Annotated in this window: 65 protein-coding genes and 5 tRNA genes (2 of these 70 only partly in view); 16 read left to right on the top strand and 54 right to left on the bottom strand. The window is 30.5% G+C overall.

Annotated features, from left to right (window positions below):
* Positions 1-1470: the 3' portion of a lytic transglycosylase domain-containing protein gene (locus ACTTBL_RS02045; RefSeq protein WP_440643386.1), read on the top strand. Its footprint begins 756 nt before the window's first position; only the last 1470 of its 2226 coding nucleotides appear in the window; its start codon lies off the left edge, out of view; the stop codon is at positions 1468-1470.
* On the opposite strand, the gene ACTTBL_RS02040 is transcribed toward ACTTBL_RS02045, so the two are convergent.
* Positions 1471-1562 (bottom strand) — tRNA-Ser (locus tag ACTTBL_RS02040).
* A 67-nt stretch (positions 1563-1629) separates the two neighbouring features.
* Between ACTTBL_RS02040 and ACTTBL_RS02035 the strand changes: the two genes are divergently transcribed.
* Genes ACTTBL_RS02035 through ACTTBL_RS02020 form a run of 4 tightly spaced genes read left to right on the top strand, consistent with a single transcriptional unit; the run spans position 1630 to position 6721 of the window.
* Positions 1630-2883: a sarcosine oxidase subunit beta family protein gene (locus ACTTBL_RS02035; protein WP_440643385.1), complete on the top strand. Its 1254-nt coding sequence runs from the start codon at positions 1630-1632 to the stop codon at positions 2881-2883.
* Entirely contained in the window at positions 2883-3158 is a 276-nt protein-coding gene (locus ACTTBL_RS02030; RefSeq protein WP_440643384.1) for a sarcosine oxidase subunit delta, read from the top strand. Before ACTTBL_RS02035 ends, ACTTBL_RS02030 begins: the two co-directional genes overlap by 1 nt.
* A 1-nt stretch (position 3159) precedes the next feature.
* Positions 3160-6165, top strand: a complete 3006-nt coding sequence (locus ACTTBL_RS02025; protein WP_440643383.1) for a sarcosine oxidase subunit alpha family protein — start codon at positions 3160-3162, stop codon at positions 6163-6165.
* Positions 6158-6721, top strand: a complete 564-nt coding sequence (locus ACTTBL_RS02020; protein WP_440643382.1) for a sarcosine oxidase subunit gamma — start codon at positions 6158-6160, stop codon at positions 6719-6721. The genes ACTTBL_RS02025 and ACTTBL_RS02020 overlap by 8 nt, the downstream gene beginning before the upstream one ends.
* Positions 6722-6723: 2 nt before the next feature.
* Here ACTTBL_RS02020 and ACTTBL_RS02015 read toward each other — a convergent pair whose 3' ends face one another.
* Genes ACTTBL_RS02015 through gatC form a run of 7 tightly spaced genes read right to left on the bottom strand, consistent with a single transcriptional unit; the run spans position 6724 to position 13381 of the window.
* Positions 6724-7251, bottom strand: coding sequence for a thermonuclease family protein (locus ACTTBL_RS02015; RefSeq protein ID WP_440643381.1), 528 nt, complete (start codon positions 7249-7251; stop codon positions 6724-6726).
* Positions 7252-7263: 12 nt separating this feature from the next.
* Positions 7264-8601 (bottom strand): MATE family efflux transporter, encoded by a 1338-nt coding sequence (locus ACTTBL_RS02010; protein ID WP_440643380.1) that lies wholly within the window; start codon positions 8599-8601, stop codon positions 7264-7266.
* Between the two features lie 14 nt (positions 8602-8615).
* Positions 8616-9521 carry an oxygen-dependent tRNA uridine(34) hydroxylase TrhO gene (gene trhO / locus ACTTBL_RS02005; protein WP_440643379.1) on the bottom strand — a complete coding sequence of 302 codons (906 nt, stop codon included), beginning with the start codon at positions 9519-9521 and terminating at the stop codon, positions 8616-8618.
* Entirely contained in the window at positions 9521-10171 is a 651-nt protein-coding gene (locus ACTTBL_RS02000) for an O-methyltransferase (protein ID WP_440643378.1), read from the bottom strand. Before ACTTBL_RS02000 ends, trhO begins: the two co-directional genes overlap by 1 nt.
* A gap of 5 nt (positions 10172-10176) precedes the next feature.
* Entirely contained in the window at positions 10177-11640 is a 1464-nt protein-coding gene (gene gatB / locus ACTTBL_RS01995) for an Asp-tRNA(Asn)/Glu-tRNA(Gln) amidotransferase subunit GatB (RefSeq protein ID WP_440643377.1), read from the bottom strand.
* Positions 11637-13094, bottom strand: coding sequence for an Asp-tRNA(Asn)/Glu-tRNA(Gln) amidotransferase subunit GatA (gatA, locus tag ACTTBL_RS01990; protein ID WP_440643376.1), 1458 nt, complete (start codon positions 13092-13094; stop codon positions 11637-11639). Before gatA ends, gatB begins: the two co-directional genes overlap by 4 nt.
* Positions 13094-13381: an Asp-tRNA(Asn)/Glu-tRNA(Gln) amidotransferase subunit GatC gene (gene gatC, locus ACTTBL_RS01985; RefSeq protein ID WP_075485199.1), complete on the bottom strand. Its 288-nt coding sequence runs from the start codon at positions 13379-13381 to the stop codon at positions 13094-13096. Before gatC ends, gatA begins: the two co-directional genes overlap by 1 nt.
* Positions 13382-13431: 50 nt before the next feature.
* Here gatC and ruvX point away from each other — a divergent pair, with 50 nt between their 5' ends.
* The 7 genes from ruvX to ACTTBL_RS01950 are packed head-to-tail and all read left to right on the top strand — an operon-like array spanning position 13432 to position 20078.
* Positions 13432-13887, top strand: a complete 456-nt coding sequence (ruvX, locus tag ACTTBL_RS01980) for a Holliday junction resolvase RuvX (protein WP_440643375.1) — start codon at positions 13432-13434, stop codon at positions 13885-13887.
* Between the two features lie 42 nt (positions 13888-13929).
* Positions 13930-14871: an aspartate carbamoyltransferase catalytic subunit gene (locus ACTTBL_RS01975; RefSeq protein WP_145597853.1), complete on the top strand. Its 942-nt coding sequence runs from the start codon at positions 13930-13932 to the stop codon at positions 14869-14871.
* Positions 14872-16158: a dihydroorotase gene (gene pyrC / locus ACTTBL_RS01970; protein ID WP_440643374.1), complete on the top strand. Its 1287-nt coding sequence runs from the start codon at positions 14872-14874 to the stop codon at positions 16156-16158.
* Positions 16159-16160: 2 nt separating this feature from the next.
* Entirely contained in the window at positions 16161-16739 is a 579-nt protein-coding gene (gene plsY / locus ACTTBL_RS01965) for a glycerol-3-phosphate 1-O-acyltransferase PlsY (RefSeq protein WP_440643373.1), read from the top strand.
* A 37-nt stretch (positions 16740-16776) separates the two neighbouring features.
* The gene (topA, locus tag ACTTBL_RS01960; protein ID WP_440643372.1) at positions 16777-19362 is read left to right on the top strand and encodes a type I DNA topoisomerase; all 2586 of its coding nucleotides are present in this window, start codon (positions 16777-16779) and stop codon (positions 19360-19362) included.
* Entirely contained in the window at positions 19359-19607 is a 249-nt protein-coding gene (locus ACTTBL_RS01955; protein ID WP_440643371.1) for a hypothetical protein, read from the top strand. The genes topA and ACTTBL_RS01955 overlap by 4 nt, the downstream gene beginning before the upstream one ends.
* A gap of 9 nt (positions 19608-19616) precedes the next feature.
* A complete protein-coding gene (locus ACTTBL_RS01950) occupies positions 19617-20078 on the top strand; it encodes a RidA family protein (protein WP_440643370.1) in 462 nt (153 codons plus the stop codon).
* Positions 20079-20080: 2 nt separating this feature from the next.
* Here the strand turns inward: ACTTBL_RS01950 and ACTTBL_RS01945 are convergent, their stop codons facing one another.
* Both ACTTBL_RS01945 and ACTTBL_RS01940 read right to left on the bottom strand, forming a co-directional pair.
* Positions 20081-21379, bottom strand: coding sequence for a UDP-glucose dehydrogenase family protein (locus ACTTBL_RS01945; protein WP_440643369.1), 1299 nt, complete (start codon positions 21377-21379; stop codon positions 20081-20083).
* On the bottom strand, positions 21376-22191 hold the full coding sequence (locus ACTTBL_RS01940; protein WP_440643368.1) for a sugar phosphate nucleotidyltransferase: 816 nt from the start codon (positions 22189-22191) through the stop codon (positions 21376-21378). The genes ACTTBL_RS01945 and ACTTBL_RS01940 overlap by 4 nt, the downstream gene beginning before the upstream one ends.
* 4 nt (positions 22192-22195) lie before the next feature.
* Here ACTTBL_RS01940 and panC point away from each other — a divergent pair, with 4 nt between their 5' ends.
* Positions 22196-23041, top strand: coding sequence for a pantoate--beta-alanine ligase (gene panC, locus ACTTBL_RS01935; protein ID WP_440643367.1), 846 nt, complete (start codon positions 22196-22198; stop codon positions 23039-23041).
* On the opposite strand, the gene mgtE is transcribed toward panC, so the two are convergent.
* Positions 23042-24415: a magnesium transporter gene (gene mgtE, locus ACTTBL_RS01930; protein WP_440643366.1), complete on the bottom strand. Its 1374-nt coding sequence runs from the start codon at positions 24413-24415 to the stop codon at positions 23042-23044.
* 61 nt (positions 24416-24476) lie between these two features.
* Here mgtE and lipB point away from each other — a divergent pair, with 61 nt between their 5' ends.
* Positions 24477-25094, top strand: a complete 618-nt coding sequence (gene lipB / locus ACTTBL_RS01925; protein WP_440643365.1) for a lipoyl(octanoyl) transferase LipB — start codon at positions 24477-24479, stop codon at positions 25092-25094.
* On the opposite strand, the gene ACTTBL_RS01920 is transcribed toward lipB, so the two are convergent.
* The 42 genes from ACTTBL_RS01920 to ACTTBL_RS01715 form a co-directional block, all read right to left on the bottom strand.
* Positions 25072-25989, bottom strand: a complete 918-nt coding sequence (locus ACTTBL_RS01920; RefSeq protein WP_440643364.1) for an RluA family pseudouridine synthase — start codon at positions 25987-25989, stop codon at positions 25072-25074. The genes lipB and ACTTBL_RS01920 overlap by 23 nt on opposite strands.
* A gap of 10 nt (positions 25990-25999) precedes the next feature.
* Positions 26000-26443 (bottom strand): 50S ribosomal protein L17, encoded by a 444-nt coding sequence (gene rplQ, locus ACTTBL_RS01915; RefSeq protein ID WP_440643363.1) that lies wholly within the window; start codon positions 26441-26443, stop codon positions 26000-26002.
* The gene (locus ACTTBL_RS01910; protein WP_072091166.1) at positions 26443-27471 is read right to left on the bottom strand and encodes a DNA-directed RNA polymerase subunit alpha; all 1029 of its coding nucleotides are present in this window, start codon (positions 27469-27471) and stop codon (positions 26443-26445) included. Before ACTTBL_RS01910 ends, rplQ begins: the two co-directional genes overlap by 1 nt.
* Entirely contained in the window at positions 27471-27920 is a 450-nt protein-coding gene (gene rpsK / locus ACTTBL_RS01905; RefSeq protein ID WP_440643362.1) for a 30S ribosomal protein S11, read from the bottom strand. The genes ACTTBL_RS01910 and rpsK overlap by 1 nt, the downstream gene beginning before the upstream one ends.
* Before the next feature lie 2 nt (positions 27921-27922).
* Positions 27923-28306, bottom strand: coding sequence for a 30S ribosomal protein S13 (gene rpsM, locus ACTTBL_RS01900; protein ID WP_440643361.1), 384 nt, complete (start codon positions 28304-28306; stop codon positions 27923-27925).
* A 55-nt stretch (positions 28307-28361) separates the two neighbouring features.
* Positions 28362-28925 (bottom strand): adenylate kinase, encoded by a 564-nt coding sequence (locus tag ACTTBL_RS01895; RefSeq protein ID WP_440643360.1) that lies wholly within the window; start codon positions 28923-28925, stop codon positions 28362-28364.
* Positions 28926-30206: a preprotein translocase subunit SecY gene (gene secY, locus ACTTBL_RS01890; protein WP_440643359.1), complete on the bottom strand. Its 1281-nt coding sequence runs from the start codon at positions 30204-30206 to the stop codon at positions 28926-28928. It lies immediately after the preceding gene.
* 9 nt (positions 30207-30215) lie between these two features.
* Complete coding sequence (rplO, locus tag ACTTBL_RS01885) at positions 30216-30668, bottom strand: 50S ribosomal protein L15 (protein WP_440643358.1); 453 nt, start codon at positions 30666-30668, stop codon at positions 30216-30218.
* Positions 30668-31183, bottom strand: coding sequence for a 30S ribosomal protein S5 (gene rpsE, locus ACTTBL_RS01880; RefSeq protein WP_075503615.1), 516 nt, complete (start codon positions 31181-31183; stop codon positions 30668-30670). The genes rplO and rpsE overlap by 1 nt, the downstream gene beginning before the upstream one ends.
* Before the next feature lie 2 nt (positions 31184-31185).
* Positions 31186-31542 (bottom strand): 50S ribosomal protein L18, encoded by a 357-nt coding sequence (rplR, locus tag ACTTBL_RS01875; protein ID WP_440643357.1) that lies wholly within the window; start codon positions 31540-31542, stop codon positions 31186-31188.
* Positions 31542-32081, bottom strand: a complete 540-nt coding sequence (gene rplF / locus ACTTBL_RS01870; RefSeq protein WP_440643356.1) for a 50S ribosomal protein L6 — start codon at positions 32079-32081, stop codon at positions 31542-31544. The genes rplR and rplF overlap by 1 nt, the downstream gene beginning before the upstream one ends.
* Entirely contained in the window at positions 32081-32476 is a 396-nt protein-coding gene (gene rpsH, locus ACTTBL_RS01865; RefSeq protein WP_440643355.1) for a 30S ribosomal protein S8, read from the bottom strand. The genes rplF and rpsH overlap by 1 nt, the downstream gene beginning before the upstream one ends.
* 11 nt (positions 32477-32487) lie before the next feature.
* Positions 32488-32793 carry a 30S ribosomal protein S14 gene (rpsN, locus tag ACTTBL_RS01860; RefSeq protein ID WP_145597906.1) on the bottom strand — a complete coding sequence of 102 codons (306 nt, stop codon included), beginning with the start codon at positions 32791-32793 and terminating at the stop codon, positions 32488-32490.
* Positions 32794-32795: 2 nt separating this feature from the next.
* Complete coding sequence (gene rplE, locus ACTTBL_RS01855) at positions 32796-33350, bottom strand: 50S ribosomal protein L5 (RefSeq protein ID WP_440643354.1); 555 nt, start codon at positions 33348-33350, stop codon at positions 32796-32798.
* The gene (rplX, locus tag ACTTBL_RS01850; protein WP_440643353.1) at positions 33350-33595 is read right to left on the bottom strand and encodes a 50S ribosomal protein L24; all 246 of its coding nucleotides are present in this window, start codon (positions 33593-33595) and stop codon (positions 33350-33352) included. Before rplX ends, rplE begins: the two co-directional genes overlap by 1 nt.
* The gene (gene rplN / locus ACTTBL_RS01845; protein ID WP_145597918.1) at positions 33595-33963 is read right to left on the bottom strand and encodes a 50S ribosomal protein L14; all 369 of its coding nucleotides are present in this window, start codon (positions 33961-33963) and stop codon (positions 33595-33597) included. The genes rplX and rplN overlap by 1 nt, the downstream gene beginning before the upstream one ends.
* Complete coding sequence (gene rpsQ, locus ACTTBL_RS01840; protein ID WP_023853709.1) at positions 33963-34199, bottom strand: 30S ribosomal protein S17; 237 nt, start codon at positions 34197-34199, stop codon at positions 33963-33965. The genes rplN and rpsQ overlap by 1 nt, the downstream gene beginning before the upstream one ends.
* Positions 34192-34383 carry a 50S ribosomal protein L29 gene (rpmC, locus tag ACTTBL_RS01835; RefSeq protein ID WP_023853708.1) on the bottom strand — a complete coding sequence of 64 codons (192 nt, stop codon included), beginning with the start codon at positions 34381-34383 and terminating at the stop codon, positions 34192-34194. Before rpmC ends, rpsQ begins: the two co-directional genes overlap by 8 nt.
* Positions 34383-34793, bottom strand: coding sequence for a 50S ribosomal protein L16 (rplP, locus tag ACTTBL_RS01830; RefSeq protein WP_075503628.1), 411 nt, complete (start codon positions 34791-34793; stop codon positions 34383-34385). The genes rpmC and rplP overlap by 1 nt, the downstream gene beginning before the upstream one ends.
* Positions 34794-34795: 2 nt before the next feature.
* Complete coding sequence (gene rpsC / locus ACTTBL_RS01825) at positions 34796-35473, bottom strand: 30S ribosomal protein S3 (RefSeq protein WP_075503634.1); 678 nt, start codon at positions 35471-35473, stop codon at positions 34796-34798.
* Complete coding sequence (gene rplV, locus ACTTBL_RS01820) at positions 35457-35855, bottom strand: 50S ribosomal protein L22 (protein WP_440643352.1); 399 nt, start codon at positions 35853-35855, stop codon at positions 35457-35459. Before rplV ends, rpsC begins: the two co-directional genes overlap by 17 nt.
* 2 nt (positions 35856-35857) lie before the next feature.
* Positions 35858-36154, bottom strand: coding sequence for a 30S ribosomal protein S19 (rpsS, locus tag ACTTBL_RS01815; protein ID WP_023853704.1), 297 nt, complete (start codon positions 36152-36154; stop codon positions 35858-35860).
* Complete coding sequence (rplB, locus tag ACTTBL_RS01810) at positions 36154-36993, bottom strand: 50S ribosomal protein L2 (protein WP_023853703.1); 840 nt, start codon at positions 36991-36993, stop codon at positions 36154-36156. Before rplB ends, rpsS begins: the two co-directional genes overlap by 1 nt.
* Positions 36994-36996: 3 nt before the next feature.
* Positions 36997-37290, bottom strand: a complete 294-nt coding sequence (gene rplW / locus ACTTBL_RS01805) for a 50S ribosomal protein L23 (RefSeq protein ID WP_440643351.1) — start codon at positions 37288-37290, stop codon at positions 36997-36999.
* A gap of 1 nt (position 37291) precedes the next feature.
* Positions 37292-37915, bottom strand: coding sequence for a 50S ribosomal protein L4 (gene rplD, locus ACTTBL_RS01800; RefSeq protein ID WP_440643350.1), 624 nt, complete (start codon positions 37913-37915; stop codon positions 37292-37294).
* Positions 37915-38625, bottom strand: a complete 711-nt coding sequence (gene rplC, locus ACTTBL_RS01795) for a 50S ribosomal protein L3 (protein ID WP_440643349.1) — start codon at positions 38623-38625, stop codon at positions 37915-37917. Before rplC ends, rplD begins: the two co-directional genes overlap by 1 nt.
* 2 nt (positions 38626-38627) lie before the next feature.
* Entirely contained in the window at positions 38628-38936 is a 309-nt protein-coding gene (rpsJ, locus tag ACTTBL_RS01790; RefSeq protein ID WP_023853699.1) for a 30S ribosomal protein S10, read from the bottom strand.
* Entirely contained in the window at positions 38936-41014 is a 2079-nt protein-coding gene (gene fusA, locus ACTTBL_RS01785; protein WP_440643348.1) for an elongation factor G, read from the bottom strand. Before fusA ends, rpsJ begins: the two co-directional genes overlap by 1 nt.
* Before the next feature lie 6 nt (positions 41015-41020).
* A complete protein-coding gene (gene rpsG / locus ACTTBL_RS01780; RefSeq protein ID WP_023853697.1) occupies positions 41021-41491 on the bottom strand; it encodes a 30S ribosomal protein S7 in 471 nt (156 codons plus the stop codon).
* Positions 41491-41862: a 30S ribosomal protein S12 gene (rpsL, locus tag ACTTBL_RS01775; protein WP_023853696.1), complete on the bottom strand. Its 372-nt coding sequence runs from the start codon at positions 41860-41862 to the stop codon at positions 41491-41493. The genes rpsG and rpsL overlap by 1 nt, the downstream gene beginning before the upstream one ends.
* 167 nt (positions 41863-42029) lie before the next feature.
* Positions 42030-46202, bottom strand: coding sequence for a DNA-directed RNA polymerase subunit beta' (gene rpoC / locus ACTTBL_RS01770; RefSeq protein ID WP_440643347.1), 4173 nt, complete (start codon positions 46200-46202; stop codon positions 42030-42032).
* On the bottom strand, positions 46202-50290 hold the full coding sequence (rpoB, locus tag ACTTBL_RS01765; RefSeq protein WP_440643346.1) for a DNA-directed RNA polymerase subunit beta: 4089 nt from the start codon (positions 50288-50290) through the stop codon (positions 46202-46204). Before rpoB ends, rpoC begins: the two co-directional genes overlap by 1 nt.
* Positions 50291-50346: 56 nt before the next feature.
* Complete coding sequence (gene rplL / locus ACTTBL_RS01760) at positions 50347-50712, bottom strand: 50S ribosomal protein L7/L12 (protein ID WP_023853693.1); 366 nt, start codon at positions 50710-50712, stop codon at positions 50347-50349.
* A gap of 5 nt (positions 50713-50717) precedes the next feature.
* On the bottom strand, positions 50718-51236 hold the full coding sequence (gene rplJ, locus ACTTBL_RS01755) for a 50S ribosomal protein L10 (RefSeq protein WP_440643345.1): 519 nt from the start codon (positions 51234-51236) through the stop codon (positions 50718-50720).
* Positions 51237-51241: 5 nt separating this feature from the next.
* Positions 51242-51931, bottom strand: a complete 690-nt coding sequence (gene rplA / locus ACTTBL_RS01750) for a 50S ribosomal protein L1 (protein ID WP_440643344.1) — start codon at positions 51929-51931, stop codon at positions 51242-51244.
* Complete coding sequence (gene rplK, locus ACTTBL_RS01745; RefSeq protein WP_023853690.1) at positions 51931-52356, bottom strand: 50S ribosomal protein L11; 426 nt, start codon at positions 52354-52356, stop codon at positions 51931-51933. The genes rplA and rplK overlap by 1 nt, the downstream gene beginning before the upstream one ends.
* On the bottom strand, positions 52356-52886 hold the full coding sequence (gene nusG / locus ACTTBL_RS01740; RefSeq protein WP_145597949.1) for a transcription termination/antitermination protein NusG: 531 nt from the start codon (positions 52884-52886) through the stop codon (positions 52356-52358). The genes rplK and nusG overlap by 1 nt, the downstream gene beginning before the upstream one ends.
* Positions 52886-53077 carry a preprotein translocase subunit SecE gene (gene secE / locus ACTTBL_RS01735; protein WP_072090353.1) on the bottom strand — a complete coding sequence of 64 codons (192 nt, stop codon included), beginning with the start codon at positions 53075-53077 and terminating at the stop codon, positions 52886-52888. The genes nusG and secE overlap by 1 nt, the downstream gene beginning before the upstream one ends.
* 17 nt (positions 53078-53094) lie before the next feature.
* Positions 53095-53170 (bottom strand) — tRNA-Trp (locus ACTTBL_RS01730).
* Positions 53171-53180: 10 nt separating this feature from the next.
* Positions 53181-54371, bottom strand: coding sequence for an elongation factor Tu (gene tuf, locus ACTTBL_RS01725; protein ID WP_440643343.1), 1191 nt, complete (start codon positions 54369-54371; stop codon positions 53181-53183).
* 48 nt (positions 54372-54419) lie between these two features.
* Positions 54420-54493: transfer RNA gene (locus ACTTBL_RS01720), tRNA-Gly, on the bottom strand.
* Between the two features lie 45 nt (positions 54494-54538).
* Positions 54539-54624 (bottom strand) — tRNA-Tyr (locus ACTTBL_RS01715).
* A gap of 129 nt (positions 54625-54753) precedes the next feature.
* Here ACTTBL_RS01715 and rlmB point away from each other — a divergent pair.
* Positions 54754-55497 (top strand): 23S rRNA (guanosine(2251)-2'-O)-methyltransferase RlmB, encoded by a 744-nt coding sequence (gene rlmB / locus ACTTBL_RS01710; RefSeq protein ID WP_440643342.1) that lies wholly within the window; start codon positions 54754-54756, stop codon positions 55495-55497.
* A 33-nt stretch (positions 55498-55530) separates the two neighbouring features.
* Positions 55531-55606 (top strand) — tRNA-Thr (locus ACTTBL_RS01705).
* A gap of 409 nt (positions 55607-56015) precedes the next feature.
* On the opposite strand, the gene ACTTBL_RS01700 is transcribed toward ACTTBL_RS01705, so the two are convergent.
* Positions 56016-56716 carry the 3' portion of an NAD kinase gene (locus ACTTBL_RS01700; protein ID WP_440643341.1) on the bottom strand. It continues 70 nt past the right edge of the window, so the window shows 701 of its 771 coding nt (coding positions 71-771); the start codon falls outside the window, past its right edge; the stop codon is at positions 56016-56018.

The following is a 56716-nucleotide window of genomic DNA, read 5'->3' as shown; positions in this document are numbered from 1 at the left end:
AAAAAATATTTAAATGCAGATGACTATATCAAACGAGCTGATTATTTAGCTTGGAACGGTGATCGTTGGGATTTACAAAGGTTAATAAGATATCTACCAAAAGATTATGAACTTTTATATAACGCAAGATATCTCTTAATGAGTAAAGGCTATGGGGTTGATCAAGCCATAGCAAATGTTCCTGAAAAATTTAAAAATGATGCTGGATTAAACTATGATCGATTGAAATGGAGAAGAAAAAAAGGACGTGTAGACTCTTCAACAGAAATTTTATTGAAAATAAGAAATGATAAAGAGTATTTAGTTAGACCTGATAAGTGGTGGAAAGAAAGAGAAATTATCTCAAGAGCATTGCTTTATAAAAAGAAATATGAAATTTCATATAAAATTTCAAGTAATCATGGAATGACTGAAGGCTCCGAATATGCTGCTGCAGAATGGATGAGTGGCTGGATAGCATTAAGTTTTTTAAACGATCCTATGACCGCTAAAGATCATTTTAAAAATTTTTATGAAAATGTTAGTTATCCAATAAGTTTATCTAGAGGTGCGTATTGGCTTGGAAGAGCATATGAGAAAATAGGCGAAAGAGAGCAATCAAATAATTGGTACAGAGAAGCCACAAAATATCTTACTACTTACTATGGTCAGCTAGCTTTTTTAAAATTAAATCCAAATGGAAAATTTGAGTTAGAAAAAGATATGGTAATTGATCCAAAATATAGAATTCAATTTTTTAATAAAGAGCTTGTAAAAATTTCTTATCTTCTAGATGAATTAAAGAAAGATAAATACACAAAACATATTTTAAGACATTTAGCTAATGACAATATAGCAAAAGGTAGTGAAGTTTTGGCTGCAGAATTAGCTACAAGTATTAATAGGTATGACTTTGCTATTCAGGTTTCAAAAATTGCGTCTTATCAAAAAAGATTTCATAATAAATACAATTATCCAATAATTAGCACTCCTAAATATGTTAATAAAAGAAAAATTCCAGAAAGTGCTTTGATCTTATCCATAATTAGACAAGAAAGTGAATTTGATTTAGAGGCTAATAGTCATGCTGGCGCAAAAGGATTAATGCAATTGATGCCCTACACAGCAAAATTAGTTTCAAAACAAGCCAAACTTCCTTATTCGAAATCAAGATTAACCACTGATCCAGAATATAATATTAATTTAGGCTCACATTATATTGCAGGTTTAATTCTACAATATGATGGTGCTTACCCTTTTGCAGTCGCTGCGTATAATGCAGGACCCAATAGAGTTAAATATTGGAAAAAAATAAATAAAGATCCACAAAAAAAACAAGTTGATTATGTTGATTGGGTTGAGTTAATAAAATTTAGAGAAACAAGAAATTACGTACAGCGTGTAATGGAAAATTATAATGTCTATAGATATATTTTGGAACAACGACCTGTACCTATGAAAAACTTTTTTAAAGATCAGCCTCTATTTTAGTGGCGGAAGAGGAGGGATTCGAACCCTCGGTACAAGTTTCCTCGCACGGTCATTTAGCAAACGACTGGTTTCAGCCTCTCACCCACTCTTCCGTATGACATTGTTTATTAAGTGATTGTATTGAAAATTCAATATATATAAAGTAATTATTCAATTATTATGAGAAATAAGTACTCAGTATTTTCGTTAATTAAAAATGCTCTTTCATATCATGAAAATTGGCAAAGAGCGTGGAAAGATCCTGCTCCTAAAAAAGAGTACGATGCAGTTATTGTTGGTGGTGGTGGTCACGGATTAGCAACAGCCTACTATTTAGCAAAAAAACATAATATGAATAATATTGCTGTAGTCGAGAAAGGTTGGATTGGTGGAGGAAATACTGGACGGAATACTACAATTATTAGATCAAATTATTTATGGGACGCCAGTGCAGGATTATATGATCATGCATTAAAAATTTGGGAAGGTTTATCTCAAGAACTAAACTATAATGTAATGTTTAGTCAAAGAGGTGTAATGAACCTTGCACATAATTTACAAGATGTTAGAGATTTAAAAAGACGAACACATGCTAATAGACTAAATGGAATTGACGCAGTCTACTTGAGCACAGAAGAAGTTAAAAAATTTTGTCCAATTATAAATACATCACCAGATATTAGATACCCTGTTTTAGGAGGAACTTTACAACGTAGAGCTGGCACAGCAAGACACGATGCAGTTGCTTGGGGATATGCAAGAGGAGCTGATGCAATGGGTGTCGATATTATTCAAAATTGTGAAGTTAAAGGAATAAAAAGAAATGGAGATAGTGTTGAAGGTATAGAAACAACAAAAGGATTTATAAAAACAAAGAAAGTTGGTGTGGTTGCAGCTGGTCATTCTAGTGTAATAGCTAATATGGCAGGTCTAAGACTTCCACTTGAAAGTAAACCTTTACAGGCTTTAGTTTCTGAACCTGTAAAACCAATTATTGATACAGTTGTAATGTCTAACGCAGTGCATGCTTATGTCAGTCAATCTGACAAAGGAGAATTAGTCATTGGTGCTGGAACAGATGATTATGTTTCTTATACTCAAAAAGGTAGTCATCAAATAGTTGAAGGAACATTAAACGCTATATTAGAATTATATCCAATTTTCAGTAGAATGAGAATGTTAAGACAATGGGGAGGAATAGTAGATATTTGTCCTGACGCTAGTCCAATTTTAAGTAAAACTTCAATTAAAGGATTATACTTTAATTGTGGTTGGGGTACTGGAGGATTTAAAGCAACTCCTGGATCCGGAGATTTGTTTGCACATACTATCGCAAATGATGAACCACACAAACTTAATGCTGCATTTAATTTAAATAGATTTGTAAGCGGAGACCTTGTTGATGAACATGGGGCTGCAGCGGTTGCTCATTAATGTTTTTAATAAACTGTCCATACTGTGGAGAACGAGATCAGCAAGAATTTAAGGCTGGAGGTGAAGCTCATATCGTGAGACCTAAGCAACCAACAGAATTAAGTGATGATGAGTGGGCAGAGTATTTATTTATGAGAAAAAATATTAAAGGTGTTCAATTTGAAAGATGGAATCATGCGCATGGTTGTCGTAAATGGTTTAATATGGTTAGAGACACTTCTAACGATGAAATAAAAGCAATTTATAAAATGGGTGAAAAACCACCTTCTCAATAAAATGACTAAAAACTTAAGAGTAAAATCGAGTGAGTACATTGATGAAACTAATAGAATTTCCTTTAAATTTAATGGCAAAACTTACCATGGATTTAAAGGCGATACTTTAGCATCAGCATTACTTGCAAACGATGTTCATTTAGTTGGAAGAAGTTTTAAATATCATAGACCAAGAGGAATTATGACGTCTGGTTCTGAAGAACCAAATGCTATAGTTCAAGTAAACCCTGGTACCAATAGAACGGAACCCAATGTTAGAGCAACAGAGGTCGAGATTTATGAAGGTTTAGAGGCATCAAGTCAAAATTGTTGGCCAAGTGTTGAATTTGATATTGGTGGAATAAACAATTTTCTCTCCCCTTTTTTTCCAGCAGGTTTTTATTATAAAACATTTATGTGGCCTGCTAGTTTCTGGGAGAAATATGAATTTTTCATAAGACACTCCGCTGGTTTAGGTAAATCACCAACAACAACTGATCCTGACATTTATGATCACCGTAATGTTCACTGTGATGTATTGGTTGTAGGTGCAGGTATATCGGGAATTATGGCAGCAAAAAATGCAGCTAAAAATAATTTTAAAACGTTGTTAGTTGAAGAAAAAAATGAACTTGGTGGATCAACTATTTATGAAAATAATGAATTTAACAAAATTGATAACAAGGCCCCTTCAGAGTGGTTAAAAAAAGAAATAGAGGAACTTAAAAATATTAAAAATCTTGAAATAAAAACTAGAACAAGTGTAGCTGCTTATCATCAATATAATTATCTTTTGGCTAGAGAAAATCTAACTGATCATTTAGAGGCAAAAGATAAAACAAATAAAATCAGACAAAGACTTCTTAAAATTAGAGCTAAAAAAGTTATTTTAGCTACAGGTGCATTAGAAAGACCTTTGATATTTAATAATAATGATAGACCAGGAATAATGCTTTCATCTGCAATAAAAAAATACAGTGAATTTTATGGTGTTGCGTGTGGTAGTAAAAATGTCTTTTTTACTAATAATGATAGTGCCTACGAAAGTGCTATTTCACTATACAATAAGGGTATCAATGTTGAAGCAATAATTGATATTAGAGAACAATCCGAAAGTAAAATTGTTAAAAAAGTAAAAGAAGCAGGTATTAAAATTTACTGGTCACACTCAATTGTTGATACAACTGGTTATAAAAGACTAAAAGGTATTTCAATAATGAAACTATCTAATGATGGTACTTCAGTTACTGGAAGTAAAATTTCTATTTCGTGTGATTGCTTAGGAGTTGCTGGTGGCTGGACACCTGCTGTACATTTATATACACAATCAGGAAGCAAACTTAAATTTGATGAAGAAAAAAAAGTTTTCTTACCAAATCAGAATACATCTGAACAAATAAGTGTAGGATCTTGTGGTGGAGATTTTAAAATTGATGAAATCATTAAAAATTTAAATCAAAAGCTTAAAGATACTTTAAATATTAATGAAACAGATTTAGATAGTATTAAAGTTGAGATTGATCAGGAAAATTCAAAAAGAAATATTTGGTTACTACCTTCCGATAAACCTTTAGGTAAAACTAAACCATTTGTAGATTATCAAAACGATGCAACAGCTAAAGATATCAAATTAGCATTAAGAGAAGGTTTTAGATCTATTGAGCATGTTAAAAGATACACGACTACTGGAATGGGTACTGATCAAGGTAAACTAGGAAATATGCATGCATTGGGAATAATTGCAGATACAGCTGGTGTTAAAATGGGAGAATTAGGAACTACTACATTTAGACCTCCTTACACACCATTAACATTTGGAACTATTGTAGGTCGAAATGTAGGAAAGTTTTTTGATATTTTTAGAAGAACACCAATGAATGATTGGCATGTTGAAAATAAAGCTGAATTTGAAAATGTCGGACAATGGAAAAGAGCATGGTACTACCCTATTAACGGAGAAACTATGCATCAAGCAGTTCAAAGAGAAAGTAAAGCTGCTAGAGAAAGTGCTGGTATATTGGATGCCTCTACTCTTGGTAAAATTGATATTCAAGGAAGTGATGCTTCTGAATTCTTAAATAGAGTTTATACAAATGCTTGGTCAAAATTAGCTATAGGGAAATGTAGATATGGGTTAATGCTAAATGAAGATGGTATGGTTTATGATGATGGAGTTACAACAAGATTAGGTGAAAATCATTACATCATGACCACAACAACTGGTGGAGCATCAAATGTTTTAGGTAAACTTGAAGACTATCTTCAAACAGAATGGCCTGAGCTTGATGTTTATTTAACCTCTGTAACAGATCATTATGCTACAGCGAGTTTATGCGGACCTAATAGTAAAAAAATTCTTAAAAAAATAATTCCTGATTTAGATTTATCAGATGAAAACTTTCCTCATATGTCATTCAAAGAGGCTCATATCGGTAATATCCAATGCAGAATAATGAGAATTAGTTTTACTGGAGAACACAGCTACGAAATCAATGTTCAAGCAAGCTATGGAAAAGATTTATGGGAAAAGTGTATGGAGGCAGGCAAAGAGTTTAACATTACACCTTATGGAACTGAAACAATGCACTTACTAAGAGCAGAAAAAGGTTTTATTATTGTTGGTCAAGATACAGATGGAACAATGACCCCTATCGATCTTCAAATGGATTGGATAGTAAGCAAGAAGAAATACGATTTCATAGGAAAAAGATCTCTTTATAGATCTGATACAATGAGAGAAGATAGAAAGCAATTAGTAGGTTTATTAACAGATGATCCAAATATTGTTTTAGAAGAAGGAGCACAAATAGTTTCTGAGTTAAATCAAAGTCCAGTAGAAATGCTTGGACATGTTACTTCAAGTTATTTCAGTCCCAACCTAAAGAAATCAATAGCCCTTGCAGTAGTTAGAGGTGGAAAAGATATGATGGGAAAAAAACTTTTTGTGCCAATGGAAAATAAAAATATTAATGTCACTGTTGCGAATCCAGTATTTTACGATGAGAAAAATGAGAGGTTAAATGCTTAACTATAATTCAGTTATTACTAATGAAATTAAGCAAGAAAGTATTTCTGTAAAGGAAATCTCTCCAGTAATAAAAATTAATTTGAGAGGTAAAAAAAGAGAATTTTTAACAAATGTTGGTAAAAATCTTAATATGATCTTACCTACAGAAGCAAACACATCAACAACGAGTGACAAGTTAACAGCAATATGGCTTAGTCCAGATGAATGGATGATAATCTCAAATGAGCTGGCAAGTAAAGACACTAATAAATCCGACCTATATGAAATGTTATTTAATAGTATTTCAAAAACAAATTTAGGTGCTGTTATAGATCTAACAGATCAATTTGTTCAACTAGAACTTAAAGGTGAAAATGTCTATGAAATCTTTTCAGCAGGATCTCCCTTTAATTTTAATGAATTTAAAGAAAAAAAAGGATCAACAACTCAGACAGTTTTAAATCATATAGATGTAATTCTGCACCATAAAGATGAAAATATTTTAAATCTGTTTGTTAGAAGATCTTTTGCTGAACACCTTTTCTCATGGATTGAAGACTGTGCTTCGAGATTATAAACTTATTTTTTTCTTCTAAAATCCCATGGCATTTCAAATTTGCCTTGCCAAAGGCCTTTTTTTTCATTTTTGGCATTAATTTCGTTTGATATATATTTTTTTGAGTATTTTCTATAAGCTACAGCATAACCGTTTGAAACTAGCCAAGAATTCAGATTTAAATTTCTTTTATAACATTCTCCAATAAATCTTTTGTATCTATCAATATCCAAAATTTTACAAGTTATTACTTTGTTATTTATTTTTTTTTGTAATTTTTGAGTTGAAATTTTTCCACATGGATAATCTTTAGTAAAAGTAAAAACAATTATTGTTAGATATGGTTTTTTACACATTTGCTTGAATTCAGGCGCATCAATTCCATGTAATCTTATCTTTTTTGAATTTATTTTTATTGTATCACCATCAATAATTTGAGCATTTCCAGAAATTTCTTTAATCTCTTCAGACCTAACGTCGTTAAATGTGAGAATAAAAAAAATCGAACAAATTATAATTAAAATTATCGCTTTCTTTTTTGTAAAAAACATATTTAAAAAATATTAAATATTAGCCAATTTATGTTTAATATAATATTTAACATAAAATAGTAACATCAATGATATCAACCATTGAAAGATAGCCCAAATATAAAAAAAAGTTTTAAAATCTGCATTTAAATGCTTTGCAATGTAAAAGGATAAAACTGGCACTATAACATTTCTGGCAATATTATTAATCATGGCTTTTTCAGATTTTTTTAAAGCCATAAAAAATCCATTTGATAAGAAAAATATCGGATAAGCAGGTAAAATAAATGCTGAAATCTTAAGGTACATTGAGCCATGCATAATTACCTCTGGGTTTGAAGAAAAGAATTTAGGAACAATGTCAGCACTTATAAAAATAACTACACCAGCGATTAACATTATAAATAGACCATATTTTATTGAGGTAAAATAGGATTGCTCCACTCTATCGTAATATTTTGCACCAATATTTTGCGCAATTATAGAAATTATTGCTGTATTAATTCCTAATATTGGTAACAAAACTACTTGTTCAATTCTTGTGGCAGATCCATACCCTGCTACAGCATATTCACCAAATAACCCAACATATGTAAAAACAATTGTTGCAGCAATAGAATACCCTAATATGGCAATTGTAATTGGCATTGATTGAAAAAAAATATTTTTTAAGAAAAAAAATTTAGTTTTGAAATGGTCTAAAGTTATTTGTTTAATTCTTTGATTATTTAATATTTTTATCAAAATAACCAACAAAGATACAAATTGAGCAATTAAAGTTGCTATCCCAATACCAGTTATTCCGAATGGTGGTATAAATAAAAAACCAAATATAAAAATTGGATTTAAAATAATGTTTAAGAAAAAAGAAAATATTAGAACATTTCTGTAAGTTTTAGTATCTCCTTCTGCGTGTAAGAATGAATTTAACGCTACTACTAAAATAAATAATATCGTACCTAAAAAAATTACATTTATATATTCGAGTCCAAGAATTGTTACTTCTTGAGAGGAATTCATTAATAAGAATATCTTTTCACCAAAAGCAAATCCTAAAATAGATACAATTATCGAGATTATAATCGAATAAATGATTACATTTCCAAAATAATTTAAAACATTTTTTTCGTTTTTTTCTCCGATACTACTGCCAATCAATGATGTTCCTGCTACGGTAACTCCAATGGATGTCGCAACAATCAAAAAATATATCGGAAAAGACTTGCTCAAAGCTGATAAGGCTTCTGGCGATATTTTTCCTGCATAAAAAGTATCAACGATTGTATAAAGTGTTTGGAATAAGGTTCCTACACTTGCTGGTACAGCAAGTTTTCTTACTAACAACGAAACTTCATCTTTTAATAAATTCATTAATTTAAGATTTGTTAATATTCTTTTTGGAAGATATGTCTTTTTCCTGCTTCTTTAGCAAGATTAATTTGTTTTTGTCTCATCCTAAATCTTGATTTTTGATGATCTGTCAGATTGTCGTGACAATTTGGACATGAAACACCCTCTTCGTATTTTTTTGATTTTTTATCCTTACGAGATACTGGCTTTCTACAACCGCTACACATTGAGTAAGAACCAACTTTTAGACCATGTTTTAAACTAATCCTGTTATCAAAAACAAAGCATTCACCTTTCCATAAACTTTTTTTCTTATTTGTTTTTTTAAGATAATTTAAAATTCCACCATTTAACTGATAAATGTTATTAAACCCTTTATTCTCCAAATATACAGATGCCTTTTCACAACGAATTCCACCAGTACAAAACATAGCTATAGGTTGATTTTTTTTTAATTTTTTTAAATATTTTGGAAAATCTCTAAAGTTATCAACATCAGGATTGATTGCACCCTTAAATGTTCCAACATCATACTCAAATGGTTTTCTCGCATCTATAAGAACAGTATCCTTTTCTTTAATCAGCTTATTCCATTTGATTGGATCTACATGGCTATTCTTTTTCTTTATTCTTTTGTTTAAAATTAAATTCATAGGAACAACCTCATTTTTGATTTTAACTTTAGGTTTATGAAATGGTTGGAATAAGCTTTTAGACTTATTGTTGCTGTTAAATTCTTTAAATTTAAAAGTTTTTTTTAAATTGTTAATTGTGAATTTAATGTCTGCAGCTTTACCAGAGATAGTTCCGTTTACTCCTTCTTTAGAGATAATTATAGTACCTCTAATGTTTTTCTTTTTTAGAGTTTCTAATAAAACTTTTTGATTTTTCTTGAGATAAGAAATTTTGACAAATTTATAAAAACCAACTACTTCAAACATTATAATTTTCTACAAACAGTCATACCATCTCCAAGAGGAATTATTAACTTTTCAACCCTTGTATCCTTTGAGATATGACTATTAAACTCTTTAATATTTTTAGTAAATTTATCATTATTGTTTTCATTCACAACTTCTCCATACCATAAAACATTATCAATGATTATTAGACCATTTTTGTTCAATAATTGTAAAGAACGTTCATAGTATTCAATATAATTCATTTTATCAGCATCAATAAAAACTAAATCAAACTTTTCATTTTTAATTTCATCTAAACTTTCTAAAGCAGGTTTAATTAATGTTTTTATTTTATGATCTTGCTTAGCTTTTTTAAAAAAATCTGTTGCAACTTTATTAGTTTCTTCATTTTTATCTAAAGCAATTATTTTGCCGTCATCTGATAATGCTAAAGCCATAGATAACGTACTTAATCCTGTAAATGTACCTATCTCTAAAATTTTTTTGATATTTGAAATTTTAATAATTAAATGCAGAAATTGACTTTGTGAAATTGAGATTTGCATTCTTTTGATATCACCAAGAGAAGTGTTGTAATCAATTATTTCTTTTTGGACTGGATGTAAATTAAATCCATGACTTAAAATATACTCTTGGAGTTCTTTAGTTATATTTAGGTCTGAACCCATAAATTCTAAAGTTTTTTCTTTAAAATCTCATTAACTAATTGAGGATTTGCTTTTCCACCAGAAACTTTCATTACTTGACCTACAAAGAAACCAAATAATTTAACTTTACCTGATTTATATTCGGTAGCTTTGTCTCTGTTATCATCAATAACCTTATCTATCAGTGCCTCAAGTGCTTTTGGATCACTCTCTTGTTTTAAACCTTTTTCTTCAACAATTTTCTGAGGATCTTTGTCGCCTTCCATCATTTGTTCGAAAACTGTTTTTGCAATTTTACCAGAAATTGTTCCATCTTTAATTAAATTAATTAGTTTTGATAAGTTGCCTGGGCTTATAGGGCTTTCAGTTATTTCTAAATTTTTTTCATTTAACGCTGCAAATAATTCACCAATTATCCAATTTGTTGCAAGTTTTACATCAGACTTCTTAATTACATTTTCAAAGTAATTTGATGTTTCAATATCAGAAACTAAAATGTTTGCTTCATAAGGAGATAACTTGAATTTTTCTATAAATCTTTTTTTCTTTTCATCTGGAAGCTCTGGAATTTCTGATTTTAAGTTTTCAATAAAATCATCTGAAACTTCTAATGGCAATAAGTCTGGATCTGGAAAATATCTATAATCATGAGCATCTTCTTTTGATCTCATTGATCTGGTTTCATTCTTTTTAGTATCAAAAAGTCTTGTTTCTTGATCAATCGTTTGACCATCCTCAATTAAATCAACTTGTCTATTAGCTTCGTATTCAATTGCCATCTGCATGAATTTTATTGAGTTAACATTTTTGATCTCACATCGAGTTCCAAATTCTTTTGAACCTTTTTTTCTAACAGATACATTTACATCGGCTCTTAAAGATCCTTCCTGCATGTTTCCATCACAGGTGCCTAAATATCTCATTATAGATCTTAATTTTTTAATATATGCATTTACTTCATCTGGAGACCTTAAGTCAGGTTTACTTACAATTTCCATTAAAGCCACACCTGATCTATTTAAATCTACAAAAGTATTTTTAGGATCTAGATCATGAATGCTTTTACCTGCATCTTGCTCTAAGTGTAATCTTTCTATACCTACCTCTTTTTGACCATCTAGCATATCAAGTATTACTTTACCCTCACCTACAATTGGATCTTTGAATTGTGAGATTTGGTAACCCTGAGGTAAGTCAGCATAAAAATAATTTTTTCTATCAAAAACAGATCTCTTATTGATTTTAGCTTTTAAACCAATTCCTGTTTTGATAGCTTGTTTTACACAATACTCGTTTATTACTGGCAACATTCCTGGAAATGCTGCATCAACTAAACTTACTTGAGTATTTGGTTCAGCTCCAAATTTGGTCGCTGATGTTGAGAATAATTTTGACTCCGACGTAACTTGTGCATGAACTTCTAAACCAATGACAACTTCATATTGATTATCATGTCTATTAATTAGATATTCAGATTTGTTCTTACTCACTTAATCCACCAATCAGCAATATTGTTTTTAAAATTAATTTTTTCTTCCATAGCATATGCAATGTTTAAAATATTTTGTTCATCAAAAGCTTTGCCAATTATCTGTAATCCTAATGGATATCCTTTAGAATCATGGCCTGCTGGTATAGAAATTCCAGGTAAACCTGCTAAATTTACAGGAACAGTAAAAATATCATTTAAATACATTGAAACCGGATCATTTGTTTTTTCACCAATTTTAAAAGCTGAACTTGGAGTGGACGGGGTTAGAATTGCATCAACTTTTTTATAAGCATCATCAAAATCATTTTTAATAAGTTTTCTTACCTTTTGTGCTTTAAGATAATAAGCATCATAATATCCTGAAGATAAAACATAAGTTCCAATCATTATTCTTCTTTGAACCTCAGCACCAAATCCTTCAGATCTAGTTTTTTCATACATATCAATAAGATTTTCTCCTTCAGCTCTAAAACCGTATTTAACACCGTCGTATCTAGCCAAATTAGATGAGGCTTCTGCTGGTGCTACTATGTAATAAGTTGGTAATGCATAATTAGTATGAGGTAGAGATATATCGATAATCTCAGCACCACAATCTTTTGCATATTCAATACCTTTTTTCCATAGATCTTCTATTTCTTTAGGCATACCATCTACTCTATATTCTTTGGGTATTCCTATTTTTTTACCTTTAATATCTTTTGTTAATTCTTTGCTGTACTCGTTTCTTTTAAAGTCTATTGATGTAGAATCTTTTTCGTCATAAGTGCTAATAACTTCCTGCAACAACGCACAATCTTTAACATTTTGCGCCATTGGACCAGCTTGATCTAGGGATGATGCAAATGCTACAATTCCGTATCTAGAGCAACTACCATAAGTAGGTTTTAATCCGACAGTTCCAGTAAATGAAGCAGGTTGTCTAATAGATCCACCTGTATCTGTTCCAATAGTTATTGGTGTTAATTGAGCTGCTACAGCAGAAGACGATCCACCGGACGATCCTCCTGGGACTAAATTTTTATCAATTGGGTTTTGTACATTACCAAAAAAACTAGTTTCATTAGATGAACCCATTGCAAACTCATCACAATTTAATTTACCCATTAGGATAGCTCCTTCATTCCAAATATTTTGTGTAACTGTCGACTCATAAGTTGGAACAAAGTTATTTAAAATCTTACTACCTGCAGTGGTTCTTAAATCTTTTGTACAAAATAAATCTTTCACAGCCATTGGAATACCAGGCAATTTTAGATCAAGATTAGGTTTTTCATCAAACGTTTTTGCTTTATTTAAAGCATTTGCATAATCTTCAGTTATATATGCATTTAATTCTTTTGATTTTTCTGATCTTTCAACAAATGCTTTAGTAACTTCACTTGAGGAAAGTTTTTTACCTTTTATATTTTCTACTAACTCAGATAATGATTGTTTAGTTATATCTGACATTATTCAATTACCTTTGGTACTACAAAATAATCTTCATTTTCCTTAGGAGAATTTTTTATTACTTGATCTCTTAAGTTTTTACTTTTTACTTCATCTGACCTTAGTTTTAGAGTTGTTTCAGCAACAGAAGTTAATGGTTCGACATTGTCAGTTTTTAATTCGTTAAGTTTTTCAATAAAATCAAAAATTGAATTTAAATCACCTGCTAGTTTCTCTGCTTTTTTCTCATCTACAGAAATTCTTGATAGTTTAGATATGTGCTTTATTGTTTTAAGATCGATGCTCATATGGTATTTAAATATGTCGCAAACTATCACTTAAGTTTAAAATATACAATATGATCACTATTGAAGAATTCAAAAAAAAACAGTCTGAAACCTCTAGATTGATTGGTTTAGATCTTGGTTCAAAAAGAATCGGTGTATCAATTTGTGATGAAAAACAGTCAATTGCCACACCTTTTAAAACAATCAATAAAACCAATAATGATGATCTAATCAACGAATTAAAAAAAATAATAGAGGAAAACAATATTAAAGGAATTATTATTGGATATCCAATTAACATGGATGGTTCATTAGGTCCTTCTGCTCAATCAGTAAGTGATGTATCTAAAAATATAGACCAAAATATTGATGTAGAAGTTTGCTTATGGGATGAAAGACTTTCAACTGTGGGCGCATTTAATCTATCTAGTCAGCTTGATGTTAATGTTTCTAAGCGTGAAAAGAACATAGATCAAAATGCAGCTGCATTTATTCTTCAAGGAGCTATAGATTATTTAAATAATTAATCCTTGCCATTTAGGGGCTTTATAGCTATAGAGTTAGTTTTAATGGCAATTAAAACCAATAAAGCTATTAAAATCTCACAAAAACATCTGTTAGGTATCCAAGATTTATCAGTTAATGATATTAATTATATCCTAGATGAATCAGAAGCTTTCATAAAATTAAATCAGAGTAAAAATAAAAAAATTGATGTGTTAAGAGGTAAAACACAAATAAATTTATTCTTTGAGCCATCAACTAGAACTCAAAGCTCATTTGAACTTGCTGGAAAAAGACTTGGTGCGGATGTTATGTCAATGAATATGGGTAACTCTGCAATTAAGAAAGGTGAAACATTGATTGATACGGCAATGACCTTAAATGCAATGCATCCTGATATAATTGTGATCAGACATCAAGACTCTGGTGCATGTAATCTATTATCTCAAAAAGTTAATTGTGTCGTATTAAATGCTGGTGATGGTAGACGCGAACACCCTACCCAAGCATTATTAGATGCATTAACAATTAGAAATCGAAAAAAAAAAATTCAAGGACTAAAAATAGCAATATGTGGAGATATACTTCATTCACGAGTAGCTAGATCAAATATTTATCTTCTTACAATGTTAGGAGCTGAGGTTAATATAGTTGCGCCATCTAATCTGATGCCAAAAGAAATTGAAAAATTTGGTGTAAACACTTTTACTGATATGAAAAAGGGTCTCAAAGATTGTGACATTGTGATGATGCTTAGATTACAAAATGAAAGGATGACCAGTTCATATCTTTCATCGAATAGAGAGTACTACGAATATTATGGATTAACACCAGATAAACTTGATCATGCAAAATCAGATGCTTTAATTATGCATCCTGGTCCAATGAATAGAGGAATTGAAATTGATACAAGATTAGCTGATGACATAAACAAGAGTGTAATTAAGGAACAAGTTGAATTAGGTGTTGCTGTAAGAATGGCATGTTTAAAAATATTTTGTGAATAAATGAAAAAACAATACTTTATAAATGCAAACATTATAGATCCTCATAATTCCATAAATGAAAATGGTGGATTAATAATTGGAGAAGACGGAAAGATAGAAGCAATAGGAAAAAAGGTAAACACAAACAATTTACCAACTAGAGAAAAACCTACTGACTTAAAAGGTAAATATATATTTCCTGGTATAGTGGATATGAGAGTTTTTGTAGGCGAGCCAGGATATGAATATAAAGAAAATTTTAGGACTTTAAGTAATGCAGCATTATCTGGAGGAGTAACTTCCGTCGTAACCATGCCTAATACAGATCCAATTATAGATAATGTATCAATTGTAGATTTTTTAAAAAGAAGAGGACGTGATAAGTCTAAAATAAATATCTTTCCTAGCGCTTCATTAACTCAAAACACTGATGGCACCAATATGACTGAATTTGGTTTACTAGCTAAAAAGGGAATTGTTGCTTTTACAGACGGAGTAAAAACAATTCAAAATACTAGACTTATGTCTAGAATTATGAATTCAGCTAAAGATTTGGGATGTCTTATAATGCAACATGCTGAAGATTACGATTTAGCTAAAAATGGAATGATTAATTCTGGTATTATTGCAACAAAACTAGGCTTATCAAGCATACCAGATATTGCTGAAAGAATTATAATTGAAAGAGATCTTACTCTCTTAGAAAAAACCAAATGTCGATATCATATATCTCAACTATCAGCAGGAAAATCTGTAGATATAATTAAAGAACGTAAACAAAACATTAAATTTACTTGCGGTGTATCAATAAACAATCTTTCATTAAATGAAAATGATATTGGAGATTTTAGAACATTTTTAAAATTATCACCTCCACTGAGGGGAGAAGAAGATCGAGAAGCTTTAGTTCAAGGATTAAAAGATAAAACTATTGATGTAATTGTATCTGACCATAAACCTGAAGATGAAGAATCTAAAAGATTAACTTTTGCACAAGCTGCAACTGGTGCATCTGGTATTGAAACATTGTTATCTTTAAGTTTAGAATTATTTCATAATGGATCTGTAAAACTTGAAACTATAATTCAAGCTTTAACCTCTAACCCAGCAAAAATATTAAATATAAATAAAGGAAACCTGTCTATTGGTAATAATGCAGATTTTTGTATAGTAGATATCTATAAACCATGGATTGTAAAAAAAGAAAATTTAATCTCTAAATCTAAAAATACTTCAATTGAAGATAAGAAACTTCAAGGAAAAGTAACCAATACATTTGTAAAAGGTATAGAATTATTTAAAATATAAAAATGGAACTTTTTATAATAGGTATAATCTCATACCTAATGGGATCAATTCCTTTTGGATTAATTTTAACCAAAATATTTTTAAAAAAAGATATTAGAGAAATTGGTTCTGGTAATATTGGCGCAACAAATGCTTTAAGAACTGGTAATAAGTTAATTGGTTTTTCAACTCTAATACTTGATGTTTTAAAGGCAGTAATACCTGTTTTATACATTAAAATTAATTTTCCTGATGCAGTATATATATCAGCTTTATGCGCTTTTATAGGTCATGTGTTTCCAGTATGGTTAAAATTTAAAGGTGGCAAAGGTGTAGCGACATATGTTGGGATACTTTTTTCTTTAAATATTATTTTTGGTTTGGTGTTTAGTATTTGTTGGTTAATAATTTTTTTTATTTCTAAATATTCATCTTTATCTTCCTTGATAGGATCACTTTCTATACCGGTTTATATTTTAATTTTTGAGGGTTCAGAAAATGTATTTTTTTACGTAATAATGTTTATTTTAATATTTTTTACCCACAGAGAAAATATTAAACGCTTGAAAAATAAAGAAGAAACTAAGACAAAAATTTATTAATTTGACTATCAAACTCTTTTGAGTAGTTTGTTATTTTATGAATCTAGTCATAGTTGAAAGCCCTGCTAAAGCGAAAACAATTAATAAATATTTAGGTGATAACTACACCGTTTTAGCCAGCTATGGTCATATTAGAGATCTTCCTTCAAAAAATGGATCTGTAGATCCTGATCAAAATTTTAAAATGGAATGGGAAGTTGATAGTTTTTCAAAAAAATATTTAAAAGAGATTACTGATGCAGCCAAAGATTCTTCAAAAATAATTCTTGCTACTGACCCAGATCGTGAGGGTGAAGCAATAGCGTGGCATGTAAAAGAATATTTAGATGAAAAAAAACTTTTAAAGGATAAAGAAATTGAACGTGTGGTATTTAACGAAATAACAAAAAAAGCCGTCACACATGGCATTGAAAATCCAAGACAGATAGAGCCCTTATTAGTCGATGCATACATGGCTAGAAGAGCATTAGATTATTTGGTAGGATTTAATATATCACCAATACTGTGGACTAAATTACCTGGATCAAAATCAGCAGGTAGAGTTCAATCTGTTGCACTGAAATTGATCACTGAAAGAGAGCATGAAATTGAATTATTTAAGCCTGAAGAATTTTGGACTTTAAGTATTAATTTTCAGGATAAAAACAAAAGCAAAATTACAGCAAGCATTTCTCAACTTGACGGAGAAAAAATTGAAAAATTCTCATTTAAAAATAAAGAAGAAATTGAAAAAGCAATTTCCAATATTAAGACTAAAAAATTTAACATAACTGATATTTCCTCAAAAGTTGTTAGCAGAAATCCCTCAGGACCATTTACTACTTCAACACTTCAGCAAGTTGCCTCTAGTAGATTAGGTTTTGGAGCATCAAGAACAATGCAAATAGCACAAAAACTTTATCAAGGAATAGAAATTGAAGGAGATACAGTTGGGTTAATTACTTATATGAGAACGGATGGAACTAATTTATCAGCTGATGCTGTCTCTGATTTTAGAAATTTTATAAAAAAGGAATACGGTAACGAATACTTACCAGAAAATCCAAATAATTACTCAGGAAAAAAAGCAAAAAACGCTCAGGAAGCTCATGAAGCAATAAGACCGACTGATATTAATAGAAATCCAGATTCTGTTAAAAAATATTTAAGTTCTGACCAGCAAAAATTATATTCTTTAATTTGGTCTAGAGCTCTATCGTCTCAAATGGAAACAGCAAAATTTGATAGAAATACAATAACGATTGAATCTGAAGATGGCAAAACTATATGTAAATCAAGCGGATCAGTTTTAAAATTTGATGGATTTTTAAAAATTTATTCAAATCAAAGCAAAGATGATGATGAGCAAATTTTACCTGAGATGTCAAAAGGACCAATTAATATAGAAACTCTTGTAGATGAACAACATTTTACCCAACCTCTCCCACGTTACTCTGAGGCGAGTTTAGTTAAAAAATTAGAAGAGTTAGGAATTGGTAGGCCTTCAACTTATGCAAGTATAATTTCAACAATAGCAAATAGAGGTTATGCAGAAATAGTTAATAAAAGATTTTTCCCGACGGACAGAGGTAAATTAATTTCTGCGTTTTTAGAAAAGCTATTTTCAAAGTATGTAGATTATAACTTTACAGCTGGACTAGAGGATCAGCTAGATGAAATAACTTCTGGAAAAGAAAGCTGGTTAAAAGTCTTAGAAATGTTTTGGAAAGATTTTAATAGCAATGTTTCAGAGGTAAAGGAAAAAAGAACTAGAGAGGTTTTAGATCTTTTAAATGAAAGTTTGGGAGCATTGATATTTGACACTGATAAAGAAGGAAAGATAGTTAGAAAATGTCAGCTATGTGACACAGGTTCCCTTAGTTTAAAAAATAGTTTTAGAGGAGGTGCGTTTATTGGATGTTCAAACTATCCAGAATGTAAATTTACAAGACCACTATCAAAAGCTAAAGCGGCTGCTCAATCACAACTTGCTGAACCAAAATTTCTTGGAAAACACGAAAATGGAAATGATATTTTTTTAAAAAATGGAAGATTTGGTCCTTATCTGCAGTACGAGAAGATTGCTGATGAAAGTATTGAAGAAGAAAAACCTAAAAAAAGAAAAAAAACTGCCAAAAAGAAAACTGAGGTAAATGAACTATTGAAAAATGTATCTATACCAAAAGGCATTGAATTAGAAAGTATTGACTTAGATAAAGCAAAATTTCTATGCTCCTTACCTAAATCATTAGGTGTCAATCCAGAAAATCAAAAAGAAATTACCTTAAATACAGGTAGATTTGGACCATATTTAAAATGTGAAAATAAATCAGCTAGATTAGAAAATATAGAAGAAATTTTTTCTATAGGTTTAAATAGAGCAATTACATTAATAGCCGAAGCAAAACCTGGAAGAATGTCCTCATCAATCATAAAAGATTTGGGAGAACATCCTGAAGATAAAAAACCAGTACGAATCATGAAAGGTCAATATGGACCATATATTAAATACAAAACTTTAAATGCAACAATACCAGAGGAAAAAGACCCTGCAGAGCTAACAATGGAAGAGGCTCTTATACTAATTGAGAAAAGAAGAGAATACGATAAGAATAAAAAATCAAAAAAAAAGAAAAAAAAGTGAAAAAAATATTAGTCATAATTGCAATTTATTTAATAAATACCATACCGGCATTAGCTGAAAAAAATGATTGCTCAGGAATGAAAAAGCTGTCAAAAGAATATATTATATGCACTTCTGAAAACATAAAAAAAGCTGCAAACAAAAAAAATCAACAGATAAAAGAAGGATCAGCTAAAAAAACAAAGCAAGTAACTGAAGGTGCAAAAAAACTTATTGAAAATGTTCAAAATAAAATAAAAAAGTAAAGTTAGCTTATGAATTTTCAAAAAAAAATAGATGAACTTAAAATAAAACTTCCAGAAGCTAAGCCACCTGTTGGCTCATACGTTGCTACAAAAATTTCTGGAAATTTATTGTTCATTTCTGGTCAAATTTCAATTACAGATAGTGGTGATTTAATAAAAGGAAAAGTTGGGAAAGAACTCTCAACCCAAGATGGCTATGAGGCTGCAAAAAGATGTGGTTTGAGTATTGTTGCTCAAGCAAAAGTAGCTTGCGATGGTGATCTATCTAAAATTAAATCATGTGTAAAATTAACAGGATTTGTTAATTCAACTGATGATTTCATTGAACAACCAAAAGTAATTAATGGTGCTTCTGATTTAATTGCTGCAATATTTGGTGATGCTGGAATGCACACAAGAGCTGCCGTAAGCACAAATAGTTTACCACTTGGAGTATCAGTTGAAGTGGATGCAATTTTTGAATTAAATTAATACTATCTTCCAATACCAAAATATTTAAAACCCATTTTTTTAATTTTATTGGGAGAAAAAATATTTCTCATATCATAAATAATTAGATTTTTATTTTTAGAATACTTTTTAAAATTAATTGATTTGAAATCATTCCATTCTGTATGAATGATAATTAAATCTGACCCTTCGATAGAAGATTGTATTGATTTTGAAAATTTGACATTTTTTAATTTATTAAATTCTTTTTTTGACCCAGTTGGATCAAAATATTTAATTTTTGCACCTCTTTTAGATAAATAAGGAATTAATTTCAAACTAGAAGAGTCTCGCATATCATCAGTATTTGCTTTGAATGTTACTCCCAAAAAGGCTATTTTTTTATTTTTAATTTTATTTTTCAATATCAAATTAACTCTTTTCTGTAATATATCTGATCTAATTTCATTTGATTTAATAACACTTTTTATAACAGATAAATTAGTTTTAAATTTATCAGCAGTAGAAACAATTGCTTTAGTATCTTTTGGAAAACACGATCCTCCATAAGCAGGTCCTGCTCTTAAAAATCTACTTCCAATTCTTTTATCTAGACCAATACCTATGGAAATATCTTCAACATCAATGCCTGTTTTTTCACATAGATTTGCAATTTCGTTAATAAATGTAATTTTTGTTGCTAGAAAAGCATTCGAAGCATATTTAATTAATTCTGCAGCTCGTCTATTAGTGGATACAAACTTTGCACCTTTAGAAATTAATGGAGAATATAAATTTTTTAATATTTTCTCAGATTTTTTATCATTACTTCCTATAACAACTCTATCGGGATAAATGAAATCTCTAATTGCTTCTCCTTCTCTTAAAAATTCTGGATTTGAAACTACTGAAAAATATTTTCTACTTATTTTTTTAGCAATAATTTTCTCCACCTCATCACCTGTTGTTACAGGAACTGTAGATTTATTTATTATAATTTTAAATTTATTTATAGATTTTGAGATTTCTTTTGCTGCCATATAGACTTGGCTTAGATCAGCACTATTACTATTTTTTTTAGTTGGAGTTCCAACACAAATAAAAATAATATCAGATTTCTTAACAGCTTCTTTTAAGTTTGTTGAAAAATTAAGTCTTTTGTTTTTATAATTTTTTAAAACTAACTCTTCTAAACCTGGTTCATAAATTGGGATAATGCCTTTTTTTAAATTATTAATTTTAACATCATCTTTATCTACGCAAATAACGTCATTTCCCAAGTCAGAGAAACAAACACCACTAACTAAACCAACATAACCTGTACCGATCATACATAATTTCATAATTTACCTATTACGTTAGAAGAGTTGATGTAACCTTTCATTGTTCCACAATCAAGATATTTTCCCTCAAAATTATGAGCCACAAATTTTTCTTTATCATTTATCAATTGTTGAATTGCATCTGTTATATGAATTTCATTTCCCTTAATCGGCTTTAATGATTTGAGTTTCTTAAAAATTGTGCGTGGCAGTATATATCTTCCTATAACTGCATTATTTGATGGTGCATCTTTAATAGATGGTTTTTCTACAACACCATTAATTATGAAATTTCTTTTATTTAATTTTTTATTTAATTTATAAATTCCCCATCTTGAAACGGTTCTTTTATTTACTTTCATAGATGCCATAACAGACGCACCATATTTCTTATGAACTTTAATCATCGCTTTTGAACAATTTTTTTTTATTATCAAATCATCAGGTAACAACATTAAAAAATATTTATTTTTAATATATTTTTGTGTTTTAAGCACAGCATCACCTGTGCCTTTAGGAATATTTTGATAAACGAATTTAATTTTTTTTTTATATTTTAATATTTTTTTGTACTCATTGATTATTCTTTGATCCTTTTTTTTTTTAATAATATTTTTATAAAAATTATCACTATAAAAATATTTTTTAATCATTTGTTTCTTAGTAGATATTATAAAAACTATTTCTTTAATTCCGGCATCAACACATTCGTCAAGAATATATTCAATTCCAGGCTTTCCGTTTATAGGTAATAGCTCTTTAGCAAAAACACTAGTTAAAGGCAGTAACCTTGTGCCTAAACCAGCTAAAGGAATAATTGCTTGTTTAATCATTTAAATGTTTTACTTATTAAATATTTTAATACAAATGAAAATTTTATTAGACAAATGCTCATTATTTGAATCATTAAGGCCATTTAATGATTTAGGTTTTGTTCCCACAATGGGAGGCATACACAAAGGTCATTTATCACTTATAAATAAATCAAATAGACTCTGTAAAATCACAATTGTTAGCATCTTTATTAATCCAAAACAGTTCAATAATAAAAAAGATTTAAAATCTTATCCTAGAAATATCGATAAAGATCTTAAAATTTTAAAAAAAACTAAAAAAGTTGATTTTGTCTATCTTCCAAGATTCGAAGATATTTATGAAAATAAAAAAAAATCTAAAATTAAAATAAACAAAAATGATACAATACTTTGCGCTAAATATAGAAAAGGTCATTTTGAAGGAGTTTTAGATGTTATGGAAAGACTAACAAAAATAGTTAACCCAAAAAAGATATTTATGGGAGAAAAAGATTTCCAACAATTATATCTTGTTAAAAAGCGACTAGAAAAAAAATACAAAGCAAAAATTATCCCTTGTAAAACTATTCGTAATAAGAACAATGTTGCTTTGTCATCTAGAAATTCTCTTTTAAATAAATTAAATCTAAGAGTTGCAGCAAGTATTTACAAAAAATTAGTAAATATTAAAAAAAATATTAAAAAATATAAAAATATATCAAAATTTTTAAATAATCAAAAAGTAAAATTAAAAAATAATTATAAAATTAAAATTGATTATTTAGAATTAAGAAATAAAAAAAACCTAAAAGTTTCAAATAAAACAAACAACTCAAGATTATTTATTGCTTATTATTTAAATAATGTCAGATTGATAGATAATATCTAATTACAAAAAATATGCTCCAACACCTAAAAAAGAAACAAAACCAATTACGTCTGTAATTGTTGTCACAAAAACACTTGATGCAATCGCTGGGTCAATATTCATTTTTTTAAGAGTAAAAGGGACAAGAATACCAAATAATCCAGCTATGATCATTGTTAGTACCATTGATATTGCTATGATCAGAGAAAGAATACTGTCTTGAAACCATAACTGAACAACAAAAGCACTTATTACTGCAAATATAATTCCATTTAAAATACCAATAGAAAATTCTTTAAATACATTAGATGAAAAATTATTTTCAGTTAAATCATTTGTAGCTATAGTTCTTACTGTAACTGCAAGTGTTTGCATTCCGGCATTTCCACCCATTGAAGCCACAATAGGCATCAAGAAGGCTAACACTACCATTTGTTCTATTGTTGCTCCAAATAAACTAATGCACCATGTGGCTAGAAAAGCCGTAAATAGGTTAAGCAAAAGCCAATTGAATCTTCTCTTTGTTTTTTTTACAACTCCATCAGTAATTTCTTCATCTCCTACCCCTGCTAATCTTAAAGCATCTTCCTCAGCTTCCTCTTTCAAGACTGTTAAAACGTCATCGTTCATAATCATACCAACTAATTTATTGTTTTTGTCTACAACAGCAGCTGAATTCAAATTATAATTTTCAAATAAGTTAGCAACTTCCTCTTTATCCATTTCTACAGGAATTAATAATTGAGATTCTGACATAATTGTTGCCATTTTAGTATCTCGAGGTGTTGTTAAAACTCTAGAGGAAGGAACAGTTCCTATTGGTTTGAAATCTTCATTAACAATAAAAATTTCTAAAAACTCTTCTGGTAAATCTTTGTTTTCTCTTAAATAGTCAATTGTTTGACCTACAGACCAATTACTTGGTATAGCTGTAAATTCACGCTGCATAAGTCTAGCAGCAGTATCCTCTGGATAGCTTAAGCTTTCTAGTAGAGCAAATCTATCTTTAGGTGGTAAAGAGCTAAGGATTGAATTTTTATCCTCTTCAGGAACATTTTCCAATATAGATATAGCATCGTCTGACTCTAAACCCTTTAGAATACTAACTATAGAATCTGAAGATAAATATGTAATAATTTCCGATTGAATAGACTCATTCAATTCAACAAAAACGTCCGGATCAATATTAAAATTATTTAATTTAATTAAACTTTCTCTATCCCCTTCGCTGAGGTGCTCAATAATATCCGCAGCATCAGCAGGGTGCATTTCGTTAAATGAATTAGTAATAAATTGAGCGTCATTGTTAGCTATTTTGCTGGTAACAACTCTTATATATTCTTTATTAAATTCAAAATTTACTTTTTTATCTTTAGTTTTTTTAGATAAAGACATAAATCTACCTATAATTTAAATTTGCACTATTAATACATAATAAAGATAATACAAATTATAAATGAACATAGAGATCAAAAAGTCAATAAAACCAGTAAATTATTTTGATGCTATTAATATATTAGAGTCAAGATTAAAGGATTTATATGAAAATAATGAGCAAGAATTAATTTGGACTTTGGAGCATAATGAAGTTTTTACAGCAGGAACCTCTTATAAAGAGAATGAGATTATTGACAAATCCATTAAAATATTAGAAACGAATAGAGGTGGTAAAATTACTTACCATGGACCAGGTCAATTAATTTGTTATTTTGTTTTAGATTTAAGGAAAAAAAAAGATATCAGAAAATTTATAACAACTATTGAAAAAACAATAATTCAAACTTTAAAATTTTATAAAATAGAAACTTTTCCAGATAAAGATAATATCGGTATATGGTATAAATATAATAATGAAGTCAAAAAAATCGCTGCTATAGGTATCAGAGTTAGCAAATGGATTGCCTATCATGGTTTTGCAATAAATATAAATAATGATCTAGAAAAATATAAAAAAATTATACCATGTGGTATTTCAGATAAAGGAGTAACTAATTTAAAAAATATTTTAGATCAGGATTACTCAAATTTAAGTGGTATATTAGTTAAAAATTTTATTTCAAACTTGAAAATCTAAGTCTTTTAGATTTTAAAAGTTTTTTAAAATAATCAGGCAACAAAGCTGAATAAGTATGTTTTATATCATTAATTTTAAATTTAATTTGATATGAATGTAACATTAAATTTTTATTAATTCCTTTATTAGAATTTGATAATTTATATTTTGTATCTCCAAATATAGGATTTCCAATTGCATATAATTGTTTTCTTAACTGGTGTTTTCGTCCAGTAATGGGTTTTAATTCTAATAAACTTGCTTCAGAATTTTTATCAATAACTGTAAAAATTGTTTTTGCTTTTTCAATTATTTTTTTATCACCGTCGTACCTAATTAAATCATCATCCCATACGCCAGATTTTTTATTAATTTCTCCTTGACATATAGCTAAATAGGTTTTGTGTACTTTTCTTAGTCTAAATAAAGAAGTAAGTAGTTGAGCGCTCTCTCTACTTTTAGCCATAATAAAAACTCCAGAAGTATCTTTATCTAATCTATGGACAGAATATGGTTTTGTTCCTTCAAAAATTTCACTTTTAGCAAAAATATCAACTAGATTTTTTTTTGATTTAGTTCCACCTTGAACCGATATGCCTGATGCTTTGTTTAAAACTACAAAATTGTCATTGTTGTCAATAATTTGATCTTCATTTGATTTTATAATTTCTTTTGATGGTAAAAACTTAATTTTTTTTTGTTGAATTGTTTCTTTAAACTCAATGTTGAATATATTTATTTCATCTTTTGTTTTTACTTTAAAAGAACTTTTAACTTTCTTTCTATTGAGTTTTATTTTTCCTGTTCTTAAGTATTTCTCCACAAGTCCTTGTGGAATTTTGCCAATTTTTAATCTTAACCATCTGTCCAAACGCATATCATTACACGTTGAATCAACGATGTAAGATTTCTTCATGATTTAAGATTTAAGCTGTAGCTTGTTTTTTCTCTTCCGTTTTAGGAGATTCTTTGTTTGTATCCTTTTTTGGCTTATCAACTCTTTTTGCTTCTACGTCTCTATCAACAAACTCAATTATTGCCATTGGAGCATTATCCCCATATCTAAATCCAGCTTTAATTATTCTTGTGTAACCACCTTTTCTATCTTGATATCTTTTAGAAAGTGTTTTTTTAACTTTATTAGCTGATTTAATATCTTGTAGTTTAGAAACTAACATTTTAGTTGTCTGTAAAGTTTCTTTTTTACCCAATGTTATTATTTTATCTGCTTGAGGTTTTAAAAATTTAGCTTTTGGCAAAGTAGTTTTAATCTGCTCATACTTAATTAAAGAATTAAGCATATTTTTAAGTAGAGCTTTTCTGTGCTCTGATGTTCTATTTAACTTCTTATTTGCCAAACCATGTCTCATTAAATTGCTTCCTCCAATTTCTTAGACATTTCTGCAATGTTGTCTGGTGGCCAGTTAGGAATTTCCATTCCTAAATATAGAGACATACCTGTTAAAACCTCTTTAATTTCATTTAATGATTTTCTTCCAAAATTAGGTGTTCTCAACATTTCACCTTCAGATTTTTGAACTAGATCACCGATATAAATTATATTGTCATTTTTTAAGCAGTTCATTGACCTAACTGATAACTCTAACTCATCAACTTTTCTTAATAAGTTTTTGTTAAACTCAGGTTCTGTAGAAACTTCTTTTACAGGGGCTTCAACTGGCTCATCAAAGTTTACAAACATTTTAAGCTGATCTTGAAAAATTCTAGCTGAATATGCTACAGCATCTTCAGCAGAAATTGATCCATTAGTCTCAACTTCCATTATTAATTTATCATAATCTAATGCTTTACCTTCTCTAGCAGTACTTACTGAATATGAAACTTTTTTAACTGGACTATAAAGTGAGTCTATAGCAATAAGGCCTAATGGTGGCTCTTCAGGTTTATTTAGCTCTGCAGGAACATATCCTTTACCTGTATTAACATTCATCTCCATATGAAAAGTGGTATTTTCATCTAAATTACAAATAACTAAATCAGGATTTAAAATCTCAACGTCTGCAACTGGAGCTATATCTGAAGCTTTAATTTCTCCTGGTCCTTTTGCATCTAAAATTAATTTTTTTGTACCCTCAGAATTACTTTTCAGTGCTAAAGATTTTACGTTTAAAACGATATCAGTCACATCTTCTCTAACACCTTTTATTGAAGTGAATTCATGTAAAACACCATCAATTTGAATTGATGTTACAGCAGCTCCTCTTATAGATGATAATAAAATCCTTCTTAGAGAATTTCCTAAAGTTAATCCATAACCTTTTTCTAAAGGCTCAGCTACAATCTTTGCATGAGTTAAGTCATCACTTATTTGAACATCTAATTTAGATGGCTTAATTAATGACTTCCAATTTTTTACATTAACATTTTCGACTTCCATTAAACTCTCCTTTTCTTTGGTGGTCTAGTTCCATTATGAGGCATAGGCGTAGTGTCTTTGATTGATAAAATCTTAAATCCTCTAGCTTGCAATGCTCTTAAAGCTGTTTCTCTTCCTGATCCAGGGCCTTTAACTTCAACAGATAAAGTTTTCATTCCATACTCAAGAGCTTTCGAAGCTGCAGAGTCGGCTGCTATCTGTGCGGCATAAGGAGTTGATTTTCTTGATCCCTTAAAACCTTTTTGTCCAGCAGATGCCCATGAAATTACATTTCCATTTGTATCAGCAATTGAGATGATGGTATTATTAAATGTTGATTGCACATATGCAATTCCATTTAAAATATTTTTTTTAACTTTCTTTTTTTTTGAATAAGAACTTTTTACACTTTTCTTAGTAGACTTTTCTACCTTCTGATCTTTATTCTCAACCTTATCAGTTTTAGTCATAACTATTTTTTAGTTGGTGTTAATTTTTTTCCAGCAATAGCGATTGCTTTACCTTTTCTTGTCCTTGCATTACATCTGGTTCTTTGTCCTCTAACAGGTAATTTTTTTCTATGTCTTGTTCCTCTGTAACAAGCTAGATCAATTAATCTTTTAATACTTAATGAATAATCTCTCCTTAAATCACCCTCTACTTTAAAGTTTTGATCGATGTACTCTCTAATTTTTAAAATCTCTTCATCTGTTAACTCATTTACTCTTTTAGCTCTTGGAATTTCTAAAGATGAACAAATTTGATGAGAGAATTTATCACCAATTCCATAAATATAAGTTAAACCTATATGAACAAGTTTATTCTGTGGAATGTTTATACCTGCGATACGAGCCATAATTTTTGTGATAAATTGTGCCTTTTATATAAGAAGATTAATCAAAGTCAACGTCTTATACATTGATAAAAGCCTCTATTTTCCTTGTTATTTCTTCGATTTCTAAGCTTCCATCAATCTCAATAAAATTTGGATTCTCAGAGTAGAAATTTAGAACTGGTTGGGTTGTTTTCATATATTTCTCATACCTTGAAACTATCGTATGAGTATCATCATCAGACCTATTTTCTATAATTTTTCTCTTCTCAAGTCTTTTGATAATTGTTTCTTTATCTACGTTTAGGAATAAAATTAAATCTATACTCTGATTTGAATTTTTTAGTAATACTTCTAAATTTTTAGCCTGACTTAATGATCGAGGATATCCGTCAAAGATTAATTTGTTTTTTTTTTGAGGATCAGATATTAAATTTTCTATAAGTTTATTAACAATATCATCACTTATAAATTTTCCATTCCTCATGTCATTGGTTATTGCTTTACCAATATCTGAATTTTTTTTGATTTCTTCTCTTAAAAGATCACCTGTTGAAATTTGAAAAGCATTTAATTTGTTTACAAGATATTTAGACTGAGTACCTTTTCCAGCACCAGGAGGTCCAAATAAAATTATATTCACTTACTTACCAAATTTTGTTTTTTTAATCAGTTGTTCGTATTGTGAACTCATTAACCTTGTTTGTATTTGTGTCACAGTATCAATAGCTACTACAACAACAATTAATATAGATGCACCACCTAAATAAAAAGGTATTGGATAGTTTGCAATTAAAAATTCCGGCATTAAACAAACTAGAGTTAAATATAGAGCACCAATCGTAGTTAATTTTGTTGAAATATTCTCAATATACAACGCAGTACTTTCACCTGGTCTAATTCCTGGTACAAATCCTCCATACTTTCTAAGATTCTCGGCAGTTTCTGTTGGATTGAATGTAATAGAAGTATAAAAAAAAGTGAAAAATATTATTCCTGATGCATACAGCAACATATAAAGAGGTTGTCCTTGAGTAAAATAAGAGCTCAAGTTTAAAAATGTTTCATTGTTAGAAAATGAAAAATTTGAGAATGTTACTGGTAGTAATAAAAGTGCAGAAGCAAAAATTGCTGGAATTACTCCAGCCTGATTTATTTTTAGAGGTAAATGTGATGACTCTCCACCATACATTTTATTTCCCATTTGTCTTTTTGGATAATTAATTATAATTTTTCTTAATGCTCTTTCCATAAAAACCACAAATAGGATTGTAAGTATTAATAAAACAAATATAGCTAGGATCATGAAGGTTGAAACTGCACCTGTTCTACCTAATTCAAAAGTTGTAACCAAAGCTCTTGGAATTTCTGCTACAATACCGGCAAAAATTATTAACGATATACCATTACCAATACCTCTTTGAGTAATTTGTTCACCTAACCACATTAAAAATATTGTTCCTGCAACAATGGTTGTAACAGTAGTTATTTTAAAAAAAGCTCCAGGATTAATTACTAGGTCAGCTGACGACTCTAATCCAACAGATAAACCATATCCTTGTACTGTTGCAAGTAACACTGTTCCATATCTAGTAATTTGAGTAATTTTAGCTCTTCCTGTCTCCCCTTGAGCTTTAAGATTTTTAAAATAATCTGTAACCCCTGTTAAAAGCTGAACTATAATTGCAGATGAAATATATGGCATTATTCCTAAAGCAAATATCGCCATTCTACTAACTGCACCTCCTGCAAAAACATTAAACATGCCTAGCAATCCTTTTTGATTGCCTTCCATCATTATTTTCAATTGTTCTGGGTCTATACCTGGTAAAGGCACAAAAGTTCCAAATCTATAAACGGCTAAAATTAAAATAGTAAATATAATTCTATTTCTTAAATCATTTGTTGACGATGATGCGCTCATATAAACAAACTATTTTTTTAATTGAATAGATCCACCAATTTTTTCTAGTTTTTCTATTGCTGATTTAGAGGCTAGATCAGCTTCAATATTGATTTTATATTTTACTTCACCAGTTCCTAAAATTTTTAATTTTTTTGAGTTTTTATTTATTAATTTAAGTTTTTTTAATAATTCTGAGTTTAATACTTCGTTTGGATTAATACTTTTTTTGTCTATATAAGATTGAATCTTATCCAGATTTAAAATTGCTATACTATCTTTTGAAATTGGGTTAAATCCTCTTTTTGGAAGTCTTCTGTATAATGGCATTTGACCACCTTCAAAACTTTTTATAGCTACGCCAGATCGTGATTTTTGACCTTTAACACCTCTTCCTGAGGTTTTTCCTTTGCCTGAACCAATTCCTCTTCCAACTCTTATTTTAGATTTATTGATTTTTTCTCTGTTATTTAAAGTAATCATTATCCTCTTTTTTCAATTATTTCAGAAATTTTTTTATTTCTAATTGCTGATATTTGTTTTGGTGAGCTTTGTTTCATTAAAGCTTTCATTGTAGCTCTAATTACATTGTGCGCATTAGAAGTTCCCATAGATTTAGCAACAATATCTTTTACTCCTAAAACTTCACATACTGCCCTAACAGGACCACCTGCAATAATACCTGTTCCCTTAGAAGCTGCTCTTAGCACTATTCTACCAGAGCCATCTTTCGCTTTAACGTCATGATGTATTGTTCTGCCTTCTCTTAATGGTATATGAGTAAGTTTTCTCCTAGCCATCTCATTTGCTTTTTTTATAGCATCAGGTACTTGTTTTGCTTTTGCGTGAGCTATACCGATTTTACCCGCTTGATTTCCAACAACTACAAGCGCTGAAAATCCAAATCTTCTTCCACCCTTAACAACTTTAGTAATACGATTTATGTGAACTAATTTTTCTAATATATCGTCAGTTTTTTTATCTTTTATATTTTCCATAATTAAAATTCCATCCCATTTTCTCTTAGAGTTTCTGCAAAAACTTTAATTCTACCGTGATATTTATAAGAACCTCTATCAAAGTAAATTTTAGTAATTTTTTTCTCTTGAGCTTTTTTAGCCAATTTTTGAGCAACCAATTTAGATAGTTCAGTTTTATTAACTTTGTCTGCTGATCTAAGATCTTTTTCTACAGATGAAGCTGATAATAAGGTTACGTTTTTTGTATCATCAATTATTTGAGCTGAAATATTTTTTGATGATCTAGAAATACTTAATCTAAATCTATCTTTTGAAGCAACTTTTTTAACTTTATTGCTAACTCTAAATCTTTTTCTGATATTAGTGTTTAATTTCATTATTTTTTCTTACCCTCTTTTTTAAGAACATACTGTCCTTTTTCTCGAACACCTTTCCCTTTGTAAGGTTCAATTTTTCTTAATGTTTTAATTTTAGATGCTACTTCACCAACTAGCTGCTTATCAGATCCTGTAATTTTTAATGTTGTTTGTTTTTCAACGGCAATTTTAATGCCTTGTGGTATATCAAAATTGATATCATGACTATAACCCAACTGTAAATTTAACTGATTTCCTTTTAACGCTGCTCTATAACCAACGCCAACTAATTCTAAAGTTTTTTCATATCCTGTGCTAGATCCAATAACAGCATTATTAATTAAGCTTCTATTCATGCCCCAAAGTCTTTTTGAGTTTTGATCTACTTTTTTTGGTTTAATAGAAATTTCTTTTCCTTCAATAATGTCTAAATTAAACATATCTAAATCAACATTGATTGATTTTTTTCCAAGAGGTCCTTCTATATTTATAATATTTCCAGCTAAAGCAACTTTTACTTTTTCAGGAATCGATATGTTTATTTTACCTATTTTAGACATTAAAATACCTTACAAATTATTTCGCCACCAACCTTATGTTTTCTAGCATCTATATCAGTCATTACTCCTTTTGGAGTTGACACAATAGCAATTCCTAAACCATTATTTATTTTAGGCAAGCTATCTGCAGATGAAAAAATTCTTCTTCCTGGTTTTGATACTCTTTCAAAAGCACTAATAACTGGATTTCCAGAATGATACTTAAGTTCTAATGATAACATTGGTTTTTTTTCCTCAGAACTTACTTTAAAATCTTTTATGAAACCTTCATTTTTAAGTATATCTGCAATTTTTGTTTTAAAATTTGATGAAGGTAATTCTACTTTTTTATGATTTCTGGCTTGAGCATTCTTCACTCTAGCAATCATATCTCCTATTGGGTCACTTAAACTCATAATTTTCCTTTCTACCAGCTAGATTTAACTAAACCAGGTATCTTTCCTTGTAATCCTAATTGTCTTAATGCAATTCTTGAAATCTTTAATTTTCTGTAAACGCCGTGAGGTCTTCCAGTAATCTCACATCTATTCATAACTCTTATTTTAGCGGAGTTTCTTGGCAGTTTTGATAATTTTTGTTGCGCTTTAAATCTTTCTTCTAATGGAATCTTTTTATCCATTACAATCTTCTTTAATGCTTGTCTTTTCTTATAAAGTCTATCTGAAAGCTTAATTCTTTTTTTATTTTTATTAACCGCGCTTAACTTTGCCATGTTTAATTATCTCCTTTTTTAATAAATGGAAAATTCATTTTTTCTAATAATGCAAAACTATGCTCTTTGTTTATTACTTTAATAACTATTACTATATCTAAACCTCTAACTTTGTCTGCTCTGTCAAAGCTTACTTCTGGGAAAATTATATGTTCTTTAATTCCAAATGTATAATTACCAAATTTGTCAAAGCCTTTTGGAGACAAACCTCTAAAATCTTTAATTCTTGGTAATGCAATATTCACTAATCTGTCTAAGAATTCGTACATTCTATTTTTTCTTAATGTTACTTTTAAACCAGCGTTTGATCCTTTTCTTGTTTTAAAGTTCGCAACTGATTTTTTAAATTTTGTTGTTACTGGTTTTTGTCCAGTAATTTTAGCCATATCTTCTTCACATGATTTTAAAATCTTAGAATCTGTAGCATCTAAACCAAGACCCATATTTAAAACAACTTTCTCAATTCTTGGAGCCATATAAATATTTTTAAAACCAAACTGATCTTTTAATGCAGGCTGAATTTCTTTGTTGAATATTTCTTTTAATCTTGGTGTCATTATTTTTTAGCCTCTTTTTTCTTTGCCGCTTTTTCATCAATTAGTTTTAAGTTAGAAATATGAATAAAGCTCTCTTTAGGAAAAATTCCACCTTTTTTCTCTTTTGTTGTTTTTACGTGTTTTTTAACCATGTTAATTTCTTTAACTTTAGCTCTGTTATTGACTCTATCTATTTCAATAACTTCACCTTCTTTTTTTTTATCTTTTCCAGTTAAAACTCTTACTTTCAAACCTTTTTTAATCATTATAAAACCTCCGGTGCCAATGAAATAATTTTCATTTGACCTCTGCTTCTTAATTCTCTCGTAACTGGACCAAAAATCCTTGTTCCTACTGGCTCTCCTTTGTCATCAACTAACACAGCAGCATTATTATCAAATCTAACTTTAGAACCATCATTTCTATGAATTCCCTTTTTAACTCTCACAACGACAGCTTTATGGACAGATCCTTTTTTAACTTTTCCTTTAGGCATCGCCTCTTTAACTGCAATTACAATTGTATCACCAATACTAGCATATCTTCTTTTGGAACCACCTAAAACTTTAATGCACTCAATTCTTTTTGCACCAGTATTATCAGCTACTTGTAATTCTGTTTGAACACCAATCATTACTTTGTACTCTCCATAACTTGAAATTTTTTATTTTTTGAAAAAGGTTTGCTCTCAATAATTGAAACTTTGTCACCAGTTTTGAACTTATTATTTTCATCGTGAGCATTATAATTTTTTCTAACTCTGATTACTTTTTTAAGAACTGGGTGAGAATATTTACGTTCTACCATAACAGTAACTGTTTTATTTGGTTTATCGCTTATGACTACTCCTGTAAGTATTTTTTTAGGCATTTGCTTTTCCTTTTAAAATTGTTTTTAATCTTGCTATTGTTTTTCTAGTTTCCCCAATTTTAGCTGGGTTTGTTACTTGTGAATTCATTTTTTGAAATCTGAAATTAAAAAGATCTTTTTTAAGTTTATCAATATTCTTCACAATTTCGTCCTTTGATAATTTTTTAATTTCTTGTTTTTTCATTATGCAAATCTCTTAATAGTTTTGGTCTTAATTGGTAATTTAGCTGATGCTTTGTATAAAGCTTCTTTAGCAATTTGTTCAGAAACACCATCAACTTCAAACAATATTCTTCCTGGTTTTACTCTGCATGCAAAATATTCTGGTGATCCTTTACCTTTACCCATTCTGACCTCAATCGGTTTTTTAGAAACTGGTATATTTGGAAATATTCTTGTCCAAACTCTTCCTTGTCTTTTCATGTGTCTTGTTAATGCAACTCTTGCAGCCTCTATTTGTTTTCCAGTAACTCTTTCAGGCTGCAAAGCCTTTAATGCGTAGGCACCATAATTAATAGTACTTGCTCTAGTAGCAGTACCGTGAATTCTACCTTTATGCGCTTTTCTCCACTTTGTTCTTACTGGTTGAAGCATTATTATTTACCTTCCTTTGGTGTTACCTTGTTAGTTTCTTGGCTAAATTCTCTAGCAAAAACTTCACCTTTATAAATCCAAACTTTAATACCAATAATTCCGTAAGTTGTAAGAGCCTCTGCCTCAGCATAATCTATATCAGCTCTTAAAGTATGTGATGGAATACTACCATCTCTTAACCACTCTGTTCTTGCTATTTCATTTCCGCCGAGTCTTCCACTTACAGAAACTTTAATTCCCTTTGCTCCGAGTCTAATACATGATTGCATTGCTCTTTTCATAGCTCTTCTATAAGAAATTCTTTTAACAAGCTGCTGAGCTATGTTTTCAGCTACCAAATAAGCATTAGTTTCAGGCTTTTTAACTTCTTTAATATTTAGATTAACTTCATTTGTTGTGAATTTTGAAAGATTATTTTTAATTTTGTCTATATCGCTTCCTTTTTTTCCAATAACAAATCCTGGTCTAGAAGTATAGATTGTAACATAACATTTATTAGATGTTCTCTCGATCATTACCTTAGATACACCAGAGTTGATTACATTTTTCTTGATATATTCCCTAATCTTAAAATCTTCGATAAGATAATTTCCAAAATCTTTTTTCTTAGCATACCATACAGAGTCCCATCCTCTGTTGACACCTAATCTAAAACCTACAGGATTAACTTTTTGCCCCATGCTTCTCCATTTGTTTTGCTTCTGATAAAATTATTGTAACAGTTGACCAAGGTTTTAATATTGGTGCCGCTCTTCCTTTGGCTCTTGGTCTAAATCTTTTCATAACTATTTTTTTTCCACAATATGCCTCTTTAACTATTAATTTATCAATATCGTATTGAAAATTATTTTCAGCATTAGCTACAGCTGAACTAATGGTTTTTCTAACATCTCTAGTAACTCTCTTTTCTGAAAACTGTAAATCTCTAATTGCAACATCAACTTTTTTGCCAACAATGCTTTTTAGTATTGGATTTAGCTTTCTAACACTTGATCTAATACCATTGTTAACAGACTTTACTGTTTTATCGTTAGATTTATCTATTTTCTTTTTCTTGCCCATAATTATTTCTTCTCTGCTGTTGCTGGTTTAGCTTTTTTATCAGCTGGTGTATGACCAAAGAACGTTCTTGTTGGTGCAAACTCACCTAATTTATGTCCAACCATATCTTCTGAAACAGTTATGGGTATAAATTTTTTCCCGTTATAAATTTGGAAACTTACCCCTACAAAATCTGGTAAAATTGTAGATTTTCTTGACCAAGTTTTAATAGGAATTTTCTTTGGATCGTCTTTATACTTGTCCACTTTCTTCATCAAGCTTTCTTCTACAAACGGACCTTTCCAAACTGCTCTAGCCATTACTTAGTATCCTTCCTCTTATTTCTTCTCTTAACTATAAATTTATCTGTTCTCTTATTATCTCGGGTTTTTAAACCTTTAGCTGATTGCCCTGTAGGTGAAACTGGATGTCTTCCTCCTGCAGATTTTCCTTCACCACCTCCGTGTGGGTGATCAACTGGGTTTTTAACAACTCCTCTAGTATGAGGTCTTCTACCCAACCATCTTGATCTGCCTGCTTTTCCAATTTTAATATTTTTTTGATCTGGATTACTTAAAATTCCAATTGTAGCTAAAGCTCTTGAATCTATTTTTCTCACTTCACCTGAGGCTAATTTTATTAAACTATAGTTTCCATCTAGACCACTAATAGTAACTGATGAACCAGCTGCTCTAGCAATTTTTCCACCACCACCTGGTTGTATTTCAACATTATGTATATTGATACCTACTGGTATATCTTGTAATGGCATGCAATTACCTACTTTAATTTCTTTTTTAGAACCGCTTTCAACTTTGTCTCCAACTTTAATTTTTTGTGGTGCTAAGAAATATGAGTGAGTACCATCCTCAAATTTTACTAGCATAATGTAACATGATCTATTTGGATCGTACTCTATTCTTTCAACAGTGGCTTCCATGTCGAATTTTTTTCGATAAAAGTCCACATGTCTGTACATTTTTTTATGTCCACCAGCTCTATTAATAGAGGTAATATGACCATTATTATTTCTACCCTTCATCGCATTTTTAGGTGAAACTAGGGTCTTGAATGGTTTACCTTTCCATAAACCAGTTCTATCAACTAAAATAGTGCCTCTTGTAGATTTTGTGTATGGTTTAAAAGTTTTTAGTGCCATTTATTAAATTCCTGTTGTTAGATCAATACTTTGACCTTTTTTTAAAGTAATTATTGCTTTTTTATATCCAGATACTTTTACTTTTTTGCCTCTGGTAATTTTTGTTCTGTTTTGTTTATTTATAATATTTATTTTAGTCACATTAACTTTAAATATTTTTTCAATATTCTTTTTTAAATTTTTCTTATTTGCACCATCTGGAACTTTAAAAACAATTTTATTCAGTTCAGACAAGTTAGTTGATTTCTCAGTAACAACAGGTGATAAAATTTTGTCGTACAAGTGTATTTTTTCCATTTTATGAATATCTCTTTTCTAATTCTTTCACAGAACTTTCTGTGAAAACAACTTTTTTAAATTTAATAATATCGTAAGCACTAAAATGATTTACATCAGTAACTTTAACATTTGGAATATTTCTCACTGATTTTTCTATTTTTTCTTTAGAATTTTTATCTAAAATTATTAATGAATTTGTAATTTCAAGTTTATTAATTATTGAGCTCATCTCTTTTGTTTTTTTAATTTCAGAACTAAAATCATTTAAGATTAATAAATTTTTATTATTATTTTTTTCAGTAATTAATGAAGCTACGCTCTGTTTTTTTTCAGTTTTATTTAATTTTCTTTTCTTGTATGCTAATTCACCTTTCGGTCCATGAGCAATACCTCCACCAACAAATATAGGAGCTTTTCTACTAGCATGCCTAGCACCACCAGTTCCTTTTTGAGCGTATATTTTTGAAGTTGGTCCTTTTACTTCATTTTGTTGTTTAGTTTTGGCATGTCTTCCTTTGTAATTAGCATTTGTTTTATAAAGAACAGCGCTAACTAATTTATGGTTAATTTTAGCAGAAAAAATCTTATCCAAAACTTCAATACTATCTTTTTTCCCGTCTATGCTAATTTTATCTAATTTCATTATTTTTTCTTTTTCTCAGGTGTTTTTTTAGCTTCTTCAGCAGCTGCTTGTTTCTCACCAATTGTCATTTTGCTTATATTTTTCACTGATTTTTTAACCATTACTTCAGAATTTTTTGAACCAGGTATTGATCCTTTTAAGTAAAGAAGTTCGTTTTCTAAGTCTGTTTTTATTATTTCAATATTTTGCATTGTTCTTAGCTTGTCACCCATATGACCAGCCATTTTTTTTCCTTTAAAAACTTTTCCTGGATCTTGACTATGTCCAGTTGAACCATGAGCTCTGTGTGATATTGAAACACCGTGGCTGGCTCTTAAACCTCCAAAATTATGTCTTTTCATAGCACCTGCAAAACCTTTACCAATTGTCTTTGATCTTGTGTCTACAAATTTAATATCTTTAAATATTTCTAAACCAAACTCGTTTCCTTCTTTGTAAACAGAAGTATCATTTACTCTAAATTCCTTTAATTTTTTCTTAGCTTCAGTATTTTTTTTAGCAAAAACACCTTTCATTGATTTTGTTAGTTTTGAATTTTTAATTTTTCCATATCCAAGCTGAACAGCTTTGTATCCTCTTTTTTCCTCTTCAATGACCTGAATAACTCTAGCTTTTTCAACCTTTAGTACAGTCACAGGAACTAATTGACCAGATTTATAAAACTCTCTTGTCATTCCTATTTTTTTTCCTAATAAAGCTATCTCACTCATGATTAAATTTTTATCTCCACATCTACACCGGAAGCTAAATCAAGTTTCATCAAAGCTTCTACAGTTTGTGGTGTTGGTTCAATAATATCGATTAATCTTTTGTGTGTTCTTGATTCAAATTGCTCTCTACTTTTCTTATCTATGTGAGGTGATCTTAATACAGTATATCTTTCAATTCTTGTAGGTAATGGAATTGGCCCTTTTATTGTAGCCCCAGTTCTTTTAACTGTGTTTACAATTTCTTCTGTAGAGGCATCTAAAACCTTATTATCATAAGCTCTTAGTTTTATCCTTATGTTTTGCTTTTCCATTATCCCGCTACCTTTTTAGTTACTTCGTCTTGGACGTTTTGAGGAACTTTAGAATAATGATCAAAGAACATTGAATATTGTGCTCTTCCTTGTGACATTGATCTAAGATTATTAATATAACCAAACATATTGGCTAGAGGAACCATAGCTGTAATTACAGTTGCATTTCCTCTTTGTTCTTGAGTGCTAATTTGCCCTCTTCTACTGTTTAAATCACCAATAACATCTCCCATATAATCTTCAGGAGTAACTACTTCTACTCTCATAATTGGTTCTAAAAGTTTTAATCCACCTTGAGTACAAGCTTCTTTAAAACATGCTCTACTTGCAAGTTCAAAAGCTAAGACGCTTGAGTCAACATCGTGATGCAAACCATCAACAATAGTTACTTTGTAATCAATCATTGGGAAACCTGCCAAAATTCCACTATCAGAGACTGTTTCAATACCTTTTTCAACACCAGGAATGAATTCTTTTGGAATAGCTCCGCCCTTAATAGCACTTTCAACTTCTCTTCCTTTTCCTGGCTCTTGAGGTTCAACAAATAATTTAACCTTAGCAAACTGACCAGCACCACCACTTTGTTTTTTATGTATGTATTCATACTCAGCAGATTTTTCGATAGTCTCTCTGTAAGCAACTTGTGGAGCACCTACGTTTGCTTCAACTTTAAATTCCCTTTTCATTCGATCAACAATAATATCTAAGTGAAGTTCACCCATACCTTTAATGATTGTTTGACCCGACTCTTCATCTGAAGAAACTCTAAATGATGGATCCTCTTTAGCTAATCTTGCTAATGCTTCACCCATTTTTTCTTGGTCACCTTTTGTTTTTGGTTCTACAGCAATTTCAATTACAGGCTCTGGAAATTCCATTGGCTCTAATAAAACTGGATTTTCTTTGTCACATAAAGTGTGACCAGTCATAGTATTTTTTAATCCTGCTAGTGAAACAATATCACCTGCATTAGCTTCTTTAATATCTTCTCTTGAATTAGCATGCATTAAAAGCATACGACCAACTCTTTCTTCCTTATCAGATGAAGAGTTGTATACGGCAGTTCCAGACTTAATTGTACCAGAATAAATTCTAACGAATGTTAAAGAACCTACAAAAGGATCATTTGCAACTTTGAATGCTAAACCAGAAAAAGATGAACCATCATCAAATTTCATTTCTATTTCATCTTCTGATCCAACCTTTGTCCCTTTAATTGAACCAATGTCAACTGGACTTGGTAAGTAGTTGACAACTGCATCTAGTAAAGGCTGAACACCTTTGTTTTTAAAGGCAGATCCAGTTAAAACTGGAACAAAACTAAAATTCAATGTTCCTTTTCTTATACATTTGACTAAATCTTCTTCCTTAATTTCGTCTCCATTTAAGTAAGATTCCATTAACTTTTCATCTTGTTCAACGGCAGTTTCGATTAATTCTGTTCTATACTTTTCAGTTATTTCTTTAAGATCATCAGGAATATCTTTGTATTCCCATTCTGCACCTAAAGCCTCATTTTTCCAAACTTGAGCTTTCATTTTAACTAAATCAATCACTCCAGTTAGAGAAGCTTCAATTCCAATAGGAACTTGTAACACTAATGGCTTAGCACCTAATCTATCTCTAATCATGTCTACACATCTAAAGAAATCAGCACCTGTTCTATCAAGCTTGTTTACAAAGCAAATTCTTGGAACTTTGTATTTGTCTGCTTGTCTCCAAACTGTTTCAGATTGTGGTTCTACACCTGCTACACCATCAAAAACAGCTACTGCACCATCTAAAACTTTTAAAGATCTCTCTACTTCAATAGTAAAGTCTACGTGACCTGGGGTGTCTATAATGTTAACTCTGTGATCATTCCAAAAACAAGTTGTTGCTGCAGAAGTAATTGTTATACCTCTTTCTTGTTCTTGTTCCATCCAATCCATGGTTGCTGCACCATCGTGTACTTCACCAATTTTATGACTTTTACCTGTGTAATATAAAATTCTTTCTGTAGTAGTTGTTTTACCAGCATCTATATGAGCCATGATCCCAATGTTTCTGTATTTATCTAATGAATGAGTTCTAGCCATATCTTTTTACCACCTAAAATGAGCAAATGCCTTGTTGGACTCTGCCATTTTGTGTACATCCTCTCTTTTTTTAACGGCAGCACCTTTTTTTTCATAAGCATCATAAAGCTCATTAAAAATTTTATCTGCCATGTGTTTGTCTTTTCTTTTTCTTGCTGACTCAACTAACCATCTAATAGCTAAAGCTTGTGCTCTTTTACTTTTTACCTCAACAGGAACTTGGTAAGTTGCACCACCAACTCTTCTAGATCTTACTTCTACTGTTGGTTTGATGTTATTAATTGCTTCATTAAAAATATTTATTGGTTCATCTTTTGTTTTTGTTTTTATTTTATCTATTGCTTCATAAACAATTTTTGCAGCAATACCTCTTTTACCATCATACATTATATTGTTTATTAATTTTGGAATTATAGTTGAATTAAATTTTGGATCTGGAACTACATTTTTTTTTGGCTGTGTTTTTTTTCTAGACATTATTTACCTTTTTTTGTTCCGTATAAAGATCTTCTTTGTTTTCTGTTCGCAACACCTTGAGTATCCAGATTACCTCTTAGAATATGATAACGAACACCTGGTAAATCTTTTACCCTACCACCTCTAATCAGTACTACCGAGTGTTCTTGAAGGTTATGACCTTCACCAGGAATGTAAGCTGTAACTTCAAATCCATTTGATAATCTTACTCTAGCAACTTTTCTTAATGCAGAGTTTGGTTTCTTCGGAGTTGTTGTATAAACTTTAACACAAACACCTCTCTTTAAAGGTTGTTTTTGTAAAGCAGGAACTTTGTTCCTTGCAGCTGGTTTAACTCTTTTTTTTCTTAACAACTGATTAATAGTTGGCATAAATATTTTAAAATTAATTAATTTATTTTTAGATGAAAATAACTGACAGGTTATTTTGTGGCAGCGTTTAGTACTGTTAGAAGCACTACATTCCAACCAAAAACATCGCCAAATTACTTATTAATAGCCCTTTGTCAAACTAAAACTGCAATTTTTAGGCGATTTTTTTATTGATTTGCTTGTGTTTCTTCAGGTTCTGAAGCTTCTATTTTATCCTGCTCTGCTAAGAAATTATTATCATCCTCCAGAGCTTTATTGTTCCATCTATTTTTAATATTACCAGTACCTGCAGGAACTAATCTTCCAACAATTACGTTCTCTTTTAAGCCATTTAATGGATCAACTTTTCCTTTAATTGCAGCATCAGTTAATACTCTTGTTGTTTCTTGGAAAGAAGCTGCTGAAATAAACGATTCTGTTTGAAGTGAAGCCTTTGTAATACCCATTAGGACTCGTTCACCAACGGCTGGTGTTTTTCCTTCCGCAATCAATTTTTCATTAGTATTATCAAACTTAATTCTATCAACTACTTCACCAGGTAAATAACTTGAGTCACCTGATACTTTAACTTCAACCTTTTTAAGCATTTGTCTTAAAATAGTTTCAATATGCTTATCGTTTATTATGACACCTTGTAATCTATAGACTTCTTGAACTTGGTTAACAAAATATTCTGTTAATTCTTTGATTCCTAAAATTCTTAAAATATCATGTGGCAATGGTTGGCCATCTAAAAGATACTCTCCTTTTTGAATTTTTTCGCCCGGATTAAAATTGATATGTTTACCTTTTGGAATTAGATAGTTTGAAGGTTCCGACCCATCTTCGGGAACAATAGATACTCTTTGTTTACCTCTTACTTCTTTACCAAAAACAACACTACCATCATTTTCTGCAATAATTGCGCTATCCTTAGCTTTTCTAGCTTCAAATAATTCAGCAACTCTTGGAAGACCTCCAGTAATATCTTTTGTTTTTGTTGTTTCCTTGGGTAATCTTGCAATTACGTCACCTGCATAAACTTTTTGACCATCTTTAATTGATAAAATCGAATCTGGTACTAAGTAATATCTAGCTTCATTATCATCAGCTTTTTTAATCACATTTCCTTTTTCATCTCTTAAAGTAATTCTAGGTTTTAAATCAGTACTTTTTGATTGACCTCTCCAATCAATTACTGATTTAGAAGAAATTCCTGTTGCATCGTCAGTAGTTTCTTGAATTGATACACCATCAATTAAATCTACATAACTAGCTGTACCACTTTTCTCTGCTATAACTGGAGTTGTGTAAGGATCCCATTCACATATTTTGGTATTTGCTTTTACTTTGTCACCATTGTTGAAAAATAGTCTTGATCCATAAGCAACTTTATAAACTGCTATCTGAACTCCTTTGTCATCCTCTATAGAAAGTTGGGTGTTTCTTCCCATAACAATCAAATTCTTTTTAGAGTCCTCTAAAATATTTGAGTTGATTATTTTTAAAGTTCCCTCACTTTTGGTAACTATTTGAGAGTCTTGTTTAACTGAAGCTGTTCCTCCAACGTGAAACGTTCTCATTGTTAACTGTGTACCTGGCTCTCCAATTGATTGAGCAGATATCATTCCTATAGCTTCTCCAACATGAACCATCTTACCTCTTGATAAATCTCGTCCATAGCAAGTAGCACAAACACCCTCTTTTGAATTACATGTCATTACTGAATAAACTTTAATTGATTTAACTCCTGCAGCATCAATTTTATCGCAACCTGCTTCATCAATCATTTCAGATTTTTTAATAATTACTTCACCTGATAAAGGGTTTTTAACATCAGCAGCTGTTACTCTACCTAATGCTCTTTCGGATAAACTAACAACCACATTACCACCCTCTAAAATTTCAGATAGTTCAATAAATCCAGGATCATCGCAATTAACTTTTGTTATTGTTAAGTCTTGTGCAACATCACATAGTCTTCTTGTTAAATATCCAGAACTAGCTGTTTTAAGTGCTGTATCTGCTAACCCTTTTCTAGCTCCGTGAGTTGAATTAAAGTACTCTAAAGCAGTTAATCCCTCTTTAAAGTTTGAAATAATTGGACTTTCGATAATTTCCCCTGAAGGTTTAGCAATCAATCCTCTCATACCGGCTAATTGTTTCATTTGAGCGGCAGATCCTCTAGCTCCACTGTCAGCCATCATAAATACAGAATTTATTTTCAATCCTTCATCAGTTTTTTCTGTAGCTGAAATTCCTTTCATCATTTCTCCGGCAACTTTATCTGTACATTTAGACCAAGCATCAACAACTTTGTTGTATTTTTCACCTCTTGTAATTAAGCCTTCAGCATATTGAGTTTCATAATCTGCAATTAATTTCTTAGTATCATCAATTAATTGAGTTTTATTTTCAGGGATTACAAGATCATCTTTTCCAAAGGAAATTCCTGCTTTAAATGCGTGTTTAAATCCTAAATCTTTAAGCTTGTCACAGAAAATTACAGTTGTCTTTTGACCACAAAATCTAAATACAATATCAATTATTTCTGAAACTACTTTTTTAGGTAATAATCTATCTACCAAAGAGAACTTAATATTACTATTTTTAGGTAATAAATTTGCTAATAAAAATCTTCCAGCTGTAGAAGTGTATTTTTCTATTTTCTTATTCCCTTGCTCATCAACAGTCTCGTATCTTGAAATGATAGTACTATGTACATTTATTTGACCAGATGATAATGCAAATTCAATCTGATCTGAATTTGTAAAGTATCCAGCTGGTTTTTCAGATATAGGTTCTTGTGAAAGATAGTAAATTCCTAAAATCATATCCTGACTCGGAACAATAATTGGTTTACCGTTCGATGGAGAAAGAATATTATTTGTAGATAACATTAAAATTCTTGCCTCTAATTGTGCCTCTAAACTTAACGGCACGTGCACTGCCATTTGGTCACCATCGAAGTCAGCGTTAAATGCAGCACAAGTTAAAGGATGTAATTCAATTGCATCTCCTTCAATTAATTTTGGCTCAAATGCTTGAACTCCTAGCCTATGAAGTGTTGGTGCTCTATTTAAAAGTACCGGATGCTCTCTAACTATTAATTCTAAAGCATCCCAAACTGCATTTGTTTCTTTTTCAACTAATTTTTTAGCTTGTTTAATTGTTGAAGCTAAGCCTAATTTATTTAATCTTGCATATAAAAATGGTTTAAATAACTCAAGAGCCATTTTTTTCGGTAAACCACACTCATGTAATTTTAAATCTGGACCGACAACTATTACTGATCTTCCAGAATAATCAACTCTTTTACCTAATAAATTTTGTCTAAATCTTCCTTGTTTTCCTTTTAACATTTCAGCAAGAGATTTAAGTGGTCGCTTACCAGTCCCTGTTATTACCCTGCCTCTTCTACCGTTATCAAATAGTGCATCTACAGACTCTTGAAGCATTCTTTTTTCATTTCTTACAATGATATCTGGAGCTTTAAGATCCATTAATCTTTTTAATCTATTATTTCTGTTAATTACTCTTCTGTATAAATCGTTAAGATCTGAAGTTGCAAATCTTCCACCATCAAGAGGAACTAATGGTCTTAATTCTGGTGGTATAACTGGCACAACAGTCATAATCATCCATTCAGGTTTTTGACCTGTTTCAATAAATGATTCTATTAATTTTAATCTTTTAATTGCTCTTTCTTCGTTAACTTTTGATTTGGTTTCTTTAATAAAGCTGACAAGATTTTTTCTTTCTAATTCTAAATCTAAATTTTTCAGCATCTCAAGAACAGCTTCTGCTCCTATTCCCGCTGTAAAACTTTCTTCACCAAACTCATCCTGGTATTTTGCTAATTCTTCCTCATTTAAGAGTTGATTTTTTTGTAAACCAGTTAAACCAGGTTCTATTACTATAAAGTTTTCAAAATAAAGAACTCTCTCTATTTCTTTTAATTTCATGTCTACTGCCAAAGCAATTCTGCTTGGAAGAGACTTTAAAAACCAAATATGTGCTACTGGTGTAGCAAGATTAATGTGGCCCATTCTTTCTCTTCTTACATTTGATTTTGTAACCTCAACACCACATTTCTCACAGATAATTCCTCTAAATTTCATTCGTTTATACTTGCCGCATAAACACTCATAATCTTTTATTGGTCCAAAAATCCTTGCGCAGAATAAACCATCTTTTTCAGGTCTAAACGTTCTATAATTAATTGTTTCAGGCTTTTTAATTTCACCAAATGTCCAAGATTTAATTTTCTCTGGGCTAGCAAGTGAAATTTTAATACTATTAAAATTTTGAGCTTCTGAAATTTCGCTACCCTTAAATAGATCTGTTAATTCTTTTTTCATTAATTAAGCTCCACATTTAATGCTAATGATTTAATCTCTTTAACTAAAACGTTAAATGACTCTGGTATTCCAGACTCAAAGTTTTCTTCACCTTTAACTATAGTTTCGTAAACTTTAACTCTTCCTGCTACGTCATCAGATTTAACAGTTAAAATTTCTTGTAAAGTATATGATGCACCATATGCCTCAAGTGCCCATACTTCCATTTCACCAAATCTTTGACCACCTAACTGTGCTTTACCACCAAGTGGTTGTTGTGTAACCAAACTGTAAGGTCCTGTAGATCTTGCGTGAATTTTATCTTCAACTAAGTGATGAAGTTTTAGCATATAGATTATTCCAACAGTAACCGGTCTATCAAATTTCTCTCCTGTTCTTCCATCCCATAAATAAGTTTGTCCTGATCCTGGTAGATTTGCTAGTTCAAGCATCTCAGTAACATTTTTTTCTTTAGCACCATCAAAAACAGGTGTTGAGATTGCGATACCATTTTGCAAATTTTCACAAAGATCTTTGAATTCATTCTTGCTTAATTTATCTACTTTCTCGTTGAAAATTTCTTCTCCATAAACAGATTTTAGGAATTTTTCGATTTTTTCTGTTCTTTCTATTTTTTTGTTATTTTCGTTAACTAAATTTTTAACTTGTTCACCAAATTCTTTACATGCCCAACCTAAATGTGTCTCTAAAATTTGCCCAACGTTCATCCTGCTTGGAACACCCAGTGGATTTAACACAATATCAACTGGTCTACCATCTTCTCTATATGGCATATCTTCAACAGGTACAATTTTACTTACAACTCCTTTGTTTCCATGTCTTCCTGACATTTTATCACCAGGTCTTAATCTTCTTTTGATAGCAACGAATACTTTTACCATTTTCATAACACTTGGTAATAAATCATCACCACTTCTAATTTTTAGAACTTTATCTTCAAATCTCTCAGTTATGTCTTGTTTCGCTTTATTATATTGATCTTTTAATTGAGCTAATGTTGCTTCGTCATTTACATTTCCTACTGTGATTTTGAAGACATCATTAATTGATAATGTATTAATTATATCAAAATCTAACTTAGTTCCTTCTGATAAATCTTTTACTTTTTTTGTTAAAGATGATCCTGACAAGAATTGTGAAGCTCTTTGTTTAATACTTCTTTCTAAAATTTCTTCTTCAACAATTTTATCTTGTTGAACTTGCTCAATTTCAGCTCTTTCAATAGTTATTGATCTTTCGTCCTTCTCAATTCCATGTCTATTGAATACTCTTACATCAACTACCGTTCCACTGGATCCTCTAGACATTCTTAAAGATGTATCGGTTACATCAATAGCTTTTTCTCCAAAAATTGATCTTAATAATTTTTCTTCTGGACCAGATGCTGAGTCACCTTTTGGTGTAACTTTACCAACCAAAATATCACCAGCACTAACCTCTGCACCAATGTAAACGATTCCTGACTCATCAAGATTTTTTAAGGCCTCTTCATTTACATTTGGTATATCTCTAGTTATTTCTTCTTCACCAAGTTTTGTATCTCTTGCCATTATTTCGTATTCAACAATGTGAACAGATGTAAATACGTCATCTGTAACACATCTTTCTGAAATTAAGATTGAGTCTTCAAAGTTGTAACCTTGCCACGGCATGAATGCTACTGTAACGTTCTTACCTAAAGCAAGTTCACCTAATTTTGTTGAAGGACCATCTGCAATAATATCTCCAGATTTAACTTTATCACCAACTCTAACTAGTGGTCTTTGATTTATACAAGTATTTTGGTTTGATCTTTTAAATTTTTGAAGGTTATAGATATCTACACCAGACTTACTAAAATCTGTTTCCTCTGTTACTTTTATAACAATTCTTTTACCATCTATTTTATCAACAACTCCATCACGCTTAGCAACAATAGTTACTCCAGAGTCTAAGGCAACATCACTTTCAATTCCTGTACCAACTAGTGGCGATTCAGGTTTTAATAATGGAACTGCCTGCCTCATCATGTTTGATCCCATTAAGGCTCTGTTTGCATCATCATTTTCTAAGAATGGTATTAATGATGCTGCAACTGAAACTAGTTGTTTTGGTGATACGTCAATGTAATCAATTGAGTCAGGTTTAGCCAAAAGAAAGTTTAGATTTTGTCTGCATGAAACTAGTTCTTCAGTAATTTTTCCATTTTTATCAAGTTTTGTATTTGCTTGAGCAATAGTGAATTTTGTTTCTTCCATTGCTGATAAATATTCGACTTTATCTTGAACAACACCGTCTTTGACTTTTTTATATGGACTTTCAATAAATCCATACTTATTAATTTTTGCATAAGTGGATAAACTATTAATCAAACCGATGTTTGGACCCTCTGGTGTTTCTATTGGACAAATTCTTCCATAGTGAGTTGGATGGACGTCCCTGACTTCAAAACCTGCTCTTTCTCTTGTTAAACCTCCCGGACCCAACGCTGAAACTCTTCTTTTATGAGTAATTTCAGATAAAGGATTTGTTTGATCCATAAACTGAGATAGTTGTGAACTTGCAAAAAAATCTTTCAATGAAACTGTTAATGGTTTTGCATTAATTAGATCTTGTGGCATTGCTGACTCAACATCTAAAGTTGTCATTTTTTCCTTAATTGCTCTTTCCATTCTGTAAACACCAATTCTAGCTTGGTTCTCAACTAGCTCACCAACAGAACGAACTCTTCTATTTCCTAGGTGATCAATGTCATCGACATCATCTTTACCATCACGTAAATCCAACATTTTATGAATAATTGCTATGATATCGTCATTTCTTAATATGGTAATTTTATCAGAACATTCTTGGTTTAATCTTGAGTTCATTTTAACTCTTCCAACATCAGACAAATCATATCTGTCTGAGCTAAAGAAAAGATTATTAAATATTTGAGTTGCTATCTCTATGGTTGGTGGCTCACCAGGTCTTAACATTTTGTAGATTTCTGTGATAGCTTCGTCTTTAGTATTATTTTTATCAGCTAAAATAGTTGTAAGTAGATAAGGTCCTTTATTTATAGAGTTTGTAACAGAAATTTGAAGTGTGTGTATATTTGCATCTAAAATTTGTTGAATTATTGTATCATTTAATTCAGTCCCAATTTTAAATACACCATCTTCTTCTTCATTAACTTTTACATCTCTGTGTAAAAATTTGCCAAACAAGGACTCTCTAGAAACTAGTATATCTTTTAAACCATCATTAGCTAATTTTTTTGCACTTAAAAAATTAATCTTGTCACCTAATTTAATTACAACTTTACCAGTTTTTGCGTCAATTACTTCTTCTGAGAAATTTTTTGCTTTGTAGTTTTCAGGATTAAATTTAGTTTTCCACTTTTCGGTTTTTGTATCAAAAGTATACTGTTCACTTTCATAGAACTCATCCACAATTTCTGATTTTGTATAGCCTAAAGCTAATAATAAAGTAGATGAAAAAATTTTCTTTTTTCGGTCAATTTTAAAATATAGAAAATCCTTAACATCATATTCAAAATCTAACCAAGAACCTCTATTAGGAATTACTCTACAATTAAATAAAAGTTTACCGCTTGCATGAGTTTTTCCTTTATCATGATCAAAAAATACACCTGGACTTCTGTGCATTTGGTTCACTACAACTCTTTGAACACCGTTAGTTATAAAAGTTCCACTATTAGTCATCATAGGAACTTCACCCATATATACTTCTTGCTCTTTAGCTGATAAAATATCTTTTGTATTATTTTCTTGATCTATTTCATAAACTACTAATCTTAAAGTACACTTAAGAGCTGATGAATATGTAAGACCTCTTGCTATACATTCTTCAACATCAAATTTTGGTTTCTCTAATCTATATGAAACATATTCTAAAGTTGCTTTGTCATTTAAATCTTCAATAGGAAAAATACTTTTAAAAACTCTATCAAAACCTTTGGTAAGTTCAGCTGCTTCGGCATTAAATTCTGTTAATTCTTTGTACGAATTTTTTTGTACTTCAATTAAATTAGGTATAGATAAACTCTCTTTTAGTTTACCAAAACTTTTTCTTATGTTTTTCTTTTCAGTAAAAGATAATTGCATCTATATTTATAAATACTGATTAAAAATAATCAGTATTCGAATTCTTTCTATTTAATTTATTTAAGTTCTACTTTAGCGCCAGCAGCTTCTAACTTAGCTTTGATCTCTTCAGCTTCTTTTTTGTTTACACCAGATTTAACTTCTTTTGGTGCTCCCTCTACAAGATCTTTAGCTTCTTTTAAACCTAATGAAGTAGCTGCTCTTACTTCTTTAATAACATTAATTTTTTTATCACCTGCAGAAACTAACATGATTGTAAAATCATCTTTATCTTCTGCTGGAGCCGCACCACCTGCTGCTGCTGGAGCTGCTGCTGCCATTGGAGTTACACCCCATTTTTCTTCTAATTGTTTTGAAAGTTCAGCTGCTTCTGCAACAGTCAAACTTGATAAGTCTTCAATAATTTTGTTTAGGTCAGGCATATGTATTACTCTTTGGGTTGTGTTTCAGAATTTTCTGCCGACAAACTACTCATTTTTTCTGAATGTGCAAGCAAAATACTGATTAATTTAGATGCAGAAGCGTTCAAAATACCCACAATATTGGCTCTTGCTTCATCTAATGTAGGCAAACTAGCTACATTTTGGACACCAGCCTGATCTAAGACCTCGTTATCCATAATTCCACCAATTAATTTTAAGTTTTCGTTATCTTTTGCAAATTTTGAAAGAATCCTTGCAGACATTATAGCATCCTCTCCAAATGCAACTGCTGTAGGACCAGTAAATAAATTTGATAAATCTTTACACTTTGTTTTTTCTAAAGCTAATTTTGTAATTCTATTTTTCGTTATTTTGAAAATTATTCCATGTTCTCTCATTTTCGCTCTCAATTCATCTAATTGAGTCATAGTTAAACCTTGGTAATGAGTAACCATAACAGCTTTGCTGTTTTCAAACTTACTAGTCATTTCTTCAATATAATTTTTCTTTTGTTCTTTGTTCATCATAACTATATCGATTTCCCTAATTTAACTTTATATGAAACACCCATTGTTGATGTAGCAAATACACTTCTAATTAAATCACCTTTTAAAGTATTGTTTGATTTTTCTTTTTCTAAAGCATCTAAAATTGCATTGTAGTTTTTAAGTAATTGATCATCACTAAAAGATTTTTTACCAATACTCACTCCAATATTTCCGTCTTTATCATTTCTAACTTCTACTTGACCAGATTTAGCATTAGTTACTGCATCTTTAATATTTTCAGAAACTGAACCAAGTTTGGGATTAGGCATTAAACCTTTTGGTCCTAAAACTTTTCCTAATTTAGAGAGTTTAATCATCATTCCAGGTGTGCAAATTAATTTTTCAAAATTTAATTCTCCACCTTTAATTTTTTCAACAAATTCGTCACCACCTACGATATCTGCACCTGCATCTTTTGCTTCTTGTTGTTTGTTAGACTCACAAACTACAGCAACTTTAACTTTCTTACCTGTGCCGCCAGGTAAATTAACTACTGTTCTTATATTAACTTCGCTTTTCTTTTGCTTGTGATTTATTTGAAAACTTAAATCTAAAGATTCATCAAACTTAGTTGTGCAGTTTTTCTTAAGCTCAGGTAACAATTTTTCTATTGGCTCTGCGTTCAAGTCTTTTGTCTTTTCAGGTAATTTTTTGTATCTTTTTGATGCCATTATTCTTTTACCTCAATACCCATTGATCTAGCTGATCCTGCAATAATTTTTATAGCTTCTTCAATATCATGTGCATTTAGATCATTCATTTTTTCTTTTGCTATACTCTCTAATTGTTTTTTAGAAATTGAAGCTACAATATTTCTTCCAGGTTCTTTTGATCCACCTTTAAGCTTTACAGCTTCTTTAATGTAAAAAGATGCTGGAGGTGATTTAATTTTAAAATCAAATTTTTTGTCTTTATAAACTGTGATTTCTACTGGCACAGGTTTGCCTGCCATTGATTTAGTTTTATCATTAAAAGCTTTGCAAAATTCCATAATATTTACACCTCGTTGACCTAATGCAGGACCAACAGGTGGGGCTGGGTTAGCTTGACCGCCTTTAATTTGTAATTTTATAAATCCACTAATTTCTTTTGCCATTAACTTACCTTCTCAACCTGATTATATTCTAAATCTACTGGTGTAGGACGACCAAATATAGAAACTGACACCTTAAGTCTAGCTTTTTCTTCATCAATTTCTTCAATCATGCCTGTAAATGACGCAAATGGACCGTCTACAACCTGAACTTTTTCACCTACACTATAATCTACGCCAGATTTTGGCTGAGCAACACCATCTTTAATCTGACCTAAAATCTTTTCTACCTCTTTATCTGAAACTGGAACAGGAATGCCTTTTGTGCCCAAGAAACCACTGACCCTCTTTATATTCTTAATCATGTGATAAATATTATTATCCATCTCACTTTTAATTAGTACATATCCAGGAAAGTATTTCTTTTTTCTCTGAATTCTTTTACCTCTCTTAACCTCAGTAACATCATGTGTAGGCACAATAATCTCTTCAAACTTATCAGAAATTTTAGCTTTATCTGCCTCCTCTTTAATTAAAGAAGCTACTTTATTTTCAAAACTAGAGTGAGACTGAACAATGTACCAATTTTTCATTAAATACTCACTTTTAGTAAAAGTTCTAAGAAAAATTTCAAAACCTGATCTAAAAGAAGAAAAAATAAAGACATAACAACTGCCATAACAAAAACCATTAAAGCACCTTGCAAAGTTTCCTTCCAAGTGGGCCAAGTAACTTTAAAAGCCTCTTGTTTAACTTCTTGTATAAACTTAATCGGGTTTCTCATAATTTCTAAGCTCAAATTGGCAGGAGCGGAGGGACTCGAACCCTCAGCCTCCGGTTTTGGAGACCGGCGCTCTACCAATTGAGCTACACTCCTATTTATAGAGTTACTCTATAATTTTAGTTACTACTCCTGCTCCAACAGTTCTTCCACCTTCTCGAATTGCAAAGTTTAATTTCTCTGCCATAGCAATTGGTGTAATTAGTTTAACAGTGAATTTAGCATCATCACCTGGCATAACCATTTCAGTACCAGCTGGTAACTCTACTTCACCTGTAACGTCTGTTGTTCTAAAATAAAACTGTGGTCTGTACTTAGTAAAGAATGGAGTATGTCTTCCACCCTCATCTTTTTTGAGTACATACGCTTGAGCTTCAAATTTAGTATGTGGAGTAATTGAACCAGGCTTACAAAGAACTTGACCTCTTTCGATATCAGTTCTTTCAATACCTCTCAATAAAATTCCAACGTTATCCCCAGCTTCACCAGAATCTAAAAGTTTTCTAAACATTTCTACTCCAGTACAAACTGATTTCTTAGTTTCTTTAATTCCAACTATTTCAACTTCTTCTCCAGTTTTGATTACACCTGACTCAACTCTACCAGTTGCAACAGTTCCTCTTCCTGAAATTGAGAATACATCTTCAATTGGCATCAAGAATGGTTTATCAACCTCTCTAGCTGGTTGTGGAATGTGTTCATCTACCGCTTTCATTAATTCTAAAATTGAATTTTTTCCAATTTCATCATCTCTTCCTTCAACTGCTGCTAAAGCTGAACCTTTAACGATTGGTGTTTTATCACCTGGGTATTTGTATGAAGTTAAAAGTTCTCTAATTTCTTCTTCTACAAGATCAATCATTTCTTTATCATCAACTTGATCTACTTTATTTAAGTAAACAACAATTGCAGGAATACCAACTTGTCTTCCTAAAAGAATGTGCTCTCTTGTTTGTGGCATTGGGCCATCAGCTGCATTAACAACTAAAATAGCTCCATCCATTTGTGCAGCACCAGTGATCATATTTTTAACATAGTCAGCGTGACCAGGACAATCTACGTGAGCATAGTGTCTTTTTTCAGTTTCATACTCAACGTGTGCTGTTGAAATTGTTATACCTCTCTCTTTTTCCTCAGGTGCTTTATCAATTTGATCATAAGCAACTGCAGTTCCGCCGCCCGCTTGTGCTAATACATTTGTAATCGCGGCAGTAAGAGTTGTTTTACCATGGTCGACATGACCAATAGTCCCAATGTTACAGTGGGGTTTATTTCTTACAAATTTTTCTTTTGACATTACGTTTTTACCTCAGTTTATTTGTTTTCATTTTCAATTTTATTTTCTTGGAGCGGGTAAAGGGAATCGAACCCTTACATCCAGCTTGGAAGGCTAGCGTTCTACCATTGAACTACACCCGCACAACCCCAAGAGTAACACTCCATGTTATCTAAATTTTTATTAAATGGTGGAGGGGGAAAGATTCGAACTTTCGAAGACCGAAGTCAACGGGTTTACAGCCCGCCCCATTTGACCGCTCTGGAACCCCTCCTTTGGGGAAGTGTCCCCTTGTTCAATAAAGCTTCAAATAACATGCGTTTTATATATTTTATTTATGCAAATGCAACACGTGATTTAATAAGTAAATATTAAAAAAAACGTGTAAAACACTTAATAATTTATGAATAAATCATCATTTTTCATTGTTGGTCAACACGCGGTTATTGAGGCTCTTAGAAACCCTAAAAGAAAGGTTTTAAGAGTATTTTTAACTGAGGAGTCTAAAAAAAATATTCATAGAAAAAATCCAAACAAAAATGTTTTAGAAGACGTTAAAGTTTACTTTAAATCCAAAAAGGAATTAGACAAATATACTTCAAGAGAACAGTTAATGCATAATGGTTATGTTGCTGAAGTTGAACATTTAGATCAACCAGATCTAAAACAATTTATAAAAGGTAAAAATAACTTAACATTCGTCTGTCTTGATGAAGTTACAGATCCAAGAAACATTGGTTCATTAATAAGAAGTGCAGCATCATTTGATATTGATGGATTAATAATTAAAGAAAGACATTTTCCTCGAGATAGTAAGTTAATGTATAAATCAGCAAGTGGATGCATGGAACACGTAAATATATTCCAAGTATCAAATATTAATTCCACTTTAAAAAATTTAAGAGAAAAAAATTTCTGGATTTATGGTTTTGATGCAAAAGGTAAAAAAGATTTTACAGACATAAAATGGGAAGGAAATAACATCCTTCTATTTGGATCAGAAGGATTTGGTATGAGACAGCATACAGGTAAATATGCAGATTTTTTTGTTAAAATTAATATTAATGAAGATATAGAAAGTTTAAATATCTCAAATAGTGCTGCAATAGTGTTTCACCACCTTAGATATATAAAAAAAAAGAGTTGATTATTTAATAAATAATTAATAATTATTGCGCATGCCCTTGTAGCTCAGCTGGTAGAGCAATTGATTTGTAATCAATAGGTCCGCGGTTCGAATCCGTGCGGGGGCACCACTTCACTTACTTTTTAATCAAATTAACTTCTGTAACATCTACTCTTAAGACAATAGGTGTAGTCAGAGTGTGGACAGATCTGTAGATCAATTAATTTGTCAATTTAAAATCCACCTCTCCAGTTATCTTTATCTTCGAACCGCTCTTGCTCTTTTTTGGATGTAGGTCTGAATAAAAAATAAACTGCAAGAACAACGGTTAATAAAATTATAAAAATCTCAAGTGTCATAACCAAAAACCACAATCTCTAAAAATTTTTCGTTTAATCTACCAGGCTGTTAATTTCCAGCACTCATTAGCGTCTTCAATACGAACGTAACAACCAAGAAAAGACATAATTTTAAATGCACAAAAACCTCCAACTAAAATAATGACTGCGAGCATTATTGGATTAGTTTTTTTCATTTATCTAACTAGTCTCTCTTCTTATTTGCTCTATTTTAATCTTCTTTTGTAAACTTCTGTTTTTATCATAAAGAAGATTAAACTTTATTTTATTATTAGTTTTTACTGTAATTGATTTAGCATTTCTAACCTCTAAATTATCTGCAACAGCACTAATAGGTCTCTTAGTTGGGTTTAAATTAGTTATAACTATCTTAGTTTTATCATTAACTATTTTACCTTTCCATCTTCTTGGTCTAAATGCACTTATTGGAGATATGGATAATTTTTTCGAATGGAGACTTAAAATAGGTCCATGTACTGAAAGATTGTAGGCTGTGCTTCCTGCAGGTGTCGATACTAACACTCCGTCTGAAACTAAATTCTTAATTACTTGTCTTGAGCCTTGTTTAATAGATAAAGAGGCTGCTTGTCTACTTTGTCTAAGAACAGAAACTTCATTAATAGCTATAGATCTTCTAATTTGATTATTTCTAGTTTTGACAGTCATTTCTAGAGGAGAAATTGTAACCAAGTTTGCTTTTGTTAAATTTTTAATAATATCTTTTGATGAAAATTTATTCATAAGAAATCCATAATTTCCAGAATTGATCCCATAAAAATGTTTGTTAGAATTTTTATTCTTTTTAAGTGTCTGAAGCATGAAGCCATCACCACCTATAACAATAATCAGATTTTCTTTTTTAAAATGATTAGACTTAATTT

Origin of the sequence: Candidatus Pelagibacter sp. HIMB123 (assembly GCF_052048195.1) — a bacterium.
Classification (GTDB): Bacteria; Pseudomonadota; Alphaproteobacteria; order Pelagibacterales; family Pelagibacteraceae; genus Pelagibacter.
Note: the sequence above shows the minus strand (reverse complement) of the source record. Positions and strands in the feature narration are given on the sequence as shown.

Bases quoted from the DNA above. Each gene is read 5' to 3' on its own strand.
- ACTTBL_RS02035 (WP_440643385.1), top strand. From the start codon at position 1,630: ATGAGAAATAAGTACTCAGTATTTTCGTTAATTAAAAATGCTCTTTCA.
- ACTTBL_RS02030 (WP_440643384.1), top strand. From the start codon at position 2,883: ATGTTTTTAATAAACTGTCCATACTGTGGAGAACGAGATCAGCAAGAA.
- ACTTBL_RS02025 (WP_440643383.1), top strand. From the start codon at position 3,160: ATGACTAAAAACTTAAGAGTAAAATCGAGTGAGTACATTGATGAAACT.
- ACTTBL_RS02020 (WP_440643382.1), top strand. From the start codon at position 6,158: ATGCTTAACTATAATTCAGTTATTACTAATGAAATTAAGCAAGAAAGT.
- ACTTBL_RS02015 (WP_440643381.1), bottom strand. From the start codon at position 7,251: ATGTTTTTTACAAAAAAGAAAGCGATAATTTTAATTATAATTTGTTCG.
- ACTTBL_RS02010 (WP_440643380.1), bottom strand. From the start codon at position 8,601: ATGAATTTATTAAAAGATGAAGTTTCGTTGTTAGTAAGAAAACTTGCT.
- trhO (WP_440643379.1), bottom strand. From the start codon at position 9,521: ATGTTTGAAGTAGTTGGTTTTTATAAATTTGTCAAAATTTCTTATCTC.
- ACTTBL_RS02000 (WP_440643378.1), bottom strand. From the start codon at position 10,171: ATGGGTTCAGACCTAAATATAACTAAAGAACTCCAAGAGTATATTTTA.
- gatA (WP_440643376.1), bottom strand. From the start codon at position 13,094: ATGTCAGATATAACTAAACAATCATTATCTGAGTTAGTAGAAAATATA.
- gatC (WP_075485199.1), bottom strand. From the start codon at position 13,381: ATGAGCATCGATCTTAAAACAATAAAGCACATATCTAAACTATCAAGA.
- ruvX (WP_440643375.1), top strand. From the start codon at position 13,432: ATGATCACTATTGAAGAATTCAAAAAAAAACAGTCTGAAACCTCTAGA.
- ACTTBL_RS01975 (WP_145597853.1), top strand. From the start codon at position 13,930: ATGGCAATTAAAACCAATAAAGCTATTAAAATCTCACAAAAACATCTG.
- pyrC (WP_440643374.1), top strand. From the start codon at position 14,872: ATGAAAAAACAATACTTTATAAATGCAAACATTATAGATCCTCATAAT.
- plsY (WP_440643373.1), top strand. From the start codon at position 16,161: ATGGAACTTTTTATAATAGGTATAATCTCATACCTAATGGGATCAATT.
- topA (WP_440643372.1), top strand. From the start codon at position 16,777: ATGAATCTAGTCATAGTTGAAAGCCCTGCTAAAGCGAAAACAATTAAT.
- ACTTBL_RS01950 (WP_440643370.1), top strand. From the start codon at position 19,617: ATGAATTTTCAAAAAAAAATAGATGAACTTAAAATAAAACTTCCAGAA.
- ACTTBL_RS01945 (WP_440643369.1), bottom strand. From the start codon at position 21,379: ATGAAATTATGTATGATCGGTACAGGTTATGTTGGTTTAGTTAGTGGT.
- ACTTBL_RS01940 (WP_440643368.1), bottom strand. From the start codon at position 22,191: ATGATTAAACAAGCAATTATTCCTTTAGCTGGTTTAGGCACAAGGTTA.
- panC (WP_440643367.1), top strand. From the start codon at position 22,196: ATGTTTTACTTATTAAATATTTTAATACAAATGAAAATTTTATTAGAC.
- mgtE (WP_440643366.1), bottom strand. From the start codon at position 24,415: ATGTCTTTATCTAAAAAAACTAAAGATAAAAAAGTAAATTTTGAATTT.
- lipB (WP_440643365.1), top strand. From the start codon at position 24,477: ATGAACATAGAGATCAAAAAGTCAATAAAACCAGTAAATTATTTTGAT.
- ACTTBL_RS01920 (WP_440643364.1), bottom strand. From the start codon at position 25,989: ATGAAGAAATCTTACATCGTTGATTCAACGTGTAATGATATGCGTTTG.
- rplQ (WP_440643363.1), bottom strand. From the start codon at position 26,443: ATGAGACATGGTTTGGCAAATAAGAAGTTAAATAGAACATCAGAGCAC.
- ACTTBL_RS01910 (WP_072091166.1), bottom strand. From the start codon at position 27,471: ATGGAAGTCGAAAATGTTAATGTAAAAAATTGGAAGTCATTAATTAAG.
- rpsK (WP_440643362.1), bottom strand. From the start codon at position 27,920: ATGACTAAAACTGATAAGGTTGAGAATAAAGATCAGAAGGTAGAAAAG.
- rpsM (WP_440643361.1), bottom strand. From the start codon at position 28,306: ATGGCTCGTATCGCAGGTATAAACATTCCACAGAATAAACTTGTTCAT.
- secY (WP_440643359.1), bottom strand. From the start codon at position 30,206: ATGAGCGCATCATCGTCAACAAATGATTTAAGAAATAGAATTATATTT.
- rplO (WP_440643358.1), bottom strand. From the start codon at position 30,668: ATGATTACTTTAAATAACAGAGAAAAAATCAATAAATCTAAAATAAGA.
- rpsE (WP_075503615.1), bottom strand. From the start codon at position 31,183: ATGGAAAATATAAAAGATAAAAAAACTGACGATATATTAGAAAAATTA.
- rplR (WP_440643357.1), bottom strand. From the start codon at position 31,542: ATGAAATTAAACACTAATATCAGAAAAAGATTTAGAGTTAGCAATAAA.
- rplF (WP_440643356.1), bottom strand. From the start codon at position 32,081: ATGTCTAAAATAGGTAAAATAAACATATCGATTCCTGAAAAAGTAAAA.
- rpsH (WP_440643355.1), bottom strand. From the start codon at position 32,476: ATGAGTTTAAGTGACCCAATAGGAGATATGATTGCTAGAGTGAAGAAT.
- rpsN (WP_145597906.1), bottom strand. From the start codon at position 32,793: ATGGCAAAGTTAAGCGCGGTTAATAAAAATAAAAAAAGAATTAAGCTT.
- rplE (WP_440643354.1), bottom strand. From the start codon at position 33,350: ATGACACCAAGATTAAAAGAAATATTCAACAAAGAAATTCAGCCTGCA.
- rplX (WP_440643353.1), bottom strand. From the start codon at position 33,595: ATGATTAAAAAAGGTTTGAAAGTAAGAGTTTTAACTGGAAAAGATAAA.
- rplN (WP_145597918.1), bottom strand. From the start codon at position 33,963: ATGATTGGTGTTCAAACAGAATTACAAGTAGCTGATAATACTGGTGCA.
- rpsQ (WP_023853709.1), bottom strand. From the start codon at position 34,199: ATGCCTAAAAAAATACTTACAGGAGTAGTCATAAGCGATAAACCAAAT.
- rpmC (WP_023853708.1), bottom strand. From the start codon at position 34,383: ATGAAAAAACAAGAAATTAAAAAATTATCAAAGGACGAAATTGTGAAG.
- rplP (WP_075503628.1), bottom strand. From the start codon at position 34,793: ATGCTTCAACCAGTAAGAACAAAGTGGAGAAAAGCGCATAAAGGTAGA.
- rpsC (WP_075503634.1), bottom strand. From the start codon at position 35,473: ATGGGGCAAAAAGTTAATCCTGTAGGTTTTAGATTAGGTGTCAACAGA.
- rplV (WP_440643352.1), bottom strand. From the start codon at position 35,855: ATGGGCAAGAAAAAGAAAATAGATAAATCTAACGATAAAACAGTAAAG.
- rpsS (WP_023853704.1), bottom strand. From the start codon at position 36,154: ATGGCTAGAGCAGTTTGGAAAGGTCCGTTTGTAGAAGAAAGCTTGATG.
- rplB (WP_023853703.1), bottom strand. From the start codon at position 36,993: ATGGCACTAAAAACTTTTAAACCATACACAAAATCTACAAGAGGCACT.
- rplW (WP_440643351.1), bottom strand. From the start codon at position 37,290: ATGGAAAAAATACACTTGTACGACAAAATTTTATCACCTGTTGTTACT.
- rplD (WP_440643350.1), bottom strand. From the start codon at position 37,915: ATGAAATTAGATAAAATTAGCATAGACGGGAAAAAAGATAGTATTGAA.
- rplC (WP_440643349.1), bottom strand. From the start codon at position 38,625: ATGAGTGAGATAGCTTTATTAGGAAAAAAAATAGGAATGACAAGAGAG.
- rpsJ (WP_023853699.1), bottom strand. From the start codon at position 38,936: ATGGAAAAGCAAAACATAAGGATAAAACTAAGAGCTTATGATAATAAG.
- fusA (WP_440643348.1), bottom strand. From the start codon at position 41,014: ATGGCTAGAACTCATTCATTAGATAAATACAGAAACATTGGGATCATG.
- rpsG (WP_023853697.1), bottom strand. From the start codon at position 41,491: ATGTCTAGAAAAAAAACACAGCCAAAAAAAAATGTAGTTCCAGATCCA.
- rpsL (WP_023853696.1), bottom strand. From the start codon at position 41,862: ATGCCAACTATTAATCAGTTGTTAAGAAAAAAAAGAGTTAAACCAGCT.
- rpoC (WP_440643347.1), bottom strand. From the start codon at position 46,202: ATGAAAAAAGAATTAACAGATCTATTTAAGGGTAGCGAAATTTCAGAA.
- rpoB (WP_440643346.1), bottom strand. From the start codon at position 50,290: ATGCAATTATCTTTTACTGAAAAGAAAAACATAAGAAAAAGTTTTGGT.
- rplL (WP_023853693.1), bottom strand. From the start codon at position 50,712: ATGCCTGACCTAAACAAAATTATTGAAGACTTATCAAGTTTGACTGTT.
- rplJ (WP_440643345.1), bottom strand. From the start codon at position 51,236: ATGAACAAAGAACAAAAGAAAAATTATATTGAAGAAATGACTAGTAAG.
- rplA (WP_440643344.1), bottom strand. From the start codon at position 51,931: ATGGCATCAAAAAGATACAAAAAATTACCTGAAAAGACAAAAGACTTG.
- rplK (WP_023853690.1), bottom strand. From the start codon at position 52,356: ATGGCAAAAGAAATTAGTGGATTTATAAAATTACAAATTAAAGGCGGT.
- nusG (WP_145597949.1), bottom strand. From the start codon at position 52,886: ATGAAAAATTGGTACATTGTTCAGTCTCACTCTAGTTTTGAAAATAAA.
- secE (WP_072090353.1), bottom strand. From the start codon at position 53,077: ATGAGAAACCCGATTAAGTTTATACAAGAAGTTAAACAAGAGGCTTTT.
- tuf (WP_440643343.1), bottom strand. From the start codon at position 54,371: ATGTCAAAAGAAAAATTTGTAAGAAATAAACCCCACTGTAACATTGGG.
- rlmB (WP_440643342.1), top strand. From the start codon at position 54,754: ATGAATAAATCATCATTTTTCATTGTTGGTCAACACGCGGTTATTGAG.